Here is a 57671-nt window from a genome sequence, read left to right as displayed (position 1 = left end):
CTTGCCTTCGGTGTCTAAAAATCCCCATTTGCCTTGACTGCGAAAAGCCAAACGATTTTCATAAAAATAAGTAAGTGTATCTATTTTTTTACCTTCTATTTCTGAAATTATTTGCCCATCTTTTCTAACTAATCTATTGTATCGATGCAGGCTATCTTGGTGAGCGCGTGCGATTTGTGCGTGAGCAAAATCTATTACATCAATAAAATAACAATTTGTTTTTGCTAAAATCTGACCTTTTACATGGTCTATGACATAAGAAGCAACCATTTTTCCGTTCTGCTTTTTACGCGCCAAAGTAAGTTTGGGTAGGGGCGAAATTTCAATCGCATCAAAATTTTCTTCTAACACGTATTTCCCATCTGGGGAAAATAAACGGTATTTTTCCGAACTATCCAACTTCCAACGATAAACGCCTTGTTTGCGAAAAACCAAACGACTGGTAAAAAAGGTTTCTTGGGGGAGGTAGCCTATAAAATTTAGCCATTCTTTTTCGGAAAGAAAAGATAAGTTTTGTGTTATTTCTATTTTATTTTGTCTTATTTCGTACTGTTTTGCCAAAATCGTTTCGCCTTGATACGCCAAAAGCCAATTTCGACGCAACTCTATTCTATCAAAAAGTGGTTCGAAAGCCCAACTTCCATCTTTATCTACAAGCCCTTGTTTGCCTTTGGCTTCTACCTTTGTGAAGGGCGTTTTGAAAGGAAAATCGTAAATAATATCAAAAAATTGATTAGAAATAAGTTTTGTGTTTTTATCTAAAAGCTGCCAACCTTCTGTTTTTTGTGCGGCAATCAGTTTATTTTCTAAATTGTAAATATCTTGATAAATAAATGGTAATTTTATCTTTCCATTTTCAGACAAAACGCCACAATTTTGAGCCTGACAAGCCAAGACAAGTTTTTCACTTTTACTTTTTTCAGAATTTTCTGCATCAGGCACAAAAAACTGTAAGAAATCATAACCAAAATCTGTCAAAGGCTCGACCTTTTCATTGGCTTTTGCACGATACAAAGCCCATTTTTGCGAAGGGGCTTGTAAGGCAAAATAGGTGTTTAAAGAATCTTGATATAGTTCTAAAACGTTTTTATATTTTGGTTCAACTACTGTTTTATTTTTGAGAACTATTCCCCAAGCCAGACCTATCTGAAAGGCTACCATTTGGTCGTTGAGCAGTTTTAGGTTTTGTATAGGGGTTTCTGCAAAGGAGGGTTCTGCAAGACTGATAAGATATTTTTCGGTGAGCGTAATTTTATTTTTTTGTACTTTGTTTTGTCCTATGATAGTGGCGGTTTCTGTGTTTTTTAAATCTATACTACTTTCTATTTTTAGAAAATCTTGAACTAAAAGAATTGTATCGTATCCATTTTTTGAAAAAACCTGCAAATTTTTATCCAAAAGAAACCATTTATTTTCCTTCAACCCCATGAGCCAATCTTGATGTAAAGACTTGACTTTGAGATAGATAGACTCTGTTTTTTGTGTCGGTGAGGTGGCTGAAATGATGCCAAAATGCTTGGTATCAGCCGTTTGAAAGGCGACGAAATTTTTATCCAAAGGAAACACATTTAGATAAAGAGGGGGGAGCAAAATTTGCCCTTTTTCAGTCGCAATTCCAAATTTTTCACTTTCTTCTGTTGCTTTTTGTAGGAGAAAAAAGTGATGTGGTAGGCTTTGCACACCTTGAAATTGAGGTTTGAGCAGTACCTCGCCTTCTTCGGAAATAAGTCCCCAAAGATTATCTTTTTTGAAGGGAAAAGCCGAATGTGTTTGGGCAGTTGCTGGAAAGTAGGGAATTGTAGCAAAAAAAAGAAATGAAAAAATGAAAAGAAACCAAAATTTAGTTATCAGTTTCTGAAAAAAACAAATGAAAAAGGTATTTTTTATGTGATAGATAATCATTTTTTATTTTTATAAAGATTGAATAAAATCGTGTAAAAGTGTGGAAATAGAACGAACTTCTACAAAATCAGAGGCTATTTCTACCGCTTTCGGGTGCGTATTGGTTAGAATTATTTTCTGAATAAGCCCACTATTTTGTATTTTTTCAATAGAACCCTGCGGCAAGACTCCATGTGTGGCAATGACAAAAATCTGACTTGCCCCTGCTTCTTTGTAGGCTTGGGCAGCATTTAGGAGCGAGCCACCTGTGCGAATCATATCATCATAAAGGACAACTTTTTGATTTTTAACATCTGCATTGACCCCTGTAATTTGGGTATCGCTGCCCGAACTGCGTCTTTTATAGACAAAAGCCGCCGAAACGCCCATGTCATTGGCTAAGGATTCTACCCACTTGGCGCGTCCTGCATCGGTGGAGGCTAAGACAAAATTGCTGCCTGCTAAGTCTTTTGCAGCCTTGATAATCAAGGGTTTAGCGTATAAATGAAAGGCTTTGATGCCTCCTTCGAAGTAGTGTTGCAAGCCTGTAACGTGCAAATCTACCATCACAATTTGATTGCCGTAAGAGGCTTGGGGAATGGAAGAAAGCAAACGCGCTCGCGTTTTTGCCGTAACCACTTCACCTTTTTTTACCGCCCTTTCCATAGTGGAATAGCCAAAAAAAGGCACTAAAAGCGTGAGTTCGCGCACGCCATAGCCCACTAAGCCGCAAGCCAAATCGTAAAGTTCGAGCGTATCATTTTCAGAAATAGTACCCCCAATAAGGACGGCAGCCTGATGGGTGAGGTCGTTTTCTATGCGATAATAATGCTCGCCGTCGGGAAAGGTCTTATGTGTGATGCGCCCTTCCTCATACGCCCCCGTTTGGAGCATTTCTTGGCGCAAGTAGTCGTATTTTTGAGTAGAAAAAAGCAAAGGCTTCATAACAAGCGGATTAGGAAAAGGGAAAGTTGGACTTTGCGAAAATAGGGATTTTTTGCCGATAAAGCCAATGATAAGGCGCGTATTGCGATTTTTTTCTTTATTTTTACGCAAAATTGATACCTTATCAAAGGCGCAAACACTTTTTTACCCCTTATAGCAGTTTTTGAAAAGCGATTTTTCAAATCCCTGCGCTCTGCCTTCTCTCCCTTCTCAAACTTGACCTCTCGACTATGGAAATTTTCTCTCACTATGCTTTTTGGGTTTTATTTTGTATCATTTTAGTAGGAATCGGTATTTTTTTGTTTTTTTATTTTCAAAAACAGAAACAACAGCAGCAAGTAGAGGCTGCACTTCTGGCGCGTGAGGAAGGCGTAGCGCAAAAACAACTTTTGGAAAACTACCTGACTGCCTTGCGCGGAAAAGACCCTCATTTTTCGCGTATTAGCTTTTTAGATTTTGTAAAGAGTTTGTATTTCAAATTTTATCTCTTTCAGGGTGAAAAGTATTTTGTTCAACTTCGTCCTTTTTTGTCTGATTTTCTTTTGCAGGAAGAATTAGATAAAATTAAAACAGGATTAGGACATAAACATGTGCAGATTAGCATTGCCGCGCTTCATATCACCGCCATCGAGGTAAATGAACAAAGAGATAAAGTTGTTGTAGAAATAGATGCAGCCTATACGCGCTATCAAACACAGCCGCCTCACTTGGAGCAGGATTGTGTTACACGTGAGCGTTGGACTTTGGAGCGGAAAGCGAAGGTCAAATCGCTTTCGGCGGACTTCTTACAAGAATTGCTCTGCCCTTATTGTAAGAAAACAGGACTTTTTGATGAAAATGGCACCTGCACCTATTGTGAAACAGAAGTCATAGCAGGCGAAGGGCAATGGTTTTTGGCAGATAGAGAGGCAATTTTTGAAGCAGAAATTAAGCCTGATGTTTTTGTCAATTTTGCAACTGCCTACGGTTTGCAGATTCCTACGCTGGTACATCCACAGATTAGCGACCAAAAAGCAAAGTTTTTGGCGCGTCATCAGCTCAATCGCTGGGAAAGCTATTGGCAGAGTTATCAAGAGCGCATCATCTTGCCTTATTTTGAACAAGTTTATGAGGCTTGGCGCACTTATGAATGGGGCAATGCTCGTCATTTGGTTGGCGATAGGTTGTATGAAGTAAGTCAGTTTTGGTTAAAATCTTATCAGAAAAGAGGAGTAGAAAGTCAGCTTTTAGACCCACAAATTACGAAAATAGAACTCGCCAAAGTGGAAATGGACGCTTACTATGAAGTGCTAACGGCGCGAATTTTTATCTCCTGTTTCGAATTTGTTAGCTCCCTTAAAGAACAAAAAGTTTTGAAAGGTTCGAAAACCAAACGCCACCATTTTAGCGAATACTGGACTTTTGTACGCAAACATGGCGTACATGCCAATAGCCAAAAAGACCTCGCCTACGACATTAAAACCTGCCCTAACTGCCAAAAAAATGCGGACAAGATGGGCAAAAATGCACAATGTGGCTACTGCGGACAAAAGGTAAATTTAGGCGACTACTTTTGGGTGCTGCAAAATATTGAGCAAGACGAAACTTATATCGGCTAAAATAAAAAAACTAATAACATTCTGTTATTAGTTTTTTTATCAATCTGATTTTAAAGTCGATATTCAGTTATTGCCTTCTATACTTCCCTCACTGTTTTCTTCTGTTTGCAAACGAATAGACTCGTCATGGATAAGTTTGTATAACATCAAGATAAAATCAGACTCCAAATTTTGGGCTTTTCCCCAATTAGGGCGGGTCTGTTTGATTTCATTCCAACGCTTGGGCTGGAAAATAGCGACGTTGTTTTCTTGTTTGTAAATACCAATCTGGCGGATAAGTTCGGTGCGCTTCGCCAAATGATTGACAATTTCTTGGTCGATGAGGTCGATTTGCTCACGCATTTGTCGCAATTTGTTGGTATAAAAATCATCATCAAAGGTTTCTTTGCGAACCTGCACCTGTGAAAGCAGCAATTTAAGGTCGGTGGGGGTAAGTTGCTGGGCGGCATCACTCCATGCGTTCTGTGGGTCGATGTGCGTTTCTATCATCAGACCATCATAGCGCAAGTCCATCATACGCTGGGCAAGTTCTAAAAGTAATTCGCGCTTTCCTGCAATATGGCTGGGGTCGCCGATAAGGGGAATTTTAGGAAACTGCCCTTTGAAGTCCAAAGCTATTTGCCACATAGGTTCGTTTCGATACTTTCCCTTTCCATAGTAGGAAAAGCCGCGATGAATAGCCGCCACTTGCTCGATGCCTGCCCCCATGATGCGCTCAATCGCACCTATCCAAAGTGCTAAGTCGGGGTTAATCGGATTTTTAACCATCACAGGCACATTCGTACCTTTGAGCGCGTCGGCAATCTCTTGAACAGTAAAGGGATTGACGCTGCTACGCGCTCCTATCCAAAGGATATCGACCTCTTTTTTCAATGCCTGCTCCACGTGCTGGGGGGTAGCAACCTCTACGGTAGTTTTAAGATTGAGTTCTTTTTTTATATCTAAAAACCAATCTAAACCAACTTGCCCTACGCCTTCAAAACTATTAGGGCGTGTGCGTGGCTTCCAAATTCCTGCGCGAAAAAGCTCGATGTTTGGATTTTCAGCTTTGATTTTCAAAATGGTTTGATAAAGCTGTTCGGGCGTTTCGGCACTACAAGGACCTGCAACGACAAGGGGTTTTTCTCTGAAAAGTTCGTACAACATAAAGAATTGTAAAAGGAAATGACATTTTTGTAAGTAACCCTAACTTAAAATGAAAAGTTTGGGCAGGCGCAAAGATAGGGAAAGGCGCGTAATTTCTAAATAGTTTGTGTAAAAAATGACTTTTGTCCCGAAAAGAGGCTTTTTATCGTTTTAAGCCCATTTTTTTTCATAAAAATCTCGAAAAAGTCTAATCTGAAGCAAACTTTCAAGGCTTTTCTTACGTTATAGAGATACGAATTGCACTTTTCTAATAAAAAAATGAACTCACTAACATCTCCGACACATGGAAAATATACCCTTTTTTCATTCCTTAGTTTCACAACAAGCGGCAGATAACAAGACTTCTCCTTCGGGCAATTCTTCGAGCAGCTCTCCGCGCGAGGCATTTTTTCACCTTTTTTGGATAGTCTTGCTTATGATAGGCGGCTTTTTACTTCTCAAACAGAGCGGGCTTTATCAAAATCCTCCTCCTGCGGCAAAGGCAGCAAGCCTTGAACATACAAACTTTCATTTTTCAAAGTCCGAAAAAACAAAAAACCACTGATTGAAGTCAGTGGTTTTTTTGTTTGGAAAGAAGGGGGCTATTCGCCTATCTCTATTGTGCTATTTTCAGGCACTTGGCGCATTTCTACGTTGCGTTTTTCTATTTCTAATCCTTGTGTAGCAACTTTTTTCTCGTTTTCTATTTGCTGCACAGATTGTTCATATTTGGGCAAACGCAAGTTTTCTTTTCCTTTCCAAATTGCATAGATATTGAAAAAGACATTTCCATTACTTGCCCCTCCTATGTCTTCAAGTTCAAACCAATCCTGACCGCGTGCAGACACACGAATTGCTCCCAAAGTATTTTCTGCGCCTTGGACAAAAACTTTAAAAGGCTTATCCTTTGAAATACAATCATAAAAAAGTGGGTCTAACTGTACTCTTGCCTTTCCATTGACTAATGTAACCTCCCCTACATCAAAGAACCAATTTTCAGGAGCTTCTGGCGCAAAAAGGATACGCTCGCCCTCTCTGGTTTCCATTGTAGTAGAAACAGAACCGCCGTTTGTCCCTAATATTTTGTAATGCGTGCCGCCAATTCTTGCTCCCACAAATACTTGTGAAACTGTATTACTTAATGAAGTATAAAAACCTACAAATGAAGCTCTATCAACACCATTGTTTCCTCCGCCAGTAATAGCAGCATTTCCAAATACGCCAAACTGTTGCCCCTGAAACGCGCCTCCGCTTCCTGCTGCCAAAGAAGTCCCTGCCAAGTCATTACCAGCAGCCACAAACCCCGTGGCAGTCGCACTATTACCAAAAGCGACTCCACCGAGAGTATTACCATTAGTAGCAAGCCCACTTCCGTTGTTAAGTGTATAACCGATAGAATTCTGACCAACAGCCAATAACCCTGTTCCCCTTGTGGCTATATTTAGCGCATATACGCCATTGCCTGCGTCGTCATCATTGAAACCTAAAACGCCTACCCCATCGCCTGTGGCTTGACCTTGCACACCTATCCCATTAACAAGGTTTGCACCTAATACACCAAGTCCCGCAACGTTATCACTAAGCCCAACAAGTCCTGTGCCATCACCACCTGCATTCTGCCCATACACGCCAAAGGCAGAGGCGGAAGCATACCCCCCTACGGAAGCATTGCCTGCACCTGACACTTCGCCTGCTGAAAACAAGTCGCTTGGGGCAGGGGTGAGTAAATTTACCGCAACTTGTCCTGTCGCTGTGGTAATGATGCGTTGGACATTATTCGTTCGGAAAATCAAATTTTGTGCGTCAGTTGTGCCTAAAAAGTTAGTGGCAGGGGTTGTGCCTGCATTACCCGTTAGCAGCCAAGCAGTAGTGGGCGAAGCCGCCGAAGGCAAGGCACTCAAAATCTGAAAACGGTCATTTGTGCCATCATAAATGGCTGCCACATGCAAACCCAAAGGAATTTCACCTGCGGTAACGTTTGTACCGTCTGCTTTAACTAAATTTCTCGCACCCAAGCCATTGACATTGATAGTGGCGTTATTGGGCGAAGCCTTATGCGCCCTGAAATAAATGACTGTACCTGCCTGATATCCACCCAAAGCAGGCACTAAGGTCAGGGCATAATTTGCACCATTGTTAGTTGTTTGTTTGTATTTGAGCCAATCGTATTGTAAGGTACGAATATTGACGGCATCAGAAAAAAGCGCGGTGGCGGCTACATCTTGGGTATTCGCCAGCCCTGTAACGCGCCTATCGGCGTTGGCTGCACCGTTCATTTCTACATTTTTGTCTATTTGAACCTGCGCCTGTGCCTCCGTTAGCCCTATGGCTAAAAGAGAAAAGAAGGAAAGTATGATTTTTTTCATGGTGTCGTGAAGTTTTGTTTTGTAAAGATGAAATTCATTGAAAAAGGGAATCGGTTAGTATTTGATGACTTTTAAGGTTTTTTTCTTACCTACGTAAGAAATATGAAAGAAATAAACGCCATTTTGTTTGACTACTTCTACCAAATCGAGAGTCATCTGCTTTTCTTGGCTACTACCACTACTTAATACCTTTCCACTGACATCGGTTAACAACCAATCAAAACCTCTGCCTTCGGGATTTTTAATTTCGATAGTAGTCTGATTCTCAAAAGGATTTGGAAGTGCTTTTAGGCTAATTTGCGCCTCTGCGTCCCGTTTCTCTAAGGCGAGCGCACGTACAGGGCTATAAAAAGTTTCGCCGTTGGTTTCCACCCATTTGAGGCGATAATAGACAAACTGCTCTGCTCCTTGTGAAAGAATAGGCAATTCGTTATCTACAAAACGGTAAAGCGTAGGTTCATTTTTTGCCACCTGTGTATGAATCCTGACAAAATCTTGCCCCTGATAGCTTCGTTCTAATTCATAATGAAGCAAATCTTTTTCGGAAGCCGTTTCCCACCATACCAAAGCCGCCTCGCCCTCTTTTTCTACTTCAAAACGCCTCAATTCTATTGGCAACGGATTGAGCATATCGGAAAAAGTCCAAGAGTTTTGAATATTGCCCTCGCCCTGACTATGCGAACGGCTCGATATGTCGATAATCGGCGTTCTTTCTACCCAAGGGTCTGTTAGGGTATTGTAGGAAGCGGTGCGCCAACGCTGCATTTGCGTTAGGTCTTTGCCGTTGTCTAAATCGGAAAGCCACGAAAAGGTGATGTTTCGGCTACCTGCCGCGCTGGTTTCGAAAGTCCAATAACAAGCAATGCTTTCATTGGAATTGATGGTAATGATACCCAACGTGCCTGTTCTGCGATTGAGGGTAACATTGCCCATATCTGCGCCAGCGGCAAGGTTTGCATTTAAAAAATTGAGAGCCGAAACGCCTACATTGCGCGTTTCCATGACGGCTCTGCCTACAATTCTATTGGCGTTAGATTCGGCAGGATTAAGGGCAGTAGGGGCAAAAAGGACAGGGTCGGCTTCGGGTGCGAAAAGCCGTCCGTTGGTAAGCAGTAAATTATTCGTAATTCTGACGCTATTTTCAAGCGTAACGTGCTGCGCTCCGTTATTGACGCGCATATCATAGAGAAGTGGAATTGCACCGCCATAAACGTATTGCATGGCTGCCCCTTCGAAAGCGACCAAAGAGTTTGTATTCCCTGTAAAAGAGCCGTCATTGGTGAGGTTTTCACGAATAATAAGCGTCCCCGAATGGGAAACAACCCCTGCCGCCTGATTGCTTACACTCTGATTGGCAACAACCGTAGTGCCTGATAGTACATTGATATTGACGTTTAGGTTATTGATTTGTGCAAACAAAGGGGCAATAGAGCAGTAGGTATATGCTACGCCTAAAAGCAATCCTATTTTTTTGAGCGATGTCCCTTTTACAATTAGAGAATAGAGAGAAAAAAGGAGAGGGTATAAATGTTTCATAAAAACTTAGCATTAGAAGGGGTGAAGGAATCAAACTCTAAACAAAGATAAAAGTATAAAGTTTGGCTTATCTTTGTCAAAACCACAACTTTATCAGACTTGGCTTTCATAAACTTAATGATAATTCTGAAAAAAAGCAAGTTTGCCCATTTTTATACCAAACGCCTTATGTTAGAATCGCGCCTTTGCACCCGAAAACGCAACGTTATGTTCAAATTGGACTCAAAACATACCTTTACTTAGCCTTTCAATTTCCTACTTTGTAGTAGGTTCTGCCCGACGGTTTATTTCTCTGCTCTTGCAAAGGCAGATTTTTTTATTTTGATTTTTTGGATTTATTTTTTGTTTATTTTAGATAGAAAGCCTATTTTAGCAGCGTTCAATCCGACTCAAAGACGATTTTATTCAAATTGTACCTTCTAAAAGTTCAATCTTTAAACTCACTTTCCACACTCATTCTCTAAATTCATTCTCTAAACACTCTTTAAATTATGCGAACATTCTTTTCTTCTCTTGCTCTTATGTTGAAAATCAAACCTTTATGGATTTTGACATTGCTTTTCTTGGGTCTAATAGCTTGTCAGAAAGAAAACAATCAAAACCAAGAAACTACCAATCCCGACTCTGTAGCCCTTGCGGAAGCGGAGGCAGAAATTTGGGAGCAAGCACAGGAGCAGCTCGATACCATTCCTGCACCTACCAAAATCCTGATGTTGCGCGATAGTGCCACTGCCGCTTGGGATAGCCTGATGCGATACGAAGAGGCTAAGGTACTCAATGTCAAGGTCTTAGTGCGCGATTTGCCTAACATAGAAGGCTTTAAAGACCAGCGCAGCTTGGATAAAATTGCAAGTTTGGGCAAATTATTAGAAAAAAATAAATACAATCAGACCACCATGACCGACAACAAAATCATGGACAAATATGACAACGCCCTACAAGAGTTGGAAATGTTGGTAGGGGAATTAAGTGCGCAGATGGTAGAATTGGAACGCTACCCCATACAAAAAGAAGCCGTAGATATGATTTTGGCAGGCAAAACGCAGGATATTGTCGTGCGCCAGCGTTATATTTCCTTTGCCACTGCCTACAACGAACTTTTGAAACAAAAACAAGCCGAACTCACCGCCGCAGGAGGCGAAGTAGCGACGCTCAAACCGCTCCCCATTTTTGCCTACGCGACCAATCCTATCTAAAACACTGTTTTGGGCTTACACAAGTAAGATTTAAGGAAACTTAACAGCCCTTCTTGCTAAAAAAAACGCCCCTTTTTCAACTCATTGGGGCGTTTTTTGCGTAAGGATAAGTAAATTTGCCTGTCTAATCTACCTAAAATCTATTAGAACCTATAAAATCGTATGAAAACTCCTCGCGCCTTTTCCTTAGCCCTGCTCGCATTTTGGCTTTTGCTCCCCTTATTTAGCTCTGCTCCCACTTATTCCCCACTTGCCCTGCTTCCGCTTGGCGAGGTAGATATGCTCGATATGCAATTTAAAAAAGGTGAAAAAATACATTATTTAGCGCACTATGGTTTTATCAATGCAGGTGAAGCCACAGTAGAAATCGCGCCCGACTATTACGAAGTAAGCGGAAATCGCTGCTACAAAGTAGATGTAGTAGGCAAAACCGTTGGTCTGTTCGGACTTACTGTCAAGGTCAATGACCTTTGGCGGTCTTATATCGATACCAAATCCTATATTCCACGCAAATTTTATCGCAATATAAACGAAAACAAATACCACAAAGAAGAAACTGTTATCTTCGACCACCCCAATAAACAAGCGCACGTCCGCTATTCTAAAAAAGATAAAAAAGAAGTTCGCAAAGAATATCAAATTCCTGCCAATGTGCAAGATATGATTAGCGGCTACTATTTCTTGCGTAGAATTGACTATTCCAAATTACAAAAGGGGCAAATTGTAACCATGCCTGCATTTTTTGAAGACAAAGTATATCAGTTTCAAGTCAAATATGAGGGCAAAGAAACTATCAAGACCAAAATCGGCAAATTTGAGTGTTATGTTATGCAGCCCATTATGCCCGAAAATGGTATATTTAGTGGTAAGAACGCCGTCAAATTTTGGATGTCGGCAGACGAGCGCAGGATTCCACTCAAAATACGCGCTGAAATGTTTATCGGAGGCGTAGAGGTAGAGGTTACAAAATATGAAAACTAAAATATAAACTATAAAATCTGACCTACAAAATAACCAAAATGCAGCCCAAAGTACAGCAAGAAACTGCCCTCCTGCATTTTGGTTTTTAACCCACTCTTCCATGACCCCCATCGAGGCTACCCTAAGCACTTATCTTTCTACGCTTCAAAAACGTCTTCAAGCGGGCATTTCGCGCGAACATTCCTATCGCGGCGACCTTGAAAAACTATTAAGAGAACTAACCAAAGGGGTAGAAATTACCAACGAGCCTGCCCACGTAACCGACTGTGGAAACCCCGATTATATCCTAACAAAGGCAAATATACCCATTGGCTATATCGAAACCAAAGATTTGGGTAAGGATTTAAACGCCAAAATCTATCAGGAACAATTTGAAAGGTACAAAAAAGCCTTAGATAATCTCATTATTACAGATTATATTTGGTTTCAATTTTTTCAAAATGGGGAATTAGTGCAGCAGGTCAGAATTGCCGAACTTAGAAATGAAGAACTTATTGCCTTACCACAGAATTTTGATATTTTTTACAATTTATTAGAAAATTTTTGTACTTTTTCAGGTCAGAATATAAAATCCAGCCACCAGTTGGCGGCTTTAATGGCTTCAAAAGCAAGGTTACTGCAAAATATTTTAGAACGTGCCATCACCGCCGACCAAACTAACCAAGAGGAATCTTCCTTATTAGCACAATACGATACTTTCAAAACAATTTTAATTCACGACCTTACGCCGCCTACTTTTGCCGACATCTACGCCCAGACCTTAGCTTACGGTCTTTTCGCAGCACGCCTCCACGATACCGAGTTGGGAACATTTAGCCGTCAGAAGGCTGCCGATTTGATTCCAAAATCAAACCCTTTTTTGCGCAAACTCTTTGGTTATATTGCAGGCTTAGAAATAGATGAGCGCATTGTCCCTACCGTAGATAATTTGGCGGCAGTATTTAGGGCTACGGATTTAGAAAAATTGCTCAAAAATTTTGGTAAAAATACACAGACGCACGACCCTATTATTCATTTTTACGAAAATTTCCTTTCCGAATACGACCCTAAATTGCGCAAATCGCGCGGCGTTTGGTATACGCCCGAACCGATTGTCAATTTTATTATTCGTGCAATAGATGATATTTTAAAAACAGAATTTCATTTACCAAAAGGCATTGCCGACACCTCCAAAATTGCGCTACAAAGTGCAGATAAAAATACAATAAAAGAAGTACATCAGGTACAAATTCTCGACCCTGCCACAGGAACTGGTACATTTTTAGCTGAAACTATTAAATATATTCACAATACTTATTTTACCAACATCAAAGGCATTTGGAGCGATTATGTGGAGCGCGACCTAATTCCGCGCCTACATGGTTTCGAGCTTTTGATGGCTTCTTATGCGATGGCGCATCTAAAATTGGAAATGCTTTTGAAAGAAACCGACTACCAAGCCACCGAACCCAAACGCCTACGCATTTACCTAACCAACGCTTTGGAAGCCCATCATGCCGAAAAAAAGACCCTTTTTTCCTCTTGGCTTTCACAGGAAGCAAATGAGGCGAGCCGCATCAAGCGCGACGCGCCCGTTATGGTTGTTTTGGGCAATCCGCCCTACGCCGTCAGCAGTAGCAACAAAAGTGCTTGGATACAAGATTTAGTGGCAGATTACAAGAAAAATCTAAATGAAAGAAAAATCAATCTTGATGATGATTATATTAAATTTATTAGATACGGACAATATTTTATCGATAAAAATGGCAGCGGTGTTTTAGCTTATATTTCAAATAATAGTTTTATTGATGGCATTACACACAGACAAATGCGCAAGCACCTGCTCGAAAGTTTTGATACCATCTACATCCTCGACTTGCATGGCAATGCCAAAAGAAAAGAAACTGCACCCGACGGCAGCCTCGACCAAAATGTTTTTGATATTATGCAGGGAGTTTCTATCAATATTTTTATCAAAACAGGAAAAAAAGAAAAAAATGAATTAGCACAAGTTTTTTATACAGAGGCATATGGTAAAAGAGAAACAAAATTTTCTTTTTTAAGCAAAAATTCATTAAATAGTATCGTTTGGGAAAAGTTGTCCTATACTGAACCAAACTACTTTTTTGTTCCTAAAAATTTTAAAGAGATTCATACATATAATAGTTTTTTTGATACAAATGAGCTTTTTGTTAAAAATGTATCAGGTGTAGAGTCGGTTCGTGATGCCATTACGATTCATTTTAACAAAGAAAATCTTTTAGAAGTATTGCATGATTTTAAACATTTAAGTCAAATAGAAATAGAGAAAAAATATCAAACTACCGACGCGCGAGATTGGAAAATTTTACGCGCTAAGACAGATGTCATAGAGAATCATAAAAACGATAACTATATTACTAAAATAGCTTATAGGTTATTTGATTTCCGCTATACCTTTTATACAGGCACTCAAAATGGATTTGTCTGTAATGGGCGTTACAACACAATGCGCCATCTTTTGTCTGAAAATGTAGCCCTCGTTCTGCCCCGCTTGTGTAAGGGGCAAGGAGGTTTTCAACATGGCATGGTTTCAAAATACATTGTAGATAGAGCCTTTGGCGATGCTTACTCAGGAGCAGGTACAAACGTTTTTCCCCTTTACACTTACCTTGAAAAAAAGAAAAAGCTAAGAAAAAAGAACTTTTCAAAGGAAAAAGAACTTTTGATATTAAAATATAAGTTAGAACAAGCCCAAGCGCATTTCACAAAAGTTAAAAAGTTTTTTGATAAAAAAGTACAGCCTTTTTATGAAAAAATAGACAATCCTACCACCATTCATCAGAGTTTGTTTGAAGAAAATAGAAACTTTTATGAAGAAGCACAAGCGGCAGTAGAAAGTTTAAGAACACAAATACAGTTTTTAGAACAAAACGATACAGAAACAAATCAAGAAAATATAAAAGAAAAACCTACTACTTTGATGGCAGAAGTAGAGCGTGTTCCCAATCTTAACAAAAATATTATACAAAAAATAGAAGAAAATCTAAACTTAAAATTTGAAAATGAGAAGACAGGTCGGGTCAATACTTTTGCACCCATAGATATTTTAGATTATATATATGCAATTTTATATTCAAAAAAATATAGAAAAAAATATCAAGAATTTTTAAAAATAGATTTTCCACGTATTCCCTACCCAAAAGAAGCCAACCTATTTTGGGAATTAGTAGGTTTGGGTAGTCATTTGCGCCAACTGCATTTGTTAGAACTATCCGATAATGAAACGCAACTTGCACATTATCCAATACAAGGCGACAATCTAATAAGTAGGAAAATTACAAAAGTAGATTGGGAAAGTACAACTTCTCAAATAGGAAAAATTTGGATAAACGACAAGCAATATTTTGAAAATATCCCCATAAAGGCTTGGGAATTTTACATAGGTGGCTATCAGCCTGCTCAAAAGTGGTTGAAAGACCGTAGGAATTTACGACTTAGTTCGGAAGAAATTTCACATTACCAAAAAATTATTAAAGTATTAGTAGAAACAGAAACGCTCATGGAAAAAATAGATGAGATAATAGAAAAACTTTTTACTTAAAAAAACAGAAAATGTTTTTTATACAACATACAAACGAAACGCTTTCTTTTCAGGAAATGGCAAGCCCCGAAATAAATTCCCAAGAGGTACTTATCGAGGTGCGAGCCGCAGGCATCAATCGCGCCGACTTGCTGCAAAGGGCAGGCAAATATCCTCCGCCCCAAGGTGCTTCCCATATTTTAGGGTTAGAAGTTTCGGGCATTATCAAAGCCAAAGGCGAAGCGGTTGCCAACTGGCAAGTTGGCGACAAAGTAATGGCTTTATTGAGCGGCGGCGGCTATGCACAGCAGGCAAAGGCACATCAAAATCTTCTGATGCCGCTTCCCGAAGGTTTTAGTTTTGAACAAGGTGCTGCCCTGCCCGAAGCCTTTTTAACTGCCTACCAAGCCTTATTTTTGGTGGGAAAGGCGTGTCCCCAAGAGCGCGTACTTATCCATGCGGGTGCAAGTGGCGTAGGCACAGCGGCTATACAGTTAGCAAAAGTCTTTGATTTAGAGGTAGTTACAACTTGCTCGACCGCTAAAATGGCAACCTGTCGCAATTTAGGCGCAGACCTCGTAATTGATTATACAAACGAAAATTTTTATCAAAAAATACAAACTTTTTATCCTTCTTCAAAAGAGGCAGGAATAGATTTAATAATTGACTGCATAGGAGCATCATATTGGACAGACAACCTCAAAAGCCTGCGCCTCGATGGACGTTTGGTATTGCTTGCCGCCCTAAGTGGTGTAAAAATCGATAATTTTAATATAGCTACTCTTCTAACTAAAAGATTGCAAATTTTAGGCACTACCTTGCGCAATCGCTCACTTAGTTATCAAAGCGACTTAATATTTCAGTTTTGGAAAAATACCAAAAACTTATGGGCAGAGGGCAAATTGATGCCTATTATAGATAGCGTTTTTGAGTGGCAACAAGCCGAAGAAGCACACAAACGCATGCAGGCGAATCTTAATATGGGTAAAATTGTGCTGAAAGTTAGTTAATTAAAACTAAAATTTAAGCGATTTTAGTCCTCTTCTTCGGGGATTTCTTTCTGAATATCAAGCCTTTTCCACCAATATTGAAAGACGAGCAATGTCCAAACCTGCGCTTGGTCGAAATTTGTGCCTTCTAAAACGCGCTTTTTAAGGTTTTGGATAAAACTATTTTGAAAAATAGCCTGTTCTTCGATAAAATTGGGGTCAAAAAGTTCTTCTAATAGCGGACGCAAAACCGTTTTGAAACCTTTGGCAAGGGGAACATCAAAACCTTTCTTAGGGCGATTGTAAAGTTCTTTCGGGAGAAGGCTTCTAAAAGCATCTTGTACAATTTTTTTCTTTATTTTAGAATCAATTTTATAGGATTCTGGCAACGAAAAAGCAAAATCTACAAGACGATAATCTAAAAAAGGAACGCGCACTTCCAAAGCCTGCGCCATCGACATAAAATCTGCTTTCATAAGCATATCTCCACTTAAAACCATCTGCACATCAGCATAAAGCACATCATTGATGTCATTTGCGCCAATAGCGCGTACTTCTTCTTCGGTGCGAATAGGGTCTAAAAGGCTGTTTTTCAAGGTGTTATACTCACTTGCTTCTATTTTTTCTATGCAATCGGGCAAAAAAAGCTGCGCCAAATCCTTTTCGTACAAAACAGAAGAAAGCTGCCAATAACGCGCCTTCTCTTCCAACTGTGCCGCCAAAGCCAAGCGATTTGCCTGCCTAAACTTATTACCCCAAAAGCTATTTCGCGATTGCGGAAATTTAGCTAAAAGATTTGTGTTATTAGCTAATAAATTAACTAAAAAACCACCTTTTCTTATTTTATATGCACCTGCGTACTTTTGATAACCTGCAAAAAGTTCGTCGCCCCCGTCACCTGAAAGCGCGACAGTAGCTTTCTGTTTTGTCTTTTGGCTCAAAATAAAAAACGGAACGGCAGAAGAATCTGCAAAGGGTTCGCCAAAAAAGGGCAACACTTTTATCACCGCTTCAAAAATATCGTCATTAGATAGCTCAAAAACCTGATGCTGTGTTTTAAATTTTTCAGCCACTAATTTAGCGTAATGTGTTTCATCAAATAGTGGTTCGTTTTTATAGCCAATAGAAAAAGTATTGAGCTGCGAAGTATGGCGACTTGCCAAAGCCACTACCACCGAAGAATCAATGCCGCCACTCAAAAATGCCCCCACAGGTACATCGGCGATAAGGCGCAAACGCACAGCATCTTCTAAAATCTCTACTAATTTTTGCTGGGCGTTTTCATACGAAATGGTATTATACTCTTGTTTTCTATAATTTTTTGGAGGCGTGTAATACGTTTTTTGCACAAGATTGCGCTTCCTAACTTTGAGAAATTGCCCTTGTTCTAATTTTTTTACATTTTCAAAAATAGACAAAGAAGCAGGAATATAACTTAACTGAAAATAGGTAGCGATAGCCGCCCAATTTATTTTTTTAGGGATTTTATATGCTAAAAGTGAATTGATTTCCGAAGAAAACAAAAACTTATCTTCATCTTGATAATAATAAAGCGGCTTGATGCCCATTCTATCGCGAGCGATAAAAATTTCTTGTTCCTCGTTGTCATAAACGGCGAAGGCAAAAAAACCATTTAGCTTTTCCAAGCATTTTTCGCCTTCTTTTATGTATAAATAGAGCAAGACTTCGGTATCTGTATCAGACTGAAAATCAATGCCTTGCAATTCTTTTTTTAGCGTCTGGTAGTTATAGATTTCACCATTAAAGACAATCGTATAACGTCCTGAAACGTCCGTCATGGGCTGTGTTCCCGAAGACGAAAGGTCGACGATGGAAAGCCTACGATGTCCCAATCCCACAAAATAATCGTTAAAAAGTTTGCCTATATCGGGACCTCTATGGGCTAAGGCTTCGGTAGCCGCCGCCAAACGCACCAAACTAAATCTACCAATTTCGTTAAAAGCAAAAACCCCCGTAATACCACACATGCGAAAGAAAGGAGAAGGTTAGAAAAAATCAATATAAAGACGAATCGCCCTACGTGCGCTGTTGGAAGTGTTCAGAATCGCCGTAATTTTTAGCATTTTGCGCCCACAACAACGCCCATTTCAAGGCAAAGATACAAGAAAAAAGCAGGTTTCAAACTTTTTTCTTTATCTTTTAAAGACTTTGCCCTTTCTTTTCCATCATTTTTTACTGTTTTATGCTTGCCTTACCTTTGCCCTAAACCTTCTCTGTGCCTATTGGGTATCAATCAAACTAAAACCCAACCTGCACCACCCCCTCGTTTAGGTACTTGATTTGAACAGGTTGTTTAAAATACTCTGCTAAATAAATCAACATGTATTTAAACAAAACGTGCAGATTTCTTTCTGACTGATATTCTATTTGTATCAATCCTTCTGCTATTTTTTTGACAGAAAAACGAGGCGTATTTTTTGAATTATCTTTAACCATAAACTGGTGTATCCAATCAAGTTTCTGCAAAAAATCGGGGAGAGTTTTGATAGAACGATAAAAGGGCTTGTATGTTTCGGGCGCATAGACAAGCATCCAATATTTGGCTAATTTATCCGTATAAGTTTCGTGTGTAAGCCCCAAAACCTCGTGAATTTCATTCAACAGTCGCAAGCTGATGCGGTCATCTACCTCCGACATGACACTGATATTGTAAGTGGCAGGCAGATTGACCTGCTGCAAACAGTCTTTCCACGCCTTAGCACCATAGGTTTCTACAACGAAACGCTCTACACATTTGGCAACGGTTCCACGCATCTGAATTTAAAAGTTTAGAAAAGTAAAAAAATGCAGTGATAAAAGACAACTGTTGCTCGAAAAGTAGTGTCGCTTTTTAGGCACAAAACAATGATTTAGGAATGTTTGTCTTCTGGGTCTTTGATTTTGGGGTATGACAAAGATAGCCTTTTTTTCGTTAAAAAAAGCAAAAAATAAAGACAGACTGCAAAAAAGAGATAGTTTTTTTGTAAAAAAAACTGCATCCGCTATTCTTGTTTAGGCATTTTGTTAAGTGAAACCTATCCTAATGCACAAATAGACGGATTTTATAAATTCTAAGTTCAACAAAAAAAAGCACCACAAAGGCAGCTGCACTGCCTCAAACGAATCTCAAAAGTAAGAGTTGAGAATAGTTTTGTGTAAGCGTAATCAATTCTATTTTTATGATATTAAATATAAATTTTTAAAATAGACTCATTTTTCATATTATCAATTACTTTTAAAACAAACTCGCCTTTTAGTTTGTTATTTTCGTCAAAAGGCAATACAGTTAGAAGACTGCTTTTTGCATCATATTCAAATAAAATAAATTCGCCATTTAAAGTCGCGGTATAGGTATCAATTCCTGAAAGGTCGTCGGTGATGCGAAAAGTTAGCCCTTTCCTACCTACGCGCTGAATTTTAGGCGGCTTTGTATCCTCTACTAAGCGAAAACGCCCCAAAGTGCGCGTTGTAAATTTAAAATGCGCCCCCTGCCAAACCCCTCCTTGATAACTTAAACTTTTCCCGTAAATAATATATGCACCTACTTTATTAGGATTTTTAAACTTTTCTTTGGTTTTTAAATGCAGCGTAACGGCTTGATGCAGGGGAATTGTCGCATGCGAAAAAACCCAATCTTGGACATTTTTGCCTGCTGCATTTTGCACTTGGGTAGTCCGCATTTGTAAATAAAGTGTATCGTATAAAGATTCTTTTTCCACAAAAAGGTTGAAATCAGGGTGATAAAACTTGAAATCTGCCTCCGAAGGAATAGCCGTTAGTATATTTGGATAAATAAAATTTTGGTTTGGAAGTTGTATAGAATCGGGAATTGCCAAACGCAAATCATAGAGATAAGTGGCGATATTTCCTACCGTATAAGCAGGTTCGAGCGCGTAATTTTGATAATTTGCATAAATAGTAGCTTTGTTTAAATGAGGAAAAGTAGCAGATAAATCTGCTTTAAAAATAAGATAAGAGTCTTGTACTTCAAAGGTGCTTTTTAGAGGATAAGGGCGACTTGCTTCTTTTTTAGCATTTCCTTTTACGTGTAAGAAAAGGACACTTTCGTTGCCATAACTATCTGCCACCACGATTCGCACTTTATACTGTTTTCCATCTTCTACTTCTAAAATTCCACCTGTATCGGCTATTTTACAACTTTCTAAACAATTTCCATCGGCTACATAACACCTCATGAAACGCTCTGACGACTTAGCCCAAGTTTCATAGTTGATAAAGCGGTTCATGTAGCGTGTATGTTCGAGTGGTAATTTTGTAAGATGATACTCAAAAAGGGTAGTTCCTGCACACTCTACTTTGATATAATTGATTCCAAAACTAAAATAAGAACCCTCTATTTTATCGCGTGCCATTAGCTCGAAGGCAATTTTTCCTTGCGCTTCTATTTCTTGCGTGAGAAAATAAGCTCCATTTTCACCGTAAGGCTTCCATTCTTTTCGCTCAAAAACGCCTTCTACACGCGCTGCCCTGTCCATTGGCACAAGGGCAATTTTTTGAAGTAGAGGCGGGGTAGTATCCACAATTTCGTCGAAGCCAAAAAGTAGGGGATTGAGCTGATTTTGTGCGGTGTCGCGAATTTCGAAATGTAGATGCGGTCCTCCCGAAGAGCCAGAGTTGCCGCTTTTGGCAATTTCCTCGCCTGCTAAAATGGGAAATTTAGAAGGGGCAAGTAAGATATCTACTTCAAAAGATTGTCTTTCGTATTGAATTTGTCTGATATAACGTTCTATTTTATCACAAAATTTATCTAAATGTGCATAAACAGTTGTTGTTCCGTTGGCGTGTTTGAGGTACAAAACCTTGCCATAACCACGCGCCTTCACCGCCACACGCGAAACATAGCCTTGTGCAGCCGCATAAACGGGAAAGCCAATTTGGTTATTGGTGCGCACATCTAAGCCCCCATGAAAGTGATTGCTACGCAATTCGCCCATCGTGCCTGTGAGTTCGTTGCGTTCATTAGGTTTGATAGGAAAGAGGTAGTCGCCTTTTTTTTGTGCAAAAAGTGTAGTAAAAATTGTAAAAATAAATATTGCAAAATAATTTATCAAAAAAATAACCATTCGCATTTTGGCAAAAATAATTGTTTTTATAGTGATAGGCATTTTCAAACGTTTTAAACCAAAGATAATTTGCAAAGACAAAGATACGACCTTTACTCGAAAAGGCAAGCCCTCCTTCCAACTTGGCTAAAAATTTGGATATTTGTTTTATTTCTGCTATATTGAGGCGAAAGAGGGCTATTACAAGGGTACAAAGTCCTGCCCCCCAATAGGTATTAAGTTCTACAAAAAGTTATAGAAAAACGCTCCCTTATCAAATTTAGGTCAAATTTGGGAACGAGGTTCATTTTGAGCTTTTATCATTAAAAAAAATCGGAAAAAAGAGTGCCGTTGTGTATCTGCAAGCAAATTTTGCGACACAAAACCTGACCTAAACTATTGATTTTCAAACACTTACAAACAAAACAAAGGCGATTTTACAAATTATTCATAAACTCTTATGCAGTTTTTTGAAAACGTAAGATTTGCCCCTAAGTGCATAAATTCGCTATCTTTGTTTTTTCTTTCTCTTCAAACTCTCGACATCAAAGCGATATGGAATTTAACTTACCTCTTTTAGAAAAATTAACCCAAACCCCCGGCGCACCCGGCTATGAGGACAAGATTCGTCAAGCCATCATGGACGAAATTAAGGGTGATGTAGATGAAATATGGGTCGATAATATCGGAAATCTCGTTGCGGTCAAGCGCAGCCAGAAAGCAGACGCGCCTATCGTGGTAGTAGATGCGCACATGGACGAAATCGCCTTTATGGTCAATCACATAGACGACAATGGCTATTTACAAGTTCTGCCCTTAGGCGGCTTCGACCCTAAGACCCTGACGGCTCAACGTGTCATTGTGCATGGCAAAAAGGATTTAATCGGTGTTTTTGGTGGCAAAGCCATTCACGTCATGACCCCAGAGGAGCGCAAAAAAAGCCCTGAATTAGACGATTATTTTATAGACTTAGGGCTTCCCAAAGAGGAGGTCTTGAAATACGTGAGCTTGGGCAATGTCGTTACGCGAGAGCGCAATTTGCTCGAAATGGGCGATTTTGTTACTACAAAATCTTTGGATAATAGAATTTCGGTTTATATTTTGATAGAAGCATTAAGACGTTTGGAGCGCGTACCTTTCCATGTCTATGCTCTTTTTTCGGTACAGGAGGAAGTCGGTTTGCGCGGTGCAACGGTGGCGGCACAAACGATTCAGCCCGATTTTAGCATTTGCTTAGACGTTACGTTGGCAAATGACATGAGCGGAGTCGGTGGCAACAAACGCATTACCTTAGCAGGCAAAGGGACGGCTATCAAAATCATGGACGGCAGAACGATTTGCGATTCGCGCATGGTTGATTTCCTAAAATCTACTGCCGAACGCGAAGGTATTAGCTGGCAAGCCGAAATTATGAACGTCGGCGGCACAAACACCGCTTCTCTGCAAACCTTAGGAAAGGGCGGCTCTATTGCAGGTGCTATCTCTATTCCGCTACGCTACATGCACCAAGTTACGGAAAGTGCGCACAAAAAAGACGTACAAGACACAATTTCGCTCTTAGTGGCTGCCCTCGAAACGATAGACAAGCACCATTGGGCGCGATAAAAGCGACAAAAAGAGAAAACTAAAAGTAATTTTTTTACAAAAAAACTAACAGTTTTTCGGCTGTTAGTTTTTTTATTTTTTAGTTTTATTCGGAAAAATTAAATTTATCCAAATATTTAACAAAAATTTTGGCTATATTTCTTGCATCATCTATCCCCCTATGATGCGTACCTTCTAAGGTAAATCCTTCTAAATCAAGTGCTTTACTCATGCCTATGGCGCGAGGCAGTCCTTTGATTTTGGCGTATTGGTGCTTGATGCTAATATGAGGCGAAAGCCAGTCTGTATTTTGATGATGCAAGATGCAATCTTTTTCAAACTGTTTTTTATCATAAAAACCCCAAGAACATAAAACATAGTCTTGCCCAAAAGAGGCTATCCAATTTTGAAAGGCAGGCAGCACTTCCCAAAAGAAAGGCGCGTTTTCTACCTCTTCCTGTCGGATAGAAGTTAGTTTTTTACAAAAATCGCTCAACTTAGGAGCTAAAATAGGGCGCACAAAACGCTGAAACTCACCTTTTGGCTGCCCATGAGCATCTATCAAAACAGCCCCAATTTCTATGATTTCGTTATCCGCCTCTGGGTTTTGTTGCCAACAGGTGGCTTCTAAATCTACCACTACAAAGTTCATCTTCTAAAAAAAATAAGGTTCAAATATTTGAAAATCAGACACTTAGATATAAAAAAATCGTCCAAAAAATTTAGGACTTGGACAAAGATAATAATAGAGAAGGAAAGAATAGACAAGGATAAGAGAAAAGAAAAAGTGTGTTTTACATAGGGACAAAATAAAGACTTTGTCCCCATGCAAGCGGACGATTTTCTACGATTTAAGCATCTTCAAAGAAAAGAACCCTAAAATCAGGATAATAATTCCCATAATGCTCCAAAGCCAAATTGGATTTTCAAACAAAGGACTTTGTTTAGGTTTTTCAGCCAAATTTCTTTTTTCTTCCTGACCTAATGCCAAAACCGTCAGCGAATCGGGTACGCTGCTCTCAAAGTTTTGCAGGTCGTAATAAGGCGAATAGACCGACTTCGAACCGTAAAAAAGATAGTTATTTTTAGTCATCTCATCGAAACGTACCCAAAGTTCGTACTGATGGCTGCTGGCACGAATTTGAGAAATGGAAAGCGGATTGTTGTTATTATTTTCAATGATAATTCTAAATTTATTAGAAAAAACGGCACTACCAAAAGAAAAAATACGCTCTTCAAAAGAACTTAGCACGCCTTCATAAGTATTGACGTAATAATACCGCCACTCGCCTGTGGGCAGTTGGCTGCTATCTGCCAAATATTGTATCCGCATACGTCTATAAAAATCAATATTTGAATCTACTTCAAAAGCAATTTTGGAAACGGCAGACTTTTGCGCCAACTCAAAATCGACGGTAGTAGTTTGGCTTTCCTTGTCTTGTTCGGTCTTGCTGCTGCGCGTTTCCCATTCTTTGTAAATACCCTGTTCGCGCACTGTTTTCAAGCAAGTTGCACCTTCTAATTCAGGCTCTACTTCACTTTCAAAAGAAATGCGATAGTAGAGATAACGTGAATTAGGAAAACGGATTGTATTAAAATCATAACTTGTAAATTCATTGCGAATGGATAAAATCCTATAATCGTTCAGAATAAGTGTCCAATTTTTAAGGTCTTGTGCGCCCTCTAATCGGATTTTTCGCTCGTAATTTGGCTCTTCAAAACGCAACGCAATTTCATTGATGGTGAGATTGTCGTCTAATTGTAGGGTGTAGGTATAACGCCCATTCTGCTTTCCCGAATTGAGGAGCGAAGCTGTCACCGTTTCTGTTTTGGTATCCTGCCTCAATTCTTTGAGCAAATAAGGCATTTCTAAGGTATCGCCTTTGGCATTGATACCGATAAGGCGCAGGTCTTGAAGGGAGGGCTGCACCTGTGCCAAAACCGCCTTGTCTAAGATGATTTTGTGCCAAGACTCGGTAGCGGCAGGCAGTTTTCGCTGGTATTGATAAGTTTCATAGCCCTGTGAATCTTGCGCATAAAGTGCTGTTTTGAGAAACAAAAAGAGAAAACAGGTAAGGAAAAAAGAGCCACTTTGCCAAAAAGTGTGCAGAAAATAGCGAAGGCAGGTTTTATTTTTCATCAGAGATAAAATTTTTGTATTTATTGTATAGAAAAGAAGCAACAAGCAAGAGGAGTCCCAAAATAACCAATACTACTACTTTGGCAATGTTGGTGAGTTGGGAAAGGTCGTAGAAAAAGAGTTTGGCAATCGTCAGGACAAAAAAGCCAATGGCAGCCAAACGTAGGTGCTTTTTATTTTTCCAAATGCCCAATCCTATTATCAAAAGCGCGTAACAACCCCAAAGGATACTCAAACCCAACTTGTAGGAATCTTGCATGCCATTGTAGTTCATAATATAAATTAGCTCACTGCTCAAAAGCCAAACCAGCGCAATATGCAGGGGTGCGTCGTATAGCTTTCGCAAATCGAATTGAAAAAGTGAGCTGCGTACTTTTTTGAAAAAAAGCCACAAAGTACCCAACATAAAGGGCAGAGATAGGTAGCGAATCCAGATATAAGAAGCGTCGCTAAGGAAAATACTTTCCTTTGTCGGCTGACCGCTTTCGAATAGATACTGTTCCAATAGTTCGGAGAAGAAATAAAGACTACCAACCAAAAAGACCAAGCCCGCCGTCAAGCCCAAAAGCGCGGAAAGATAGGCTAAAATTGTGTTTTTGAGGCGTTTCCAATTGAGCAACGCCAAAAGGCAGGCAAATAAAAGGGTGTAATTGACCAACCAGATGTAGGAAAACTTAGGGATACTTTCGTCATAGTTGTAATAAGTCGTTCCTATTTCATCTACAATTTTAAAGGCACTTTCTAAGTAGTTTTGTCGGAAATAAAGCGAAATTTCCACAAAGAAGGTAAAGTAGGACACGATAAGAAAGATAATCGGTGCGCTATAACTTAGAAAATGCAGCGACAAAATACCCTGCTGCGAAGCGTCGGAGGCAGTCTTGGCGCGTACCCATAAAATCCAACCAAAAGCAACCAAAAAGAGCGCGGCAGTAATGAAATAGGCATTAAAGATAGGGGTCATCTTGTTTTCCAAAGTTTCGGCAAAGCTGTATCTATCATAGATGCCAAAAGTCCAATCTTGCCAAATACTAAAAAAAGCTAACCACATGACGGCGTAAGAAATTTGCTCATAAAGCACAATTTTTTTGCTCCTGCCTATCCAAAAAAGAAGTGCTGCCTCTGCTGCCCAAAGCATCGTTACCCAACTTCCATCTAATTGAATTGGAATCGTGAGGGTGATAAAGACAAAGACCAGCCCTAATACTAAATATAATAAACTTTTGTCTGCCAATTCTTTTTTGTATAAAAATACACCAACAAAGAAATGCAAAAGTGCATGCGTGAGCGTAAAGATGCCCAAAAGCTCGTTTCCTTGTGGGTGCGATTGTATGGTATAAAAACCAATTCCAAAATAAATAAAAGCATTTAAAAGCAACATCACCACTTCCAAACGTCCGAACATTTCTGCCTTTCGCACCTTATAGGCTAAAAGGGTCAGGTAGAAAATAAAGAAGTAGGCAAGACCAAAAACAAAGGCAAGTGAGAAGTGCTTTTCGTACTCGTATTTTCCCACAAGCCACCCTGAAAAGATAAGCCAAGTAAAGAGAAAGGCACTGTAATAGAGCGACTTCCAATTTTTGAAAAGCGACACAATCAGGATACCCACATTGAGCAATGCCATGTAGGAAAAGAGAATATGCACCTTGCCCGAACCGTCGCTCAATAGGAAAGGAATCGCATAAGCTCCCACCAAGCCCAGATGCGCAATGACGGCTAAATCATAGCGCAAAGCCGCCAAGACGGTAAAGGCGGTAAAGAGAAGCATCAGAAAAAAGGTAAAACTTTGAGGCAATAATTCGTAAAAATCATAGGCAATAAAAGTAGTGATATAAAGCACTGCCATTGAGCCACTCACCAAAACGGCACTAAAAGCTGCGTACTTTTCTTTGAGCCAAAAGCCTACGCCCAATAGTCCTGCGCCAAAGGCATAGGCTAAGATGATGCGCGTAAGCGGACTAATTAAGTCGTTATCTATCGAATACTTCACGCCGATAAGTACCCCGATGACGGTGATGAGGATACCGATTTTATTGAGTAAGTTTTCGCCCAAAAATTTCTCAAAATTGAAGATGGGCTTTGCCGTTTGCGCCGCACTTTGATTTGCACCCTGACTTGCACTCTGACTTGCATTTTGGGCGGCTTCTTCTCGTTTGTTCTGTTCGGCTTGCTGATTTGGCTGCTGATTTGGCTGATAGTTCTCCTGATAAGTGCCTGCCCTTTGCGCCGCAAGATGTGGCGGCACTTCTTCTCTGCCCTCTTTTTTTTGTGGCGGCTCTTCTGTGGCTGCCTTAGTTTTGAGAGGGTCGGAAGCAGTGGGTTCAAAATTAGACTTGGCATAGCGCAAAGCCATTAGCTCTTCTTTGAAGGCACTGATATCGCGTCGCAATTCCAGCTCTTTGGAGGCGATTTTTTCGAGCTTATCAAAAAGTTCTCGAATTTTATCGTCGTTTGGATTCATATTATAAAAATTAAGACAGAAAGAGAAGCAAAAAATCGTTTGTTTTTTGAGATGACAAAATTATCAGGCTTTTGATGTAGTAAAAATCAAGCTTTTGCTTCCTACCAAGCAAAAGCCTTTAAATAATTGCCCTTTTTGGGGTAATTCCGCAAGCAAGATGCAGAAAAAAAAGGGTTTGCACAAACGTTTTTCCTAAAAAAAGCAAAAGGAAGGAAGAAAGCGGTGTTTTATCAGGTGTAAGTGCTTGAAAAAGAAAGGATTTTATTTTTTTTCTTAGATTTTCAGAAAAAAATTTGGAAATACGCATATTTTTCCTAAAATTTAGCATCTCAAATTCAGTCGGACGGCACTATTGCAAGGGTCATAACCTGAAAATTTGCACTTTCTATTTTATCCTATTATATTTAAACTTCAATCACACCCAACTCAAAAGTATGCAAATACCAAGCTTAATCCTCAAACAACTCTACACACGTGGCAGCCTCAAAAATACGGGCGAGGGCGTGCAGTTTTCTATCAAAAATCGCCTAAGTGATGCCAAACTTATCGGGGTGCATCAGGTCGCGATTGATGGCAAGGAAGTTCCCTTACATTCGGTTCGCATCAATTTAGGCGAAGGTGTGGTATTAGCACCCGACAAGATTTCGGAAGAAAGCCCCGTTGATTTTCCGCTTCGCAAGGGTTTTGACGTAGTCGCACAGATGGGAGCTTTGCCCGAAGCCAAATATAAAATCGAGGTTACCGTTTCTACTAAGCCCTTTGGCAAGCTCTCTTTGAAAGTAGAAGATGCGATTTCTTCTTTCAAAGATGAAACAAAAATCCCGCGCGACGACAACGACGACTATTCTGAAAGTGCAATCCAGACTCGCCAACGCTTTGTAGAAGAGCTAACGGGTGCTAAACTCAAACACATTCCGCATTATTCCTTCGACCCACACATCACACAAGGCAACTGCGAACATTTTATCGGCGTGGCACAAGTGCCGCTCGGCATTGCAGGACCGCTAAAAGTGAATGGCGAACACGCACAGGGCGATTTTTTAATTCCAATGGCTACTGCCGAAGGTACGCTTGTGGCTTCCTACAATCGCGGCATGAAGGTCTTAAATTTGAGTGGCGGCGTGAAATGTACCATCATCGGTGATGCCATGCAACGCGCTCCCGTTTTCGTTTTTGAAGACGCACGTGCAGCACGCGACTTTACCAAATGGGCAGAGGCAAATCGCGCCAAAATCGCCGAAGAAGCAGAGGCTACCTCCAGCGTTGCCAAATTGCAATACATCGACTACTACCTCTCTAATAAGTTTGCCTACCTACGTTTCAACTTTGCCACAGGCGATGCCGCAGGGCAGAACATGGTCGGACGCGCAACCTTTGCCGCTTGTAGCTGGATTTTAGACAACTACAAAGAAAATCGCGTTACCAACTTCTACTTAGAGTCTAATTTCGCAACCGATAAGAAAGCCTCCCAAATCAACATCATGCGCACACGTGGCAAGCGCGTAGTGGCAGAATGTACCATCAAGCGCGATGTCTTGATTCAAATTATGCGCGTAGAGCCTGAAAAGTTAGCCTATCATGCGCAGGTTTCGAATGTAGGCGCGTTTATTTCGGGTGCAAACAACAACGGCTTGCACTCGGCAAACGGCATTACCGCTATGTTTATCGCCACAGGGCAGGACGTAGCCAATGTTTCGGAATCTTCGGCAGGGATTCTCTATTCCGAACTTACCCCCGAAGGCGACCTTTACCTCTCTATTACCATTCCTTCGCTTATCGTGGCAAGCTATGGCGGTGGCGTAGGCTTGGCTACTCAAAAGGAATCCTTAGAGATGTTGGGTTGTTTCGGAAAAAATAAAGTCAATAAGCTCGCTGAAATCATTGCAGGAGTAGTATTGGCAGGGGAAATTTCACTCGCTTCTGCAATTTCTTCGTCAGATTGGGTATCAAGCCACGAACAATACGGAAGAAATCGCTAATTTTGTAGCGTTTTCGAACACGAATCATTCTCTATCCTTGTAAATATCGATTTTGTGTTTGCAATTTAGAGCATAAAAAAGATAGGATAGGCGTGTAAGTTTTGCACGCCTATTTTTCATTTTCACCCCCCTACTTCTCTATTTTACTTCTCTCTTATTTTATTTGCCCTGATATGAACGCCGAACAATTCAAGACCCTGCAAGCACGCATCAATGCTCTGCGGGGCTATCTTTGACTATGATGCCAAAAAAGAAGCCATCGAAGCCGAAACCCAACAGACCTTAGCCCCCAATTTTTGGGACGACCCCAAAGAGTCGGAAAAGGTCATGAAAGCCATCAAGACCAAAAAAATATGGACAGATAGGTTTGAAAAGGTACAAAACCTACTCGACGACTTGGAAACCTTTTTCGAGTTCTTCAAAATGGGCGAAACCACAGAAAGCGAACTCGAAGGGGAGTATCAAAAGACCATCAAAGCCGTAGAAGACCTCGAATTTCAGAAGATGCTCAGTGGTGAGGAAGACCACCTCGATGCCATCATAGAAATCAATTCGGGGGCAGGTGGCACAGAAAGCCAAGATTGGTCGGAAATGCTCCTGCGCATGTACAAACTTTGGGCAGAAAGTCGCGGTTTTAGCCAACGCACCCTCGATTATGTAGCGGGCGACGTGGCAGGGCTTAAATCAGCAACCCTCGAAATCAAGGGCGAATTTGCCTATGGCTACTTAAAGTCTGAAATTGGTGTCCATCGTCTGGTGCGCATCTCGCCCTTCAATGCAGCAGGAAAAAGGCAGACCTCTTTCGCCTCCGTTTTCGTCTATCCTATCGTAGATGATAGCATAGAAATTGACCTCAACATGGCAGACGTAGAACGCCAAACCTACCGTTCGGGCGGCGCAGGGGGGCAGAATGTCAATAAAGTGGAAACGGCAGTGCGCCTCAAACACGTTCCCACAGGAGTCGTTGCCGAATGTCAGCAGGAACGCTCCCAACTGCAAAACTACGAACTCGCCCTGCAAATGCTCAAAGCCAAACTCTATCAGCTCGAACTCGAAAAGCGCAACGCCGCCAAAGCAGAACTTGAAAGCTCGAAAAAAAGAATTGACTTTGGCTCTCAAATTCGCAATTACGTCTTGCACCCCTACAAACTCATCAAAGATGTACGCACAGGCTATGAACGCACCGACGTTCAGGCAGTCTTAGATGGCGACTTAGACGAATACATGAAAGCCTATTTGATGCTGCAATAAAGAGGGAACTCTTTGCGCCTCACATGGGTTCTGGTCTTGTATCGCACACCAAGCAGATACGACAAATGTTTCACCCCTTACCGCTGACTTGCTATGAGCCAATCTAAAAACAACAAAAACGGGATTCAGAAGATTGTCAATATCCGAAACCGCCGCGCCGCTTTCGACTACTTCTTCTTAGAAAACTACACCGCAGGCATTGTCTTGAAAGGAACAGAAATCAAATCTATCCGACAGGGCAAAGTAACCATGACCGATTCTTTCTGCCTACTCATGGACGGCGAACTCTTTGTCCGCAACATGGACATTTCCCCCTATGAGCGTGGCAACATTCACAACCACCAAAGCAAAGCCGACCGCAAGCTATTGCTCAAAAAACGCGAGTTGGGCAAAATCGAACGCGCCCTACAAGACGTAGGAACGACCCTTGTGCCTGTGCGCATTTTCATAAACGACAAAGGTTTGGCAAAAGTAGAAATTGCCGTTGCAAAAGGCAAAAAACTCTACGACAAGCGCGAAACCATCAAAGAGCGCGACCAGAAGCGCGATATTGAACGTTATTAAAAAATGTTATATACAAAACAAGGCTTTCCTTTTCATTTTTTTTTGCTAAATTTGCCACAAAAGACTTTCTTCTTTGTGCTTTCGCAAACCAAAACATAGGAGGAACGGTTATATTGAAAGACTTAAAAAGCGACGCTTGTTGTTTTTTGTGCGAATTGCGTTCTTTCCCGTCTTTATCATCTCACCGCTTCCTACCGTTTCACCCGTACCCGACGCTTTTTTATACCACTTACGTATCCCTAAAAGGAAATTTATGATGACAGACCGCCCTTTGAATCCCGATGCTGAAAACGAGTTGCCACAAACGGTAGAAAATGCAGCCGAGCCTGCCACTACCACCGACGCGGCACAAGCAACGGACACTTCTGATTTGCAAACGCCCCCAGAAGCCGCTCCGCTGCCCGAATGGTTGGAACTTACTGATTTTACAGAGGCTACAAAAGAGACCCTTTTGGAGCGAAGCCGTCAGGTGCAATCCCACCTAAGCGACGAGCGATTCAATTTTAAAGCAGCAGAGGCACTTTATACCCAGCTTCGCAACCGCATGCGCACCTTAGACGAGGCAGAGCGCGAAGAAGCACGCCTTAAATATGAGGCACAAGCCCAAAGTGAAGAAGAAAAAGAAGGCTTTGAGTTCCAACGCGATACCCTTTCGCGCGAACTAAGCAACCACTACAAGGCGTTGCGAGATGCCAAAAAAGCCTATTACGAAGGCATAGAAAAGCGCAAACAGCGAAATTTGGTAGAAAAGAAAGCCATTTTAGAGCAAATCAGAACCCTTATCGAGGGGTCTGGTAATTCTATCAAAACCGACTTAGAGGCACTTAAAGCCCTACAAACGCGCTTTAAAGAAATCGGCGGCGTGCCTGCCGCTCAATCGGAAGAACTTTACCGCAACTATCGCGCACTTTTAGACCAATTTTTTAGCAAAAAAGCACAGGAGCGCGAACTCATTGCCTTAGATAGGCAGCGCAATTTGAGTGCAAAAAAAGCCCTTATAGAAAGAGCGCAGGAAATTGCACAGAACCCCAATACGCGAAAAGCCATCGAGGAATTTAAAGCCCTAAACGAAGAATATCGCCGTATCGGACGTGCGCCCAAAGAGGAAAGCGAGGCACTTTGGCAGCAACTCAAAGACATCGCTGATGCCTTATTTGCCAAAAAACGCAGCGAAGACGAAGCCTATCGCGCAGAAAGACAGGCAAACATGGAGGCAAAACAAGCACTTTGTTTGCAAGTGGAAGCCTTCGTAGGGTTTCAGTCAGATTCCTTTAAAGAGTGGAACGAAAAGACGCGCGAAATCCTCGAACTGCAAAAGCAGTGGGATAGTATCGGGGCAGCTCCACGCGAAGTAGCCAAAGATTTGAACAAACAATTTTGGAAAAACTTTAAAGACTTTTTCCGCGCCAAAACGCAGTTCTTTGAAAAAGTAGATGCCGAGCGTCAGAAGAATTTAGAGCAGAAGCAAGCCCTCATTGCGCGTGCCAATGAGCTAAAAGAAAGTGATGATTGGGAAAATACGGCTTCTTTGCTTAAAGATTTGCAGAACCAGTGGCGCGAAGTAGGTAGCGTTCCTGAAAAGTTTAAAGAGAGCCTCTATCAGGAATTTAAAACCGCCGTAGATTACTTCTTCGAGCGCAAACGCAACCGCAAAAACTTGCAAGCCGCAGAATGGGATAAGAATTTGGCGAAAAAACAAGCCATTTGCGAACAACTCGAAAGCCTTGCCGCTGCCAATAGCCAAGAAGTGGAAACGCTAAAAGCCCATTATCACGATTTTAATAAAATCGGTTTTGTGCCTGCCAACCAAATCCGCAACATTCAGGAGCGTTTTGAAAAGGCTATCAAAGCGTTTTTGGCTGCCTCTGGATTGGATAGTGAAGCGCAAAATGCCATACAGACCGAATTAGCTCTCAAATCTATTGGCGATAACCCTTTGGCTATCAAGCAGTTGAGAAACAAAGAGCGCACCCTACGCACCAAAATCAGTGCCATAGAAAACGATATTCAGCTTTGGCGCAACAACCTCGAATTTTTTGCCGCCTCTAAAACGGCAGATAAACTACGCGCCGAATTTGATACCAAGATTCAGGCAGCACAAGCCCAAATCAAGGACATTCAAAAGGAATTGCAGGTGATAGAACAGGCTATCCAAGCCGATAAAGAAGCCAATAGAGCCACCGACACCCCTTCGGAGGCTTAGGTGAAGGCTTAGATAGTGCTATCAAAACTATCAAAAAATAGGCGCAAGTAAGCTAAAATAGGCTTTGGTCTGTACCAAACTCCCCCACACAAAAATCAGGGTAGCGGTGCAGACCAAAGTTCTTTATTATTTGCGCTAAATTGTTTGTGCTAAAATGCAATCCTTGTTTGTTCTCTTATGCTATTTTTCGTATAAATAAAGATACAAAATTTGCTTGACATGGAATATAAACGCATCATCGCAGATATAAATGCAGCAAGTAGAAATCCTGACCAAGAAGTAGAACTTATCCTATTGGGCAGTTTGCATGGCAACGAAAAGGCGGGCTATTTGGGCTTGGAAAGTGTCGTAAGTACGATACAAAGGCTGAAAATCCCACTCAAAGGGCATCTTTTGGCGTTGGCAGGCAATTTGGAAGCCCTGCGCTTAGGCAAACGCTATCTAAGGCAAGACCTCAACCGTCTATGGCAACCCCAATATTTGGAAAACATCGATACCTACACCGAACAAGATGGCGATTTATTCCAACTCAAAGAAATTTATCAGACCCTACAAAAATACACCCAAGCCAATCGCTATCGTAGGCGCGTCTTTATCGACCTTCACACTACCTCTGCACCCGACGGCATCTTTGCCATTTCTACCCCCACTTCCGACCTTGCCCTACTAAAAAAATTAGATGTCCCTATCATTCATGGGCTTACGCGCGGCTTGGCAGGAACTTCTATGGGTTTTATGAGTGAGCAGGGATACGAAACTTTCGCCTTCGAAGCAGGTCAGACAGGTAGCGAACAAGCCATTTACGACATTGCAGCAGGAATTTGGCGCATCTTAGCCGCTTTGGGTATGGTAGAAAGCCACTTGATACCGAAAGAAGTAGAAGAAAAGGCACAATTAAAGTCTTATTTGGAGCGAAAAAAATTAGCACAAGAATTAGACTTTTTTATGGTACATCGAGTAGAACAGGGTGATGACTTCTGTATGCGTGCAGGCTTTGTCAATTTCCAATTTGTAGAAAAAGGTGAATTATTGGCACAAGACAAGCGCGGTGAAATTCGCGCCCCCCTTGATGCCTACCTGCTCATGCCGCTCTATCAGAAAGAAGGGCAAGATGGCTTCTTTTTGGTAGTACCCAAATATGCCCCTGCCATTTTAGACTAACCCGATGCCGCGCGAGGGTAGAAAACTTCCTCTAAATTTATGCCGCTGCATTTGGCTGGTTGTCTAAAATGTTGTACCTTTGTGTTTTACAATTTCGCACCCGTTTTCTTTTTCCTTCTTGCTTTTTGGTGCGAACTTTACCGTCTTATTTTCCGTTTTATTAGCAGTTTAGCTACCAAAGGCGAACGCGATTTTAAAAATGCTTTAAAATCCGCGCTCGTTTTCGCTTTATTACAGAATACGAACCGCTGACACCAAACGCCTTATCTTTCTTCTTCTTGAAATTTTAGTCCCTGCCTAATCTTAGTCCTTAATTTTAGCCCTTGTCTAAAGTTTTCAAAATCTGAAAGTTGCTCCTTGGCGCATTTGGTGTGTTCTTTTTTGTCTTTTTTGCATCTATGTAGTTAGATTCTATATCAAAAAAAAATTAGTTAGATAAGCACTTCTTTCTGATAGAAAGGCTTTCTTGCTATTTCTCAAAATCATTAAAAACCACTAAAAAAATAAGAATATGTCTGTATCTTATTTCACTCCCGAAAAATTCGAAGAACTCAAACAAGAATTGCATACACTCAAAACCAAAGGGCGCATCGAAATTGCGTCACAAATTGCGGAGGCACGCGAAAAAGGCGACTTGAAAGAAAACGCCGAGTACGACGCTGCCAAAGATGCACAGGGCATGTTGGAACTTAAAATTTCAAAATTAGAGCATATTTTAAGCAATGCACGCATCTTAGATGAGTCGCAGATTGATACTTCGCGCGTTTCTATTCTTTCAAAGGTCAGGATTCGCAATACCGTCAATAAAAAGATGGAGATGGAATATATTTTGGTAGCAGAGGAAGAAGCGGATTTGAAACAGAATAAAATTTCGGTTTTATCGCCTTTCGGAAAAGGATTATTGGGTAAAAAAATCGGCGAAGTAGCCGAAATTGAAGCTCCCAAAGGCAAACTCTACTTCGAGGTCTTGGACATTAGCCGCTAATCGTAAAGTAGCGCGAAGTTCCAGCTTCGCGCGTAGCTACTTAATAATGTTAAGCTCTGAAAAAAATCTTGATTTGTCAAATTAGAAACAAAATAAAATTTGGTAAAAATCCTATTCTGGGTCTAAAAATCCTCTTTTATTTCAATCGCACTGCGGACAAGGCAATACCTTGTCCCTACAACCGTCGGCGAGGCTGTAGCACGAAGCTCCAGCTTCGCGCGTAGCTACTTGGCAATGCAACCGTCGGCGAGGCTGTTAGCCCTCGCCGACGGTTTTTCTAATTGTAGCGCGAAGCTCCAACTTCGCACATAACGAGGCTTTGAGATAGGCGCATTTCAGGATTTGCCTCACCGCTGGTTATGCTTTTTTTAAAAAATGGTTATCTTTGCAGCGTTTTGAAGGCACAAGGTCTTATTTTTAAGACTTTGTAGTAAAGCCGTTCATTTCTCACCCATCTTATCGCATACTTCTTGCAAAATATGGCACATACCCATCAAATTAGCACCAGTAAGGTAGCCGAATGGCTCGGCAGCGAAGCAGAACTTTTGCTCCAACACGTTTCTACTACCATCTCCAAAGAGCGTTTGCATTTGCCCAATCCCAACTTTATAGACCAAGTATTTGGGGTTTCGAACCGCAACCCACAGGTTTTGAGGAGTTTGGCACAAATCTATAACACAGGGCGTTTGGCAGGCACAGGCTATGTTTCTATCCTACCCGTAGACCAAGGCTTAGAACATTCCGCAGGCGCGTCTTTTGCGCCCAATCCAGACTATTTCGACCCCGAAAATATCGTCAGATTAGCCATCGAAGGCGGTTGCAACGCCGTAGCCACTACTTTTGGCAATTTGGGCATCATCGCACGCAAGTATGCACATAAGATTCCTTTTATCGTAAAAATCAACCACAACGAACTGCTCACCTATCCCAACAAATTCGACCAAGTCATGTTTGGCTCTGTTGAAGATGCATGGAACTTGGGCGCAGTAGCCGTAGGCGCAACAATTTATTTTGGTTCAGACGAGGCTACCCGACAAATACAAGAAGTGGCTGCCGCCTTCGAGCGTGCGCATGAGCTGGGCATGGCAACCATTCTTTGGTGCTATACACGCAACAACGCCTTTAAAAAAGATGGCGTAGATTATCACGTGGCGGCAGACCTAACAGGGCAGGCAAACCACATAGGCTCTACCATTCAAGCCGACATCGTCAAGCAAAAGCTCCCCGAAAATAATGGCGGCTACAATGCCCTCAATTTTGGCAAGACCCACAAAAAGGTCTATTCAGAACTTACCTCCGAAAACCCCATCGACCTATGTCGCTACCAAGTAGCCAATTCGTACATGGGCAGAATCGGACTTATCAATTCTGGTGGTGCTTCGTCGGGCGCGTCAGATTTGGCAGAAGCCGTCAAGACTGCCGTTATCAACAAACGCGCAGGTGGCATGGGCTTGATTTCAGGTAGAAAAGCCTTCCAAAAGCCCTTAGCAGACGGCATCGAGCTGCTCAACGCCATTCAAGACGTGTATCTAAATCCTGAAATTACGATAGCTTAATTTCCAAAATATCAGCCCTGCAAAAAAGCCCTAAGCGTCTTCAAAAACGCTTAGGGTTTGGAAAAAACAACCTCTTTGGACTTTGTAGGACTGTGAAAACTCAGTAACAATATGGCTTGGTTTCAAAGAAAAGATAAAAACATCACGACCCCAACCACAGAAAAGCGCGATTCGCCCGATATGTGGTTCAAAACGCCCAGCGGCAAGATTATCCTCAAAAAGGAATTGGCGCAAAACGCTTGGGTCTGCCCCGACGACGGCTATCACGTTGCCATTGGCTCGAAAGAATATTTTTCTATACTTTTTGACGACAATACCTACACCGAACTCAACGCCGACCTTTGCGCCCTCGACCCACTGCAATTTTACGACACCAAACCCTATACCGCGCGTCTGCAAAGTGCCAAAAAAAGTACAGGCTTCAATGATGCCCTTTCTTCGGCTTATGGCAAGATAGAAGGGCAGGATTTAGTGGTCTGTTGTATGAATTTTAAGTTTATCGGTGGCTCGATGGGGTCAGTAGTAGGCGAAAAAATTAGCTTGGCGATAGATTTTTGTTTGGAAAATAAAATGCCGCTCCTTATCATCTCACAATCGGGCGGCGCACGCATGATGGAAGCAGGCTACTCCCTTATGCAAATGGCAAAGACCTCTGCCAAATTAGCCCTTCTTTCTGATGCCAAATTGCCCTATATCTCGCTCCTAACCAATCCTACAACAGGAGGCGTTACGGCTTCCTACGCCATGTTGGGCGACTTCAACATTGCCGAACCCGAAGCCCTTATCGGCTTTGCAGGTCCGCGCGTGATTCGCGAAACTATCGGCAAAGATTTGCCCAAAGGCTTTCAAACGGCGGAATTTGTCTTAGAACATGGCTTTTTAGATTTTATTGTAGATAGGCGCGAACTGAAACAAAAATTGGCTCTGTTGCTCAAAACTATCAGACCCTAAGAATCAGACCCTAAGCAGCAGACCCTAACCATCAGTCCTAAGCCGCCCTCGTTCTCTTTTCTAAAAGTTTTAAAAGGCTTTCAAAAAGTATTTAAACACGCCTCAAAACCTAAGCAGCCCTGCATAGTTTGCTTAGGTTTTTTCTATTTTCTTGATTTTTTTCGATTTTTTCGATTTGCCTGCCGAATAGAAGCCTCTCACAAAGGACAAGGCATTGCCCCCTGTCCCTACATTATTTGCACCTATTTTTTAGAATTTAACACCACTGCCGTATAGAAATGAGGTGCATTTAAAACTTTATCGTTGCAACAACACCCTTTTATCATTTTTATCAATAGCGGGTCTGAATATTGCGAATATCCATGCCCCAATTCAATTTCGAGCGCAGCGTTTTGAGAAAATTATTGTCGCCTAATTGAATTAGTTTGGCTTCATAGTGGCACTTGCGAATTGCCATTTGTGTATTTGCCTCCACTTTTCGCGAGCGCGAATCTAAGGACACCAAAAAGTTTTTGCTTCTGCCCTCAATCTCAAAAGAAATCACGCTGGTATCAGGTACAATGAGCGGACGCACGTTTAAATTGTGCGGACTCACAGGCGCAATGATAAAATTATTAGACTGTGGCAACACAATAGGACCGCCTACACTAAGCGAATAGCCCGTCGAACCCGTAGGCGTAGAAACAATCAGCCCATCAGCCCAATAAGAGTTGAGGTATTCGCCATCGATGTAGGTATGCACAATAATCATAGAAGCACTGTCGCGTTTGAGAATAGCAAGTTCGTTCATGGCTAAATTTTGCCCCTCAAAAATATCTTCGTCGGCTTCAAAGTGAAGCAAAGAGCGCGAATCTATTTGATAATTTCCAGAAATGACGGTTTCTATCGCTTCGGTAATCTTTTCACGCGCCGTAGTTGCCAAAAAGCCCAAACGCCCCATATTGATACCCAAAATCGGCGTTTCTTTCTCCTGAATGAGCGTAATGGCTTCCAAGAGTGTGCCATCGCCGCCTATGCTAAAAACGACATCGCCTTCTTTTAAATCGTCGGGCGAATCGAAAATGTCCTCGTATTGGGGATAGTAATGGATTTGGTCTAAATATTCTTCAAAATAATGCGACACGATAACAGGAATCCCTCTTTTTTCCAACTCGAAAAAAACTTGTTGGATAAAGGGCAATTTATGCTCCTCGAAAGAACGGCTATGAATGGCAGCACGCTTCATGAAATTGATTTTTTGACTTGGGAAATATTGAGTTTTAAGTTTGTAGGATTGCCCTATTTTACCGTAATCTGCTGACAAAACTGCTCGAAAAGGGGCAATTTGGAAATACCCGTTTTACGACCAATTTCTATAATTTTTTCAAATTCTGCCGCCGAAAAAGTGGGCGGTGCAGAGAGCTGCTCATCTTCTTCCAAAAAAAGAAAAGAGAGCAATTTGACCAAAATCCAAGGCGCGTGGAGCAAATTGAGCGCAAGCGAATGGGTAAGTGCCTGCTTTTGCAAGCCTTCCAAAAAGAGTGGATTTTTATGGAAAGTGCTAAAAGTTAGTTTTCCGATAAAACCGTAATAATCGTCTTGGTATTGTGCAAAAAAAGGCAGGCTACTTTTCAAAACCTTATACATTTCCTCTACTTGGTTGTGTAAAAGCCGCTTAATTTTGCGCTGCAAGCTCAATTCCTCGAAAAGCGAAATATTGCCCTGCGCCAAAGCAATCCCGACGGCAGGAGTGAGCAAGACCAAAACGGCAAATTCGAGCTGCCCCAAATCCTGCAAAAGAGGCAAATCTTTACTTGCCGCAGCCTTCAAAGCCTCAAGTTCTGCCTCTAATTGGGCATCTTCTAAAAGGGTCGCTAATTCGTTGTAGGTAAGCATAGCAGAGGAAATAAAAGTGAAAAAAGCCGCCCAAAATGGTTACTTCTTGTTTTTGTCGGATTTATCTTTTCTACCAAAAAGCGAAAAATGAACATAGCGTTTCGGATTTTGTTTCAAATCTATAAACAAGCTATCCAAATCTTCCATCGTCGCGTTTAGGTTGCGATAAAGTGAATCGTTGTGAATGAGCAAGCCCATCGAGCCTTCGGCTTTATTGATAGCCTTTGTAGTTTTTTCAAGTTCGGCGAGCAGATTTTGGGTCTTGTCGTTGAGGGCTTTAAACTCTACGGCGTTGAGCGAATCAGCAAGGTTATTGAATTTGCCGACCAAAGGTTCTATGCCTTTTGAAGTTTGTTTTAAAGATAGCGAAAGTTCGTTTAAGTTTTGCGAAAGTTGCTTCAAATTTTGGCGATTTTCGGTCAGAACGCCGTTAAAATTGCCCACTGTGCCGTTGATGTTCTGCACCATGAGCTTTGAATCTGTGCCGATACCTTCTAATTCCTTCAATAGTTTATTAACCAAGTAAAGTGTAGAATCTACGCTCTCTATTAACGGTTGCGCTTTTTTTGCCATCATACTGGGCAGCCCTTCTTTGGTTTCGGAAAGCAGTGTATCGTTATTTTCTAAAAAAGGCTCTCTCGAAATCAGTTCTAATTCAATCATTTTGCCCCCTAAAAGCCCGCCATCTGCCAAAATTGCCTTCGTCCCTTTTCCAATCGGAATGTCTTTGCGAATATGCAATTCTACCAACAGATGATTTTTGGTGCTGGGCAGGAGCGTAACTTTATTGACACGCCCAACGGCATAACCATTGATAAGCACCTGATTCGAAACCGTAAGTCCGTCAATGTCTTGATACACAACGTAGTAAGTGGCATCACTTGAAAAGAAATCGCTGCCTTTGAGGAAATTAAAGCCCAAATACAACATCACCAAAGCGGCGGCAGAAAGGATACCTACTTTTAATTCTTTCGAGATATTCACAGAGATAGGGGGTTGGGTAAAAAAATGATTTTTTCCAAACTTAGGCAAATTTTTATACTTCGCCAAAGTTTATTCACAGGTTTGTTTGGATTTTGACTTAAAAAAACAAAAAACAGCGCGGTTATTTTCCAAAAAGCGCGTTTTCTACCAACTGGCAAAGGATATGCCCTATCAAGAGGTGCATCTCCTGTATGCGTGGCGTATCGTCGGAAGGAACACAAAAGCACTCCTGACAGAGCATTTTGAGCTTGCCGCCCTTGCTGCCCGTCATGCCGATTGTCGTCATGCCGATTTGATTTGCCTTCTCTACCGCCTTCAACACGTTGGGCGAATTGCCCGAAGTAGAAAGGGCTACCAAAATATCGCCTTTTCTGCCTGCCGCTTCCGTCATGCGCTCGAAGATAAAATCGTAGCCATAATCGTTGCCCACTGCCGTTAGGTAGGAAGTATTCACGTGCAGGGCTTCGGCATAAAGGGGCGGACGGTCGGTATAAAACCTGCCCGAAAGTTCGGCGGCAATATGCTGGGCATCGGCTGCCGAACCGCCATTGCCACAGAATAAAATTTTGTGGTCTTTTTGGTAAGCCGCTACCCAAAGCCCCACGACGCGCTCGATTTGTGCCAAATACGAACCTTCGAGCAGGCTCTTTTTGGCATCAATGCTGGACTGAATCAGCGCGGCAATTTGTATTTGAGAAGAAATCTGGGACATCTGATTTTGATTTTTTCTTTGAAACCCTACTTTTTATACAATCACTTCAAAACTTCTATTTTTACTTCCACAAGCCCTGCCCGAATAAAATCCAACTGCTCGGCTGCCTGACGCGAAACGTCTATGATGCGCCCTTTCACAAAGGGTCCTCGGTCGTTGATGCGCACTACCACTGCTTTCTGATTTTTGAGATTCGTAACGCGCACTTTTGTACCAAAAGGCAAGGTTCGATGCGCTCCCGTTAGTTGATTTTTGCGATAGGGTTCGCCGCTGGCAGTGGGTTTGCCCTCGTATTTATCAGCATAATAGGACGCAATTCCTTTTTCTGTCTTGATAACCGTTCCCGTTTGGGTGTTTTCTTGGGTAGGACTAAAAAGCGAAGTTACAAATTGGCAGGAATAAAAGAGCGGATTAGACAAAAATCCGAACAGAAGCAAGCGCAGTAGTTTTCGAGTGTTTGGCTTCAATGCGAATAAGATTTGGTGAAAAATTGAGTTTGTTATCGAACCCTTGCTATAAGGGGAGAGGGCAGTGATGTTAAATTCTAAAAAAAACAGACTCAAATGTAGGGACAAGGCAGTGCCTTGTCCGCAGTGAGATTGAAATAAAACAAGATTTTAATACCCAAAAATAGGGTTATGACCAAATTTTATTTCGTATCAAATTTGACAAAACAAGGCTTTTTGCAGAACTTAACATTACTGGGAAAAGGGCAGGGGTGAAGTTTTGATTAGAAAATTTTATCAGGATTGAGGATACCATTGGGGTCGAAGGCGGCTTTGATGGCTCGCATCAGGTTGAGATTGGTCTGCCCTACGGCTAAGGGCATGTACGGTTTTTTGGCAATTCCGATACCATGCTCGCCAGAGAGCATACCGCCCAAACGCACCACTTCTTTAAAAATTTCGCCTATCCCCTCATTTATTTTGCTGTTCCAAAGCGCGTCGGGGATATTTTCTTTCATCACATTGACGTGCAAATTGCCATCACCTGCATGCCCATAACAGACCGACCGAAAGCCATAAGCCTGCCCAATGTTTTTAATTGCCGTAATGAGTGCGGGCAAATTGCCACGCGGCACGACTACATCTTCCGCCTTCGTAAGCGAATAGGCATTGACGGCAGGTGAAATGTGGCGGCGCACCTTCCAAAGTTCGTCTTTTTCGGTTTGGCTATTGGCATAAAAAACGTCTTCTATTCCAAAGGTATCGAGGACAGATACAATTCTTTCAGCGTCTTTCAAAATTATTTCATCATCGTTCCCATCTAATTCGATAATCAGTTGGGCAGCGGTTTCTTCTTTTAAAGGAACAGAAACTTTCTGGTGCAGATGCCTTTGCAGGTAGTCAGTGGTGCGCTCGATGGCTTCGCGCTCCATAAATTCCATGCCCGAAGGCGTGATGCCTGCCAAATAAATAGCAGAAATAGCTCGCATGGCTTCTTCGTTGCTTTTGAAAGAAGCCAACAAGACCATACTTCGCGTAGGAAGTGGGCGCAATTTGAAGACAATTTTGGTAATGACTCCCAAAGTGCCTTCGCTACCTGCTATGAGTTGGGTCAGGTTGTAACCTGTCGAGTTTTTCAAGACGTTTGCGCCCGTCCATATAATTTCGCCTGTGGGCAAGACAACCTCCATATTGAGAATGTAGTCGCGCGTAACGCCGTATTTTACCGCCTTAGGTCCCCCTGAATTGTGGGCGACATTGCCCCCAATAAAACAGCTGCCCTTGCTGGCAGGGTCAGGAGGGTAGAAAAGTCCCTTTTCTTTGACTGCTTCCTGAAAAACCTCCGTAATTACGCCTGTTTCTACGGTAGCTTGCAAATTAAGCGTATCGATATCGAGAATACGGTTGAAGCGTTCCATAGAAAGCACAACCCCCTTTCGCACAGGCAACGCGCCTCCGCTTAGGCTTGTGCCTCCGCCACGTGGCGTAACGGGTATATGATGGGCATTGCAAAAACGAAGAATTTGGCTCACCTGCTCGGTATTGGCAGGCTTCAAGACCACATCGGGCAAAAAAGAATAGTCTTCCGTATGGTCTTTGCTATATCGGAAACGCGCCTCGTCGTCGGTCAGGACAAACTCTGCTCCTATAAGGCGTTGAAATTCGGCTATCATAGTCTTTTGAACCCTCGAAAAAAACGACACTTACCTATGAAGTGTAGCTTTCGAGGGCGATTTGGGGGCGATTTGAATGATTGTAAGAATGATAATTTTTATACCTGATAGGTTCGGCTATAATTTTTAGAAATTAACCTTATGGCTAAATAATGCCGTCCTACCAGTCCTCGCCGCTGCTCTGTGTGGCAGCACTACCGCCTTTTTCGGCTTTTTCTACGGCTTCGATGTCCTCTTGTGAGAGTACATTTTTGATGTCGGCACGCTCTCCGTCTTTGTAGGATACAATCCAAGCGTCATTTACGCCCATTTCGCGCAAATATTTCTTGAAAAGGTCGGCTTCCCAATAGTCGCGAAAGGTGGCAATCGTGTATTTCTTGACTCCGTCTGCGTCTTCTTCGGCATGGAAACGCTTGTTATTGACGTATTTCATGAGGTCTTTATTGCGAAAAGCCCCAATCTGGACTCTGAAAATTACGCCCTTGCTGTAATCGTCTTGCCCCCCCAAAGAAGGATTCGAGGCGACCTGCTCCTTTTGCAAGCCATTTAAGCTATCTATCGTAACCTGCCTCTGTGCATTCGATTGTGCCAAAGACTGCACTTGGCGGCGTAGGCTCTCTATTTCGGCTTTCGAGGCTTCATAGCCTTCTACGGTTTCTTTAAAAACTTCGGTACTCATTTTTTTCTTGCGGTCGTCCCAACGTTTTTTGTCTTGTTTGGAAAGTTGCGCCGAAAGGCTCAAAGGCAGGAAAAAGAGGCAGAAAGCGAGGGAAAGAAGGGAAAAGTTAGGTTTTGCGTTCATGTGTAGGTGTGAAAAAGAGAAGAACAGAACCAGAAAAGCGGTTTGAAAAGGGAATCATAACAATAACGTCGCCAAGGCAACGGCATTTTATAGGACAAGCCACAAAATTAGGGTAAAAGTAAGAAAAAAAACCAAAGTAACAAAGGCAAAGCCCCTTGTCGAGAGGCAAAAGGCAAGCCAAGCCTTTTTTTTCGGTCAGATAGGCTTTTTTGTTGTCGGGTTCAATTTTTTTATCCTCTTTTTTTTATCTTGTTGGGTAGGATTTTCTGCACCGCTTTTGTTTTGGCTTAAAAAAAGCGATTCAACTTTTTAGTACAAAAAAACAATATTTATGAAAAAAAACAAAATAGTCTTTTTTCTTGCTACCTTTTTTGGTATGGTAGCACTTGGCTTTCATATTTCCACTTTTTTTGTGCCTCAAATTGGCGATATAAGCCTGCCTTACCTCCTATTTGGTCTTCCTATTTTTCCACTTTGGCTACTAACCATTTTAGAACTTCGCAAAAGACAACAAGCCGAAGCAGCAAAATCAAGCACGAAAACATCTTCTCCCTTCCAACTGTTGAGGCTCATTCTTGGAAATATTCCTCTATGGCTCAAAATTGCCGTTTTTGTGTTTTTTTTCTACCCTACGCTCAATTTTTTGCGCTTCGCTACCCATTCCGAACAAGGCACCGCTTCCCTAAAAAATGGCGAATACGTTTTGGAATATCGCGGCAATTTTATTAGAAAACTAACAGAAGAAGAATATTACTACCAAAATGCCCTAAAAGTGCAATTTCTTTCGGGTGGCGTGCTGCCTTTTTATATCGTTACAATCGCTACTTTTTTTCCAAAAAAGAAAGAATAAGCACTGGTTAAAATTCCTTTCGCGAACCTTAGTCTTTTAAAAAACGTTCTTTTTAGAATTTAATTTCAAAAAAATAGGGATAGGACTCTTCCTATCCCTACAAAAAATTAAGAAGAAATAGACATTTTTTTGTATTGCAAGGCGCGTACAGAACGGTATTCGCGCCCTGTTTCGAGGTAGAATTGGAGTTTTTGTTGTAATTTGGCTTCGATATAAATGGCTAAGGGCTGCGGAACTTCGGCAAAAAAACGCAACGCCTCTTGAATTTCTTTGTCCCAAGTGGGATAGTATAGGTCGAAATCGGTAGGCTTAATTTGTCCGCGACAGTGGGCAGAGCCGCAGCCACAGCTAAAATGCTGCTCTAAATTGAAGATGGCGTATTCGTCGGTAACTTCTTCGTCGGGCAAGATGTCGCGCGTAGCGATTTCGAAGCCGTAGCCTGTGCTGATGGTATTGTGGTGGCAGGAGTGATTCACATATTTGGCGAAATCCCAACTAATGATGCGATAGCCTCGCTCGTCGCGATAGGAATATTTATCTACCACTTCTCTGGCGTAGGCATCTAATTTATCGTACTTTTTGGGGGTAACTTCAATTTCTAAGCTATCTTTAACATAGACAATCGTGCCTTTAGGGATAAAGGTTTTGGCAAAAACGCCGTAACCAATTTCGGCACTGATAAAACGCAATTCGGTGTGGGGGTGAATCATGCAAGAGCGACATTAAGAGGTGGTTTTGGTGAAAAAACGCAGGCAGCATAAGCCTGCCAAAAAGCCTGCAAAACAACGCAAAAGTTAGCAAAAAAAACAGTCTTTGCAAAGCAAAGGGACAAATTTTTATTTTTTTCAACGCCCTTTTTTTTCACCAAATAAAATTTGCTTTTTTGCCCTTTTACTTTTTTACGCGCCTTTTCAGAAAAAAAAAGAAAAAAATCTTTGGTAGCATTGTGAAATTTACCAAATATGCGCATCTTGAAAGAAAGTGTAGTTTTTGGCTGCACGCCTCTTTCTTCAAATTGCTCACCTTTTTCTAAAAAAGATTTTTATGAATAGAAACCACCTTTTGCGCCCTCTTCTTTGCTTTTTTCTTGTCTGTCAATTCTCTATTTTTGCCCAAGCACAAGAAAATGTCATTCCTACCAAAGTAAAAGAAGTAACCGTTTTCCTTTCCCAAGCCGAACTTTTCCACCAAGAACAAACGATTCTCAAAAAAGGCGAAAACCAACTCATTTTTAGGGGTATTTCGCCGCATTACGTCAAAGAAAGCGTGCAGATAGCGGGAAAAGGCGATTTTACAATCCTTTCCGTCAAGCCGCAAGTCAATTATTTAGAGCAAAAAAATGCGTCTAAGGAATTTCAGAAATTGCAAGATTCGGTTCGCTTTTACAAAGAAAAACTAAACGAACAGAAAGACGAAAAAGATGTCTTGCAAAAAGAAGTAGAAATGATGGTCAAGAATCAGCAAATTTCAGGGACAAACCAAACCCTGACCGCTACACAGCTCAAAGAGATGGCAGATTTTATGCGCCGCCAACTGCTACAAACCAAAGCCCGTTTGCGCGAGCTAACGACCGAAGAACAGGAGCTAAGTCAGAATATTTCGCGCCTACAAACGCAAATGAATAGCATCTCGACACAAAGAAAACTGCCCGTAGGCGAAGTAGTGGTAGAAATAGAGTCTAAAATGGAACAAAAAGCCGAGTTCAGACTCAAATACTTAGTCGATGGGGCAGTTTGGATTCCGCTTTATGATTTACGCGCCTCTGCCATTGGCAAACCCATCGAGCTTGCTTACAAAGCGCAAGTAGCGCAGCAAACAGGCGTAGATTGGGAAAAAGTAAAACTTTATATTTCTACCATAAACCCTACTTTGGGCGCAACAAAACCCGAAAATCCTACCCGTTGGCTCACCCTTTATAGCCACCAAAAACAAAGCAAACAACGTTTGGCAAAGCAAGCCGAAGCCTCTTCTCCAAGCCTCACAGAGGCAGAAGTCGCGATGGGTTTTGGTGCAGACGATTTAGCTGGTGAGGACGACTGGGGAAGCAGCGAAACAGCCGCCGATTATACCACCAGCAAAGAAACGCCCTTTGCCACTACCTTTGAAATCAAATTGCCTTATACGATTCCTTCCGACGGCAGAGTCAAAGTAGTGGAAGTGCAGAACAGTGAATTGCCCGCTTCCTTTGTCTATGCAGCCGTTCCTGCGGCAGAAAATGCTGCTTTCTTAGTCGCTTATGTAACCGATTGGCGGCAGTACAATTTGGTATCAGGAAAAGCAAATATTTATTTTGAAAATGGCTTTGTAGGTGAAACAGAAATAGAAACCTCCGAAGCAAGCGATTCGCTGCTGCTTTCTATGGGACGCGATACGCGCCTGCTAATAGAAAGAAAAGCCTTGAAGGATTACAACAAGCGCAAATTTGTAGGTACGCAAGTGCGTGAAAGCAAAGGTTTTGAAATTAGTTTGAAAAATAATAGAAGCGAAACCATCGAAGTAGAAGTAGAAGACTACATTCCGCTTTCTATGGATAGCCGCATTACAGTAGAAACCGACCAATTAGATGGCGCAAGCTACGACGCACAGACGGGGCGTGTGGTGTGGAAACTCAAATTGAGTGGCGGTGAAAGCAAAAAACTCAAATTTGGTTACACGCTTAAATATCCCAAGGGCATGAACTTGAAGGAGGAAATTCGCGACTAAGTGGGCTACTTTGTGCCTTATCTTTCCTCTATTTTCTCAACGTCTTTTCCCTATTTTCCTCCTATTTTTTCCCTCAAAGGCTATTCTAATGGCTTTTGAGGGCTTTTTTATGAAATTTTAAGGCGGCACTTCAAAAAAATCTTATTTAGAGTTGGTCTAAATAAAATCTTTGCTATATCTTTGTGCCGTCATGTGCAGGGCAGCGATAGTAAAACTTCGCCTACCTGCCAGCAAAACTCAAAAACACAGCTTTTCAAATTTTACCGTATTTCATCATTATACTTCATCAAATTACATCTCAAATGACATTCAAATTTCGCAACTTGCTTTTTCAAAATTTGCTTCTTTTGGCGGTTCTAAGCCTTGTTTTCACTTCTTGTAAAGACGACAAAGAAGACGAAAAACCAGCTCTGCAAATTCCAAATAGCTATGACGGCGCAGCCTTCGCAGCCAATACCGCAGCCGAGCAAGCCTTAAAAGGCAATCTGACCAAACTAACAGACGAAATGAAAAAAGGGCGCACCAACGGCACAAGCGTAGATGTCAGTGCCTTAAATACGCTTTTCACAACAGGCAGCCCTGCTTTAAATACAAGTTCAACTTCGTATTATGCAGCTTTGATTTCAGGTTCAAATGGCTATTTGGCAGAATTAGCAAAAGCAAGTGGCGGAACTTACACCTTAGGCGCACCTATGGGTGAAGGTGGCACGATGGGCGGCTATCTTTTTGACGAAAACGGCATCGAAATGGAGCAGTTGGTAGAAAAAGGACTTTTCGGTGCAGCTCTCTATTTCCAAGCAACCAAGACTTTTGAAGCAGCAACCCTAACGCCTGCCGATATAGATAAAATCGTGGCTCTTTTTGGTGCAAACCCCACTTTCCCCAATAGCAACAGCAGCAATGTAGAGCAGCCTGATGGCGTAATGGCAGGTTATGCCGCGCGTCGCGATAAAAATGACGGAAATGGTTTATATTCGCAGTTCAAAAACAACGCTATCAAATTGCAAGCCGCAGTAAAGGCAGGAAATGATTACAAAACCGAACAGACGGAGGCTTTAAATGCCCTTAAAACGACTTGGGAAAAAGCAAACGCCGCCACTATCATCAACTATTGCCATGCTACCTTGTCAAGATTGAGCGCGACAAACCCTTCTGAAAACGACATCGCAGCCGCTTTGCACGCTTATAGCGAAGGCGTTGGCTTCCTTCACGGTTGGAAAACAATTCCACAGGCGCACAGAATCATCACAGATGCCCAAATTGATGAAATTTTAGCTCTTTTCAATGCCCCTTCGGGTCAAGTGCCAACTTCATACAAATTCGCAACCGACCCTGTCAATGAACTTCCCAAAATTCAGCAAGCTATCGATAGATTGAAAGCCATTTATGCTTTTAGCAATCAAGACATCGAAGATTTCAAGAAAAATTGGGTCAGCGAACAAGGGCGTTAGTCCAAAAAAACCGTCGGCGAGGCTTCAAAAAACTTGTTTTTCAAACAAAAAACCCCTTTCAATCTAAATTCGGACAAGGCTTGCCTTGTCCCTACCTTATTGAAAAAAAACAAAAAACCTCGCCGACGGGCAACGCCCTCGGCGACGGTTTCAGTTTCAAAATCTTTCACTTATTTCATATCCTTTTTATGCTACAAAAAAAATACACGCTTTTCCATTTGCTTGCCCTTGCCTTTTTCCTTGTGGCTTGTGAGGGCGAACAAGGTGAAAAAAAGGCGGCTTTCGACCGCAAAAAGATGCTCGAAAACGTGGCAGACAATCTCATTTTGCCTGCCTACACCGATTTAGAAAATAGCCTTCGCACTTTGAAAAGCCAAACGACGGCTTTCGTAGAAAATCCTGATGCAGGCAGCCTAAGTGCCGTACAAAACGCTTGGGTGAGTGCCTACCAAAATTGGCAGTATGCCAACGCCTACAATTTTGGCGCAGCAGGCGAGGCAGGGCTAAAAAAGAGTTTGTTAGAAGAAATTGGTACTTTTCCTGTCAGCAAAACGAAAATAGAGGCGGCAGTGGCTTCGGGAGCTTACAATCTTTCGGATTTTAATAGAGATGCACGTGGCTTTTTGGCAGTAGAATATTTGGTTTTTGGCGAAAATTTTGGACAGGAAGGCAGTCAAACGCGCCTTTTGCAAAGTTTTGAAAATTCGGTGCGCCGCCAATATTTGTTGGATTTGGTAGAAAATATAAATGTGCAGGTTTCCACAGTCAAGACCGCTTGGCAGGGCAGTGCCAGAGAAGAATTTATCAACAACGACGGCACAGAGGCAGGCAGCAGTACCTCTTTGCTCTACAATGAATTTGTAAAAAGTTTTGAAGGCGTTAAAAATTTCAAATTAGGCTTGCCTATGGGAAAGCGTCCAGGGCAGGTGCAAACCGAACCCCAACTTTTTGAAGCCTATTACAGTGGCAAATCTTTGGAAATGATGCAAATGCACCTTCAAGCGATTGAAAATATTTGGCGTGGGAAGTCTAAAAATGGAACAGATGGCATCGGCTTCGAAGAGTACCTAAAAACGGTAGAAGGCGGAACAGATTTAGTACAAAGCACTGAAAATCAACTTATTAACATTACAGCAGCCCTCAATGCCGTACCGCAAAATGAGCCGCTTTCGGTCTTGGTAAATCAAAACAAGCAGCCTTTGGAAAATCTTTATACCGAACTGCAAAAACATACGCGCTTTTTCAAAAGCGATATGTCGTCCCTTTTGGGAATTGCTATTACGTATAGCAGCGGTGATGGCGATTAAATAAACGCTTTTTTATTTCAATCTAAATTCTGAAAAAAACCGTCGGCGAGGCTTTCAGCCGTCGACGAGGTTTCAAAAATTTATTTTTCAAATAAAAAAACCTCGCCGACGGGCAACGCCCTCGGCGACGGTTCAACCAAATGAAACTACATTTTCTACACCGTCCCCTTTGTGCCGCTCCCTTTATCACCTTTCGCTTTATTTTTGGGGCAATGATGATGTTTAGTGCGGTACGATTTTGGGCTTTGGGTTGGATAGAAACGCATCTGGCAGAGCCAAAATTTCACTTCAAATACTATGGTTTCGAGTGGGTGGAAGTGCTGCCGCTGCCCTATCTCTATGCCATTTATGCGATTATGATTGTGGCGGCGTTGGGTCTGATGTGGAACGTTGCCTATCGCCTAAGTGCGATTTTACTTTTCCTGACCTTCACCTACACCGAACTCATAGACCTGACTTATTATCTAAACCATTATTATTTTGTAAGTTTGGTTTGCTTTTTACTGATTTTTGTACCAAAACCAAAAAAAGAAGCACAAACGGGCGAGGAAACATTGCCTTTTTGGGCAATCTGGATTTTTCGCTTTCAAGTAGCCCTTGTCTATATCTATGCAGGAGTCGCCAAAATCAACTACGATTGGCTCATTTTAGCCCTGCCGCTCAAAATTTGGCTACCTGCCAACGACAAACTGCCACTTATTGGTTATTTTTTGAAACAAACCTATACCGCTTATTTTTTCGCTTGGGCAGGTATGCTTTACGATTGTTTGGTGGTCTTTTTTCTCTATTGGAAAAAAACGCGCCTTTGGGCTTATGCTACCGTCATTTTTTTTCATACCCTCACAGGGCTAATGTTTCAAATTGGCGTTTTTCCTTTGGTGATGATGGGCGCAACTTTGATATTTTTTTCCGACGCTTGGCATTTGAAATGGCAAAAAAAGGCAAAACAGCTTTTTAAAGGCAAGTTTATTTCTGAACCCCCACCCTGCCCTCCCCCCATAGGGGAGGGTTCGAAAATAAAATCATTTTTTTCGCATAAATGCGAAAAGAATGATACGAAATTAGAGCCCCTCCCTTTGGGGGAGGGGTTTGGGGTGGGGTGCATTTTTCGCCCTATTTTCAATTTAGGTCTAATTTTATACCTTACCTTTCAAGTGTTATTTCCTTGGCGTTATTTGCTTTATGATGGAAACCTTTTTTGGACAGAAGAAGGCTATCGCTTCTCTTGGCGCGTCATGCTCATGGAAAAGGCAGGAACGGCAACCTTTTATGTAAAGGACAGTGCCACAGGGCGCGAGGGCGAAGTGGTCAATAGCGAATTTTTAAATAGTCATCAAGAAAAGCAGATGGCAATGCAGCCTGATATGATTTTGCAGTTTGCACATTTTTTAAAAGCGCATTACGAAAAAAAAGGTGTAACTTTGCCCAAAGTTCGCGCAGAGGTCTATGTAACACTCAACGCCCGCCCCAGCAGATTGCTTATAGACCCCGATTTGGATTTAGTCCAAATAAAAGACTCTTTCGCACCCAAAAAATGGATACTTTCTGATAAGCAAGGTTCTCGAAAATGAAATATCAAATTGGTCATTCTTTCTTTTTAAAGATAGCAATTAGTTGTTATCTTCTCTTTCTTTTATTGGCTTGGGGGCAGAAAGCGCGAAGCCAGCAAAATACGGCAGCAGCACCCGACCGCTCTGCCTTCGCACCCAAAAGCAAAGGGGCAACCCTACAAGGTAGCGTCTTAGATGCTGATAATGAACCACTTATCGGAGCAACGGTTTTAATAAAAAACACTTCCTTCAAACAAATTACGGATACAAAAGGCAACTTTTTTTTTAAAGACCTGCCACAAGGCGATTACACCCTCTTGGCGTTTGCTTTTGGAAAGGCTACCCAAGAGCGCGATTTTTCAATCACCGCTCCCAATCAGCAGCTCACCCTTGCACTGACGCTCACCGATTTGGCGCAAAATTTAGACGCTGTCGAGATTCAGGAGCAGCGCGAGGCTACCTTTGGCATTACACAATTAAAGGCAATAGAAAATTTTGGCATCTATGAGGGCAAAAAAACCGAAGTGGTAGTTTTGGAAGACTTAAATGGCAATTTTGCTACCAATAATCCTCGACAAGTTTATGCAAAAGTTACAGGGCTTAACATTTGGGAAAGCGACGGCGCAGGGCTGCAACTTGGCATTGGCGGACGCGGTTTGAGTCCGAATCGAACTTCTAATTTTAATGTGCGCCAAAATGGATACGACATCTCTGCCGATGCCTTGGGCTACCCCGAAAGCTACTACACGCCGCCCATCGAGGCTTTGGAGCGCATCGAGGTCATTCGCGGTGCAGCAAGTTTGCAGTATGGTACGCAATTTGGCGGTTTGGTCAATTTTAGGTTTAAAAGAGGCAATGAAAATAAAAAAGTAGAACTTATTTCGCGCCAAAGTATTGGCTCTTGGGGCTTTTTCAATTCCTTCAATAGCTTGGGCGGCACAGTGGCAAAGGGAAAACTCAACTATTACACCTACGCACAGTACAAGAGAGGCAACGGATATAGAGAAAATTCTGAATTTGAATACTATAATTTTTATGGAAGTTTTGACTTTCAGGCTACCGAAAAACTCAATCTCAAATTAGACCTAACCAAGATGCACTATTTGGCACAGCAGGCAGGCGGGCTAACGGATAGAATGTTTGCCGACAATCCCCGACAGTCTATTCGAGCGCGAAATTGGTTTTTGGTAGATTGGAATTTGGTAGGTTTGGAGGCGAGCTATCTTTTTTCGCCGCAAACGCAAATCAATATCCGCTCTTTTGGCTTGATAGCCAAACGGTTAGCCTTGGGAAATTTGGAGCGCATCAATGTAGCAGACTTTGGCGAAAACAGAACCTTAATCGAGGGCGGCTTTCAGAATGTAGGAACGGAATTGCGCTTGCTGCACCGCTATCAAATTGGCAAACAGACACACGCCTTTTTGGTAGGCACGCGCCTTTATAGTGGCACTACTTCGGCAAGGCAAGGCGAAGGTTCGGCAGGCAGTGATGCAAATTTCACTTTTTTAAATCCTAATAACGTAGAAAATTCGGATTATCTTTTTCCTAATAAAAATCGTGTAGTTTTTGTAGAAAATATATTCAATCTTTCTACAAAATTGAGCCTAACTCCCGGTTTGCGCTTCGAAAATATTCAAACCTTTTCGGAAGGCTATTTCAAGCAGCGTGTTTTTGATGCAGCAGGTAATGTAATTGTAGAAAATAGAGTAGATGAAAATTTGAATAGAAAGCGAAGTTTTGTTTTGGCAGGTTTGGGACTTAGCTACAAAAAAACAGAGCAGGTAGAATTTTACGCCAACTTTTCGCAAAATTATCGCGCCATCAATTTTTCCGACCTGCGTATCGTCAATCCCAACTTTGTGATAGACCCCAACATACAAGACGAAAAGGGCTATACCGCTGATTTGGGTTGTAGGGGCAATTTTAAAGATGTTTTTGTGCTCGAAACGACGCTTTTCTATTTGGCATATCGCGACAAAATTGGGCAAGTTTTGAGAGCCGACCAACCACCACTATACAATGACTACCGCTTTCGCGGCAATATTTCAGATGCGCGAAATATCGGACTCGAAACCTTTGCCGAAGTGGATATTTTAAAACTTAGACGCAAAAGACCTAAAAAATCGGCTGACTTAAACCAAAATTCGCCTCAAAATACGCAAGAAAAATTAGAAAACACTGCGCCCAAAGATAGCAAATGGACGTTTTTTGTCAATTTTTCTCTGGTAGATGCGCGTTATATCAATACCCAAGACGCTACTATTGCCAATAAAAAAGTGGAAATGGTTGCGCCCCTGATGTTGCGCACAGGCACGACGTGGAAATACAAAAGTTGGTCGAATTCGTTGCAATTTTCCCATACAGGCGAACATTTTTCAGACGCAACCAACGCAAGACGCACCGCCACAGCCGTAGAAGGCGTGATTGCAGCCTATCAAGTTTGGGACATTTCGAGTAGCTACACTTGGAAATGGCTCACCATAGAGGGAAGCCTCAATAACATTTTCAACCAATCCTACTTCACACGACGCGCCGAAGGCTATCCCGGACCGGGCATTATTCCTGCCGACGGACGCGGATTTTTCCTAACTTTGCAAGGGCGTTTTTAAAAAGTTGTGCTTCCCATTCGTCTTATTTCGTTTTCTTTCGCTTTACTTATTTTTATTTATTTTTATTTCATCTTGTTTTGAAAGATAAAGTTGTCATCATTACAGGCGCAACTTCGGGCATAGGCAAGGCTTGTGCCGAAGTTTTTGGTAAGCATGGCTCGAAAGTAGTCATCACAGGGCGCAAAAAAGAAGCCTTAGACACGGCAAAAGCCGATTTGCAGGCGTTGGGCATCGAAGTTTTGGCACTGCAAGCCGATGTAAGCAAAGAATCTGATAATAAATACCTTGTATCAGAAACGCTTAAAAAATTTGGTAAAATAGATGTACTTATCAACAATGCAGGGATTTCGATGCGTGCCTTATTCGAGGATTTAGACCTAAAAGTCATGCATCAGGTCATGGACATCAATTTTTATGGTGCAGTCTATGCGACCAAATACGCCCTGCCGCATCTTATCGCAAGCAAAGGCTCGGTAGTGGGCGTTTCCTCCATTGCAGGTTTTAGGGGGCTGCCTGCGCGAGCGGGCTATTCGGCTTCGAAATTTGCCCTACAAGGTTTTTTGGAAGTATTGCGAACAGAGATGCTGCCCAAAGGCGTGCATGTTCTGACGGCTGCCCCAGGTTTTACGGCTTCCAACATTCGCGTTACGGCACTTACCAAAGATGGCACTGCCCAAGCCGAATCGCCACGCGATGAGCAAAAAATGATGAGCGCGGAAGAATGTGCAAGCCATATCTACAAAGCCGTTGTCAAGCGTAAAAAGTTTTTAATCCTAACTACACAGGGGAAACTCACCGTCTTGCTCAACAAACTTTTTCCCTCTTTTATGGATAAAATCGTCTATAAGGCAATGGCAAAAGAACCCGATTCGCCACTGCCACCGCTTTGATGCAGTACCGTAAAAGTCAGTTCTGTTAAGTTCGCCCCACCGTAGCGCGAAGCTCCAGCTTCGCGCGTCTGAACAAATTGTTTTTTGCGCTATTTCTTCTTCGGAATTCGAAAAGTATAGCTACTTACGCCTTTGGGTAGTTTGAAATCATACTTATTATGATTGATGGAAATAGCAGGATTGTATTGGCGAAAAGTATTGTAGCTTATGCCTTGTGCGTGTGCAAAATCGGGAACACTCTCCAAATCCTGCGTAACGCTAATTTCGTCGTATTCCAAAGGGCTATAATAGTCGTACTTTTCTATACAATAACCGTAATCTTTCGGATTTTCTAAAATGATTTTAAGTGCTAAAATTCGAAAAATATAACGACCAGTTTCTGTATTTAAAAACAAATCGTAATACGATTTTTCTTTTTGCATGCGCAAGGCACGCTCTACGCCAAAAGCACCGCGATTGTAGCCTGCGGCAGCCAAAGTCCAGCTTCCCAACTTATTTTTGCTTTCGGTCAGAAAGGTAGCGGCAGCGGCGGCGGCTAAAAAAGGGTCTTGTCGCTCGTCTATGTGGTCATTGACGATAAGCCCGTAAGATTGGGCGGTGCTTTCCAAAAATTGCCACATGCCTACTGCATCTTTTCCCGATTGGGCAAAGTTTTCTAAGTGGCTTTCCGCAACGGCTAAATAGAAAAAGTCTTTCGGCACTTGTTTTTTTTCTAAAATCTCCTCGATGCCCTTTCGCCACCTTCCAGAGCGTTTGAGTAGCAGCAGGGTAGTGGCATGCGAATAAGTGTAGTGCAGCAGTTCGCGCTCCAAACGCTCGGCAACGTCAGGGTTGTCCAAAGGCACAGGCTCACCTGCAAAGGTCAGACTTTTAGGCAGCGGCACAGGCAGGACGGTTTGGATGTCGGAAACTTTTTGAGCCTTACAACTACTTGAAAGTAAGGCACTTAGCAGTAAGAGCAGAAAAAGCGGCAAAGGCGATAGGGCGCGTAAGTTATTATTTTTATCGTACATTTTAGTTTGATTTTTGTTGGGTTTAATTTTATGAGGCTTAATTTTACCTATAAAAAAACCTTCGTACTAAGCAAACGCCCGAAAAGGGCGTTAGGCAGACGAAGGTAGCTATTTTTTTTGGAAAACGGCAGGACAAACTTTCGTCTGTCTTACTTTTTTAAGAGTGGCTCAAAAGATTTCCAATTTTTTCCGATTAAAAAGCCAAATAAAACAAAAAGCACCACAGAAACTTCAACATTGCGCGTATCTATGAGCAAGTGAAAAAGAAGGATACTCACCACAATAGGCGCGAGCAGCGTCAGAGCCAACACCACATAGCGATTTGAGAGCAAAAGCAAGCCCCCGACAATTTCTAACCCCTTGACCACATATAAAAATTTGGACTCTACCAAAATTTTCATAAAGGGGTGAAACTCTGGAACAGGAATGAGCAGCAAAAAACCATTCAGACCAAAAACAAAAAAGACAAGCCCTATCAGCAGGCGAACCACCAAATAAAAATAGTGCATACAAAAGAGAAATAAGTGTGCAGAAAAATTTTAAAACCATTTAAAACCGAGTTTCTAAACGGTTCAATGAGTAGGAATGGAGAAAGGAAACTTACGGCGACGAAGCGTTTTTTTGTACCTGCCTCTAAATGAACCATATTCCGTTTTAGGTTGATGTTTTAAGTTGATGTTTTAAGTTGATGTTTTAAGTTGATGTTTTAAGTTGATGTTTTAAGTTGATGTTTTAAGTTGATGTTTTAAGTTG

43 protein-coding genes (1 of these 43 running past the window's edge) are annotated in these 57671 nt (G+C 41.8%); 22 read left to right on the top strand and 21 right to left on the bottom strand.

Annotated features, from left to right (window positions below; all coding sequences use genetic code 11):
• Window positions 1–1902 carry the beginning of a WG repeat-containing protein gene (locus tag G500_RS0103765; protein ID WP_027001626.1) on the bottom strand. Its footprint begins 2553 nt before the window's first position, so only the first 1902 of its 4455 coding nucleotides appear in the window; the start codon lies at window positions 1900–1902; its stop codon lies beyond the left edge, outside the window.
• A gap of 9 nt (window positions 1903–1911) precedes the next feature.
• Window positions 1912–2937, bottom strand: coding sequence for a ribose-phosphate diphosphokinase (locus G500_RS0103760; RefSeq protein WP_342664594.1), 1026 nt, complete (start codon window positions 2935–2937; stop codon window positions 1912–1914).
• A 119-nt stretch (window positions 2938–3056) separates the two neighbouring features.
• Between G500_RS0103760 and G500_RS0103755 the strand changes: the two genes are divergently transcribed.
• A complete protein-coding gene (locus G500_RS0103755; protein ID WP_027001624.1) occupies window positions 3057–4424 on the top strand; it encodes a TIM44-like domain-containing protein in 1368 nt (455 codons plus the stop codon).
• A 63-nt stretch (window positions 4425–4487) separates the two neighbouring features.
• Here the strand turns inward: G500_RS0103755 and G500_RS22195 are convergent, their stop codons facing one another.
• On the bottom strand, window positions 4488–5570 hold the full coding sequence (locus G500_RS22195) for a chorismate mutase (protein ID WP_035756228.1): 1083 nt from the start codon (window positions 5568–5570) through the stop codon (window positions 4488–4490).
• A gap of 283 nt (window positions 5571–5853) precedes the next feature.
• Here G500_RS22195 and G500_RS0103745 point away from each other — a divergent pair, with 283 nt between their 5' ends.
• On the top strand, window positions 5854–6114 hold the full coding sequence (locus G500_RS0103745; RefSeq protein WP_027001623.1) for a hypothetical protein: 261 nt from the start codon (window positions 5854–5856) through the stop codon (window positions 6112–6114).
• Window positions 6115–6151: 37 nt separating this feature from the next.
• On the opposite strand, the gene G500_RS0103740 is transcribed toward G500_RS0103745, so the two are convergent.
• Both G500_RS0103740 and G500_RS0103735 read right to left on the bottom strand, forming a co-directional pair.
• Window positions 6152–7915 carry an autotransporter outer membrane beta-barrel domain-containing protein gene (locus G500_RS0103740; RefSeq protein WP_027001622.1) on the bottom strand — a complete coding sequence of 588 codons (1764 nt, stop codon included), beginning with the start codon at window positions 7913–7915 and terminating at the stop codon, window positions 6152–6154.
• 54 nt (window positions 7916–7969) lie between these two features.
• The gene (locus G500_RS0103735; RefSeq protein ID WP_027001621.1) at window positions 7970–9451 is read right to left on the bottom strand and encodes a T9SS type A sorting domain-containing protein; all 1482 of its coding nucleotides are present in this window, start codon (window positions 9449–9451) and stop codon (window positions 7970–7972) included.
• Between the two features lie 521 nt (window positions 9452–9972).
• On the opposite strand from G500_RS0103735, the gene G500_RS0103725 reads away from it, so the two are divergent.
• The 4 genes from G500_RS0103725 (at window position 9973) to G500_RS0103710 (ending at window position 16179) form a co-directional block, all read left to right on the top strand.
• Complete coding sequence (locus tag G500_RS0103725; RefSeq protein ID WP_027001619.1) at window positions 9973–10647, top strand: hypothetical protein; 675 nt, start codon at window positions 9973–9975, stop codon at window positions 10645–10647.
• A 162-nt stretch (window positions 10648–10809) separates the two neighbouring features.
• The gene (locus tag G500_RS22190; RefSeq protein ID WP_035756226.1) at window positions 10810–11628 is read left to right on the top strand and encodes a DUF3108 domain-containing protein; all 819 of its coding nucleotides are present in this window, start codon (window positions 10810–10812) and stop codon (window positions 11626–11628) included.
• A 100-nt stretch (window positions 11629–11728) separates the two neighbouring features.
• On the top strand, window positions 11729–15190 hold the full coding sequence (locus tag G500_RS0103715) for a type ISP restriction/modification enzyme (protein WP_027001618.1): 3462 nt from the start codon (window positions 11729–11731) through the stop codon (window positions 15188–15190).
• An 11-nt stretch (window positions 15191–15201) separates the two neighbouring features.
• The gene (locus G500_RS0103710) at window positions 15202–16179 is read left to right on the top strand and encodes an NAD(P)H-quinone oxidoreductase (protein WP_051203258.1); all 978 of its coding nucleotides are present in this window, start codon (window positions 15202–15204) and stop codon (window positions 16177–16179) included.
• Between the two features lie 23 nt (window positions 16180–16202).
• Here the strand turns inward: G500_RS0103710 and asnB are convergent, their stop codons facing one another.
• The 3 genes from asnB to G500_RS0103685 all read right to left on the bottom strand — a co-directional run bounded on the left by asnB (window position 16203) and on the right by G500_RS0103685 (window position 21284).
• The gene (gene asnB / locus G500_RS0103705; protein WP_027001616.1) at window positions 16203–18146 is read right to left on the bottom strand and encodes an asparagine synthase (glutamine-hydrolyzing); all 1944 of its coding nucleotides are present in this window, start codon (window positions 18144–18146) and stop codon (window positions 16203–16205) included.
• 271 nt (window positions 18147–18417) lie between these two features.
• On the bottom strand, window positions 18418–18933 hold the full coding sequence (locus G500_RS0103695; protein ID WP_027001614.1) for a heme NO-binding domain-containing protein: 516 nt from the start codon (window positions 18931–18933) through the stop codon (window positions 18418–18420).
• Window positions 18934–19343: 410 nt separating this feature from the next.
• Window positions 19344–21284 carry a M23 family metallopeptidase gene (locus tag G500_RS0103685; protein ID WP_154656999.1) on the bottom strand — a complete coding sequence of 647 codons (1941 nt, stop codon included), beginning with the start codon at window positions 21282–21284 and terminating at the stop codon, window positions 19344–19346.
• 492 nt (window positions 21285–21776) lie between these two features.
• Between G500_RS0103685 and G500_RS0103680 the strand changes: the two genes are divergently transcribed.
• Entirely contained in the window at window positions 21777–22826 is a 1050-nt protein-coding gene (locus G500_RS0103680) for a M42 family metallopeptidase (protein WP_027001612.1), read from the top strand.
• Window positions 22827–22911: 85 nt separating this feature from the next.
• On the opposite strand, the gene G500_RS0103675 is transcribed toward G500_RS0103680, so the two are convergent.
• The 3 genes from G500_RS0103675 to G500_RS0103665 all read right to left on the bottom strand — a co-directional run bounded on the left by G500_RS0103675 (window position 22912) and on the right by G500_RS0103665 (window position 27403).
• Window positions 22912–23457, bottom strand: a complete 546-nt coding sequence (locus tag G500_RS0103675; RefSeq protein ID WP_027001611.1) for a 3'-5' exonuclease — start codon at window positions 23455–23457, stop codon at window positions 22912–22914.
• A gap of 192 nt (window positions 23458–23649) precedes the next feature.
• Entirely contained in the window at window positions 23650–24945 is a 1296-nt protein-coding gene (locus tag G500_RS0103670; protein WP_027001610.1) for a DUF3999 family protein, read from the bottom strand.
• Window positions 24935–27403: a DUF2339 domain-containing protein gene (locus G500_RS0103665; RefSeq protein ID WP_027001609.1), complete on the bottom strand. Its 2469-nt coding sequence runs from the start codon at window positions 27401–27403 to the stop codon at window positions 24935–24937. Before G500_RS0103665 ends, G500_RS0103670 begins: the two co-directional genes overlap by 11 nt.
• 434 nt (window positions 27404–27837) lie before the next feature.
• Between G500_RS0103665 and G500_RS0103655 the strand changes: the two genes are divergently transcribed.
• The 8 genes from G500_RS0103655 (at window position 27838) to accD (ending at window position 38053) form a co-directional block, all read left to right on the top strand.
• Entirely contained in the window at window positions 27838–29382 is a 1545-nt protein-coding gene (locus G500_RS0103655) for a hydroxymethylglutaryl-CoA reductase (protein WP_027001607.1), read from the top strand.
• A 173-nt stretch (window positions 29383–29555) separates the two neighbouring features.
• Window positions 29556–30633 (top strand): peptide chain release factor 2 gene (gene prfB, locus G500_RS0103650; RefSeq protein WP_154656998.1). Its coding sequence is split into 2 segments (ribosomal slippage): window positions 29556–29615 and window positions 29617–30633, totalling 1077 coding nucleotides; the frame shifts between segments, so codons are not numbered across the junction.
• Between the two features lie 93 nt (window positions 30634–30726).
• Window positions 30727–31197: an SsrA-binding protein SmpB gene (smpB, locus tag G500_RS0103645; RefSeq protein WP_035756223.1), complete on the top strand. Its 471-nt coding sequence runs from the start codon at window positions 30727–30729 to the stop codon at window positions 31195–31197.
• Between the two features lie 148 nt (window positions 31198–31345).
• Window positions 31346–33400, top strand: coding sequence for a DUF349 domain-containing protein (locus G500_RS0103635; protein WP_161626073.1), 2055 nt, complete (start codon window positions 31346–31348; stop codon window positions 33398–33400).
• 219 nt (window positions 33401–33619) lie between these two features.
• Entirely contained in the window at window positions 33620–34561 is a 942-nt protein-coding gene (locus G500_RS0103630) for a succinylglutamate desuccinylase/aspartoacylase domain-containing protein (protein WP_027001603.1), read from the top strand.
• Window positions 34562–35072: 511 nt separating this feature from the next.
• Entirely contained in the window at window positions 35073–35546 is a 474-nt protein-coding gene (gene greA / locus G500_RS0103620) for a transcription elongation factor GreA (RefSeq protein ID WP_027001601.1), read from the top strand.
• Between the two features lie 479 nt (window positions 35547–36025).
• On the top strand, window positions 36026–37102 hold the full coding sequence (locus tag G500_RS0103615; RefSeq protein WP_051203257.1) for a class I fructose-bisphosphate aldolase: 1077 nt from the start codon (window positions 36026–36028) through the stop codon (window positions 37100–37102).
• A gap of 111 nt (window positions 37103–37213) precedes the next feature.
• Window positions 37214–38053 (top strand): acetyl-CoA carboxylase, carboxyltransferase subunit beta, encoded by an 840-nt coding sequence (accD, locus tag G500_RS0103610; RefSeq protein WP_027001599.1) that lies wholly within the window; start codon window positions 37214–37216, stop codon window positions 38051–38053.
• A 331-nt stretch (window positions 38054–38384) separates the two neighbouring features.
• On the opposite strand, the gene G500_RS0103605 is transcribed toward accD, so the two are convergent.
• From G500_RS0103605 to G500_RS22185, 7 genes are all read right to left on the bottom strand, one after another.
• Window positions 38385–39356: an NAD kinase gene (locus tag G500_RS0103605; protein WP_425402036.1), complete on the bottom strand. Its 972-nt coding sequence runs from the start codon at window positions 39354–39356 to the stop codon at window positions 38385–38387.
• Window positions 39332–39928, bottom strand: a complete 597-nt coding sequence (locus G500_RS0103600; protein ID WP_027001597.1) for a hypothetical protein — start codon at window positions 39926–39928, stop codon at window positions 39332–39334. Before G500_RS0103600 ends, G500_RS0103605 begins: the two co-directional genes overlap by 25 nt.
• 39 nt (window positions 39929–39967) lie before the next feature.
• The gene (locus G500_RS0103595) at window positions 39968–40912 is read right to left on the bottom strand and encodes an MlaD family protein (protein ID WP_027001596.1); all 945 of its coding nucleotides are present in this window, start codon (window positions 40910–40912) and stop codon (window positions 39968–39970) included.
• A gap of 121 nt (window positions 40913–41033) precedes the next feature.
• The gene (locus tag G500_RS0103590) at window positions 41034–41624 is read right to left on the bottom strand and encodes a D-sedoheptulose-7-phosphate isomerase (RefSeq protein ID WP_027001595.1); all 591 of its coding nucleotides are present in this window, start codon (window positions 41622–41624) and stop codon (window positions 41034–41036) included.
• A 41-nt stretch (window positions 41625–41665) separates the two neighbouring features.
• Window positions 41666–42091: a septal ring lytic transglycosylase RlpA family protein gene (locus tag G500_RS0103585; RefSeq protein WP_035756220.1), complete on the bottom strand. Its 426-nt coding sequence runs from the start codon at window positions 42089–42091 to the stop codon at window positions 41666–41668.
• A gap of 263 nt (window positions 42092–42354) precedes the next feature.
• The gene (locus tag G500_RS0103580; RefSeq protein WP_035756218.1) at window positions 42355–43743 is read right to left on the bottom strand and encodes an FAD-binding oxidoreductase; all 1389 of its coding nucleotides are present in this window, start codon (window positions 43741–43743) and stop codon (window positions 42355–42357) included.
• A gap of 160 nt (window positions 43744–43903) precedes the next feature.
• Entirely contained in the window at window positions 43904–44545 is a 642-nt protein-coding gene (locus tag G500_RS22185) for a hypothetical protein (protein ID WP_051203255.1), read from the bottom strand.
• 331 nt (window positions 44546–44876) lie between these two features.
• Between G500_RS22185 and G500_RS0103565 the strand changes: the two genes are divergently transcribed.
• Window positions 44877–45395, top strand: a complete 519-nt coding sequence (locus G500_RS0103565) for a hypothetical protein (protein WP_027001591.1) — start codon at window positions 44877–44879, stop codon at window positions 45393–45395.
• A gap of 107 nt (window positions 45396–45502) precedes the next feature.
• Here G500_RS0103565 and G500_RS0103560 read toward each other — a convergent pair whose 3' ends face one another.
• Window positions 45503–46105, bottom strand: a complete 603-nt coding sequence (locus G500_RS0103560) for an SET domain-containing protein (RefSeq protein ID WP_027001590.1) — start codon at window positions 46103–46105, stop codon at window positions 45503–45505.
• 334 nt (window positions 46106–46439) lie between these two features.
• Here G500_RS0103560 and G500_RS0103550 point away from each other — a divergent pair, with 334 nt between their 5' ends.
• From G500_RS0103550 to G500_RS0103525, 6 genes are all read left to right on the top strand, one after another.
• On the top strand, window positions 46440–48098 hold the full coding sequence (locus tag G500_RS0103550; protein WP_154656996.1) for a DUF4139 domain-containing protein: 1659 nt from the start codon (window positions 46440–46442) through the stop codon (window positions 48096–48098).
• 302 nt (window positions 48099–48400) lie between these two features.
• Window positions 48401–49549, top strand: a complete 1149-nt coding sequence (locus G500_RS0103545; protein WP_027001587.1) for a hypothetical protein — start codon at window positions 48401–48403, stop codon at window positions 49547–49549.
• A 188-nt stretch (window positions 49550–49737) separates the two neighbouring features.
• The gene (locus tag G500_RS0103540) at window positions 49738–50856 is read left to right on the top strand and encodes an imelysin family protein (RefSeq protein ID WP_154656995.1); all 1119 of its coding nucleotides are present in this window, start codon (window positions 49738–49740) and stop codon (window positions 50854–50856) included.
• A 140-nt stretch (window positions 50857–50996) separates the two neighbouring features.
• Window positions 50997–52427, top strand: coding sequence for an HTTM domain-containing protein (locus tag G500_RS0103535; RefSeq protein WP_027001585.1), 1431 nt, complete (start codon window positions 50997–50999; stop codon window positions 52425–52427).
• Window positions 52424–55015: a TonB-dependent receptor gene (locus tag G500_RS22180; RefSeq protein ID WP_051203254.1), complete on the top strand. Its 2592-nt coding sequence runs from the start codon at window positions 52424–52426 to the stop codon at window positions 55013–55015. Before G500_RS0103535 ends, G500_RS22180 begins: the two co-directional genes overlap by 4 nt.
• A gap of 77 nt (window positions 55016–55092) precedes the next feature.
• Window positions 55093–55905: an SDR family oxidoreductase gene (locus G500_RS0103525; RefSeq protein WP_027001584.1), complete on the top strand. Its 813-nt coding sequence runs from the start codon at window positions 55093–55095 to the stop codon at window positions 55903–55905.
• Between the two features lie 89 nt (window positions 55906–55994).
• Here the strand turns inward: G500_RS0103525 and G500_RS22175 are convergent, their stop codons facing one another.
• Both G500_RS22175 and G500_RS0103515 read right to left on the bottom strand, forming a co-directional pair.
• A complete protein-coding gene (locus G500_RS22175) occupies window positions 55995–56918 on the bottom strand; it encodes a lytic transglycosylase domain-containing protein (protein ID WP_051203253.1) in 924 nt (307 codons plus the stop codon).
• 149 nt (window positions 56919–57067) lie between these two features.
• A complete protein-coding gene (locus tag G500_RS0103515) occupies window positions 57068–57427 on the bottom strand; it encodes a hypothetical protein (RefSeq protein WP_027001583.1) in 360 nt (119 codons plus the stop codon).
• Between the last annotated feature and the right edge of the window lie 244 nt (window positions 57428–57671).

The organism is Hugenholtzia roseola DSM 9546, from assembly GCF_000422585.1.
Classification (GTDB): domain Bacteria; phylum Bacteroidota; class Bacteroidia; order Cytophagales; family Bernardetiaceae; genus Hugenholtzia; species Hugenholtzia roseola.
Note: the sequence above shows the minus strand (reverse complement) of the source record. Positions and strands in the feature narration are given on the sequence as shown.

Coding starts and splice junctions, on each gene's coding strand:
- G500_RS0103755 (WP_027001624.1), top strand. CDS start 3,057: ATGGAAATTTTCTCTCACTATGCTTTTTGGGTTTTATTTTGTATCATT.
- G500_RS22195 (WP_035756228.1), bottom strand. CDS start 5,570: ATGTTGTACGAACTTTTCAGAGAAAAACCCCTTGTCGTTGCAGGTCCT.
- G500_RS0103745 (WP_027001623.1), top strand. CDS start 5,854: ATGGAAAATATACCCTTTTTTCATTCCTTAGTTTCACAACAAGCGGCA.
- G500_RS0103740 (WP_027001622.1), bottom strand. CDS start 7,915: ATGAAAAAAATCATACTTTCCTTCTTTTCTCTTTTAGCCATAGGGCTA.
- G500_RS0103735 (WP_027001621.1), bottom strand. CDS start 9,451: ATGAAACATTTATACCCTCTCCTTTTTTCTCTCTATTCTCTAATTGTA.
- G500_RS0103725 (WP_027001619.1), top strand. CDS start 9,973: ATGTTGAAAATCAAACCTTTATGGATTTTGACATTGCTTTTCTTGGGT.
- G500_RS22190 (WP_035756226.1), top strand. CDS start 10,810: ATGAAAACTCCTCGCGCCTTTTCCTTAGCCCTGCTCGCATTTTGGCTT.
- G500_RS0103715 (WP_027001618.1), top strand. CDS start 11,729: ATGACCCCCATCGAGGCTACCCTAAGCACTTATCTTTCTACGCTTCAA.
- G500_RS0103710 (WP_051203258.1), top strand. CDS start 15,202: ATGTTTTTTATACAACATACAAACGAAACGCTTTCTTTTCAGGAAATG.
- asnB (WP_027001616.1), bottom strand. CDS start 18,146: ATGTGTGGTATTACGGGGGTTTTTGCTTTTAACGAAATTGGTAGATTT.
- G500_RS0103695 (WP_027001614.1), bottom strand. CDS start 18,933: ATGCGTGGAACCGTTGCCAAATGTGTAGAGCGTTTCGTTGTAGAAACC.
- G500_RS0103685 (WP_154656999.1), bottom strand. CDS start 21,284: ATGCCTATCACTATAAAAACAATTATTTTTGCCAAAATGCGAATGGTT.
- G500_RS0103680 (WP_027001612.1), top strand. CDS start 21,777: ATGGAATTTAACTTACCTCTTTTAGAAAAATTAACCCAAACCCCCGGC.
- G500_RS0103675 (WP_027001611.1), bottom strand. CDS start 23,457: ATGAACTTTGTAGTGGTAGATTTAGAAGCCACCTGTTGGCAACAAAAC.
- G500_RS0103670 (WP_027001610.1), bottom strand. CDS start 24,945: ATGAAAAATAAAACCTGCCTTCGCTATTTTCTGCACACTTTTTGGCAA.
- G500_RS0103665 (WP_027001609.1), bottom strand. CDS start 27,403: ATGAATCCAAACGACGATAAAATTCGAGAACTTTTTGATAAGCTCGAA.
- G500_RS0103655 (WP_027001607.1), top strand. CDS start 27,838: ATGCAAATACCAAGCTTAATCCTCAAACAACTCTACACACGTGGCAGC.
- smpB (WP_035756223.1), top strand. CDS start 30,727: ATGAGCCAATCTAAAAACAACAAAAACGGGATTCAGAAGATTGTCAAT.
- G500_RS0103630 (WP_027001603.1), top strand. CDS start 33,620: ATGGAATATAAACGCATCATCGCAGATATAAATGCAGCAAGTAGAAAT.
- greA (WP_027001601.1), top strand. CDS start 35,073: ATGTCTGTATCTTATTTCACTCCCGAAAAATTCGAAGAACTCAAACAA.
- G500_RS0103615 (WP_051203257.1), top strand. CDS start 36,026: ATGGCACATACCCATCAAATTAGCACCAGTAAGGTAGCCGAATGGCTC.
- accD (WP_027001599.1), top strand. CDS start 37,214: ATGGCTTGGTTTCAAAGAAAAGATAAAAACATCACGACCCCAACCACA.
- G500_RS0103600 (WP_027001597.1), bottom strand. CDS start 39,928: ATGCTTACCTACAACGAATTAGCGACCCTTTTAGAAGATGCCCAATTA.
- G500_RS0103590 (WP_027001595.1), bottom strand. CDS start 41,624: ATGTCCCAGATTTCTTCTCAAATACAAATTGCCGCGCTGATTCAGTCC.
- G500_RS0103580 (WP_035756218.1), bottom strand. CDS start 43,743: ATGATAGCCGAATTTCAACGCCTTATAGGAGCAGAGTTTGTCCTGACC.
- G500_RS22185 (WP_051203255.1), bottom strand. CDS start 44,545: ATGAACGCAAAACCTAACTTTTCCCTTCTTTCCCTCGCTTTCTGCCTC.
- G500_RS0103565 (WP_027001591.1), top strand. CDS start 44,877: ATGAAAAAAAACAAAATAGTCTTTTTTCTTGCTACCTTTTTTGGTATG.
- G500_RS0103560 (WP_027001590.1), bottom strand. CDS start 46,105: ATGATTCACCCCCACACCGAATTGCGTTTTATCAGTGCCGAAATTGGT.
- G500_RS0103550 (WP_154656996.1), top strand. CDS start 46,440: ATGAATAGAAACCACCTTTTGCGCCCTCTTCTTTGCTTTTTTCTTGTC.
- G500_RS0103545 (WP_027001587.1), top strand. CDS start 48,401: ATGACATTCAAATTTCGCAACTTGCTTTTTCAAAATTTGCTTCTTTTG.
- G500_RS0103540 (WP_154656995.1), top strand. CDS start 49,738: ATGCTACAAAAAAAATACACGCTTTTCCATTTGCTTGCCCTTGCCTTT.
- G500_RS0103535 (WP_027001585.1), top strand. CDS start 50,997: ATGAAACTACATTTTCTACACCGTCCCCTTTGTGCCGCTCCCTTTATC.
- G500_RS22180 (WP_051203254.1), top strand. CDS start 52,424: ATGAAATATCAAATTGGTCATTCTTTCTTTTTAAAGATAGCAATTAGT.
- G500_RS22175 (WP_051203253.1), bottom strand. CDS start 56,918: ATGTACGATAAAAATAATAACTTACGCGCCCTATCGCCTTTGCCGCTT.
- G500_RS0103515 (WP_027001583.1), bottom strand. CDS start 57,427: ATGCACTATTTTTATTTGGTGGTTCGCCTGCTGATAGGGCTTGTCTTT.